At 60.0% G+C, this 54986-nt stretch carries 58 protein-coding genes (2 of these 58 cut by a window edge); 34 read left to right on the forward strand and 24 right to left on the reverse strand.

Annotated elements, in window-relative coordinates:
• The 5 genes from accB to acuI form a co-directional block, all read right to left on the reverse strand.
• On the reverse strand, positions 1 to 23 hold the 5' end (the start) of the coding sequence (accB, locus tag ACJ8J4_RS21290; protein WP_004936889.1) for an acetyl-CoA carboxylase biotin carboxyl carrier protein. 445 nt of this gene lie to the left of the window's left edge; the window shows 23 of its 468 coding nt (coding positions 1-23); it begins with the start codon at positions 21 to 23; its stop codon lies beyond the left edge, outside the window.
• A gap of 32 nt (positions 24 to 55) precedes the next feature.
• Entirely contained in the window at positions 56 to 508 is a 453-nt protein-coding gene (gene aroQ / locus ACJ8J4_RS21295; protein WP_004936891.1) for a type II 3-dehydroquinate dehydratase, read from the reverse strand.
• A gap of 287 nt (positions 509 to 795) precedes the next feature.
• A complete protein-coding gene (gene msrQ, locus ACJ8J4_RS21300) occupies positions 796 to 1395 on the reverse strand; it encodes a protein-methionine-sulfoxide reductase heme-binding subunit MsrQ (protein WP_016930241.1) in 600 nt (199 codons plus the stop codon).
• Entirely contained in the window at positions 1396 to 2397 is a 1002-nt protein-coding gene (gene msrP, locus ACJ8J4_RS21305; protein ID WP_025304423.1) for a protein-methionine-sulfoxide reductase catalytic subunit MsrP, read from the reverse strand.
• Positions 2398 to 2553: 156 nt separating this feature from the next.
• Complete coding sequence (gene acuI, locus ACJ8J4_RS21310; protein ID WP_004936902.1) at positions 2554 to 3531, reverse strand: acrylyl-CoA reductase (NADPH); 978 nt, start codon at positions 3529 to 3531, stop codon at positions 2554 to 2556.
• Between the two features lie 204 nt (positions 3532 to 3735).
• Between acuI and csrD the strand changes: the two genes are divergently transcribed.
• The 10 genes from csrD (at position 3736) to ACJ8J4_RS21360 (ending at position 17898) form a co-directional block, all read left to right on the forward strand.
• Complete coding sequence (csrD, locus tag ACJ8J4_RS21315; RefSeq protein ID WP_025304421.1) at positions 3736 to 5670, forward strand: RNase E specificity factor CsrD; 1935 nt, start codon at positions 3736 to 3738, stop codon at positions 5668 to 5670.
• Positions 5671 to 6083: 413 nt separating this feature from the next.
• Positions 6084 to 7127, forward strand: coding sequence for a rod shape-determining protein MreB (mreB, locus tag ACJ8J4_RS21320; RefSeq protein WP_003855260.1), 1044 nt, complete (start codon positions 6084 to 6086; stop codon positions 7125 to 7127).
• A gap of 94 nt (positions 7128 to 7221) precedes the next feature.
• Positions 7222 to 8238 carry a rod shape-determining protein MreC gene (gene mreC / locus ACJ8J4_RS21325; RefSeq protein ID WP_025304420.1) on the forward strand — a complete coding sequence of 339 codons (1017 nt, stop codon included), beginning with the start codon at positions 7222 to 7224 and terminating at the stop codon, positions 8236 to 8238.
• Positions 8235 to 8723 carry a rod shape-determining protein MreD gene (gene mreD, locus ACJ8J4_RS21330; RefSeq protein WP_004936918.1) on the forward strand — a complete coding sequence of 163 codons (489 nt, stop codon included), beginning with the start codon at positions 8235 to 8237 and terminating at the stop codon, positions 8721 to 8723. The genes mreC and mreD overlap by 4 nt, the downstream gene beginning before the upstream one ends.
• 10 nt (positions 8724 to 8733) lie before the next feature.
• The gene (locus ACJ8J4_RS21335; RefSeq protein WP_004936921.1) at positions 8734 to 9318 is read left to right on the forward strand and encodes a Maf family protein; all 585 of its coding nucleotides are present in this window, start codon (positions 8734 to 8736) and stop codon (positions 9316 to 9318) included.
• A gap of 38 nt (positions 9319 to 9356) precedes the next feature.
• Entirely contained in the window at positions 9357 to 10826 is a 1470-nt protein-coding gene (gene rng, locus ACJ8J4_RS21340) for a ribonuclease G (protein WP_025304418.1), read from the forward strand.
• An 88-nt stretch (positions 10827 to 10914) separates the two neighbouring features.
• Complete coding sequence (gene yhdP / locus ACJ8J4_RS21345) at positions 10915 to 14718, forward strand: AsmA2 domain-containing protein YhdP (RefSeq protein ID WP_197836073.1); 3804 nt, start codon at positions 10915 to 10917, stop codon at positions 14716 to 14718.
• Positions 14715 to 15557 (forward strand): deaminated glutathione amidase, encoded by an 843-nt coding sequence (gene nit1 / locus ACJ8J4_RS21350; RefSeq protein ID WP_038629939.1) that lies wholly within the window; start codon positions 14715 to 14717, stop codon positions 15555 to 15557. Before yhdP ends, nit1 begins: the two co-directional genes overlap by 4 nt.
• Before the next feature lie 25 nt (positions 15558 to 15582).
• Positions 15583 to 17028 carry a metalloprotease TldD gene (gene tldD, locus ACJ8J4_RS21355; protein ID WP_025304416.1) on the forward strand — a complete coding sequence of 482 codons (1446 nt, stop codon included), beginning with the start codon at positions 15583 to 15585 and terminating at the stop codon, positions 17026 to 17028.
• Between the two features lie 105 nt (positions 17029 to 17133).
• Positions 17134 to 17898, forward strand: coding sequence for a CDP-diacylglycerol diphosphatase (locus tag ACJ8J4_RS21360; protein WP_197836071.1), 765 nt, complete (start codon positions 17134 to 17136; stop codon positions 17896 to 17898).
• Between the two features lie 60 nt (positions 17899 to 17958).
• Here the strand turns inward: ACJ8J4_RS21360 and ACJ8J4_RS21365 are convergent, their stop codons facing one another.
• Positions 17959 to 19641: a PglL family O-oligosaccharyltransferase gene (locus ACJ8J4_RS21365; protein WP_060448021.1), complete on the reverse strand. Its 1683-nt coding sequence runs from the start codon at positions 19639 to 19641 to the stop codon at positions 17959 to 17961.
• 693 nt (positions 19642 to 20334) lie between these two features.
• Positions 20335 to 21276 (reverse strand): uridine-preferring nucleoside hydrolase UriH, encoded by a 942-nt coding sequence (gene uriH, locus ACJ8J4_RS21370; RefSeq protein ID WP_060448022.1) that lies wholly within the window; start codon positions 21274 to 21276, stop codon positions 20335 to 20337.
• A gap of 207 nt (positions 21277 to 21483) precedes the next feature.
• On the opposite strand from uriH, the gene ACJ8J4_RS21375 reads away from it, so the two are divergent.
• Together ACJ8J4_RS21375 and ACJ8J4_RS21380 are read left to right on the forward strand one after the other, a co-directional pair.
• Positions 21484 to 21759, forward strand: coding sequence for a zinc ribbon domain-containing protein (locus ACJ8J4_RS21375; protein WP_025304396.1), 276 nt, complete (start codon positions 21484 to 21486; stop codon positions 21757 to 21759).
• Positions 21756 to 22100 carry a hypothetical protein gene (locus ACJ8J4_RS21380; RefSeq protein ID WP_060448023.1) on the forward strand — a complete coding sequence of 115 codons (345 nt, stop codon included), beginning with the start codon at positions 21756 to 21758 and terminating at the stop codon, positions 22098 to 22100. Before ACJ8J4_RS21375 ends, ACJ8J4_RS21380 begins: the two co-directional genes overlap by 4 nt.
• Here the strand turns inward: ACJ8J4_RS21380 and aaeR are convergent.
• Positions 22091 to 23002 carry an HTH-type transcriptional activator AaeR gene (gene aaeR, locus ACJ8J4_RS21385; RefSeq protein ID WP_025304394.1) on the reverse strand — a complete coding sequence of 304 codons (912 nt, stop codon included), beginning with the start codon at positions 23000 to 23002 and terminating at the stop codon, positions 22091 to 22093. The genes ACJ8J4_RS21380 and aaeR overlap by 10 nt on opposite strands.
• Positions 23003 to 23316: 314 nt before the next feature.
• On the opposite strand from aaeR, the gene aaeX reads away from it, so the two are divergent.
• The 5 genes from aaeX to ACJ8J4_RS21410 all read left to right on the forward strand — a co-directional run bounded on the left by aaeX (position 23317) and on the right by ACJ8J4_RS21410 (position 27483).
• Positions 23317 to 23520 carry a p-hydroxybenzoic acid efflux pump operon protein AaeX gene (aaeX, locus tag ACJ8J4_RS21390; RefSeq protein WP_004936952.1) on the forward strand — a complete coding sequence of 68 codons (204 nt, stop codon included), beginning with the start codon at positions 23317 to 23319 and terminating at the stop codon, positions 23518 to 23520.
• 7 nt (positions 23521 to 23527) lie between these two features.
• Complete coding sequence (aaeA, locus tag ACJ8J4_RS21395; protein WP_033644462.1) at positions 23528 to 24463, forward strand: p-hydroxybenzoic acid efflux pump subunit AaeA; 936 nt, start codon at positions 23528 to 23530, stop codon at positions 24461 to 24463.
• Positions 24463 to 26430: a p-hydroxybenzoic acid efflux pump subunit AaeB gene (gene aaeB / locus ACJ8J4_RS21400; protein WP_025304392.1), complete on the forward strand. Its 1968-nt coding sequence runs from the start codon at positions 24463 to 24465 to the stop codon at positions 26428 to 26430. The genes aaeA and aaeB overlap by 1 nt, the downstream gene beginning before the upstream one ends.
• Before the next feature lie 280 nt (positions 26431 to 26710).
• Entirely contained in the window at positions 26711 to 27178 is a 468-nt protein-coding gene (locus ACJ8J4_RS21405) for a ribonuclease (RefSeq protein WP_025304391.1), read from the forward strand.
• 5 nt (positions 27179 to 27183) lie between these two features.
• Complete coding sequence (locus ACJ8J4_RS21410) at positions 27184 to 27483, forward strand: barstar family protein (RefSeq protein ID WP_004936963.1); 300 nt, start codon at positions 27184 to 27186, stop codon at positions 27481 to 27483.
• Between the two features lie 30 nt (positions 27484 to 27513).
• Here ACJ8J4_RS21410 and yjgA read toward each other — a convergent pair whose 3' ends face one another.
• Entirely contained in the window at positions 27514 to 28062 is a 549-nt protein-coding gene (gene yjgA, locus ACJ8J4_RS21415; protein WP_004936968.1) for a ribosome biogenesis factor YjgA, read from the reverse strand.
• Between the two features lie 179 nt (positions 28063 to 28241).
• Here yjgA and pmbA point away from each other — a divergent pair, with 179 nt between their 5' ends.
• Positions 28242 to 29582: a metalloprotease PmbA gene (pmbA, locus tag ACJ8J4_RS21420; protein WP_025304390.1), complete on the forward strand. Its 1341-nt coding sequence runs from the start codon at positions 28242 to 28244 to the stop codon at positions 29580 to 29582.
• A 138-nt stretch (positions 29583 to 29720) separates the two neighbouring features.
• Complete coding sequence (gene cybC / locus ACJ8J4_RS21425; RefSeq protein WP_016930224.1) at positions 29721 to 30107, forward strand: cytochrome b562; 387 nt, start codon at positions 29721 to 29723, stop codon at positions 30105 to 30107.
• A 4-nt stretch (positions 30108 to 30111) separates the two neighbouring features.
• Here the strand turns inward: cybC and ACJ8J4_RS21430 are convergent, their stop codons facing one another.
• Positions 30112 to 30894: an AraC family transcriptional regulator gene (locus ACJ8J4_RS21430; RefSeq protein WP_025304388.1), complete on the reverse strand. Its 783-nt coding sequence runs from the start codon at positions 30892 to 30894 to the stop codon at positions 30112 to 30114.
• Positions 30895 to 31177: 283 nt separating this feature from the next.
• Between ACJ8J4_RS21430 and ACJ8J4_RS21435 the strand changes: the two genes are divergently transcribed.
• Genes ACJ8J4_RS21435 through ACJ8J4_RS21445 form a run of 3 tightly spaced genes read left to right on the forward strand, consistent with a single transcriptional unit; the run spans position 31178 to position 34291 of the window.
• Entirely contained in the window at positions 31178 to 32632 is a 1455-nt protein-coding gene (locus tag ACJ8J4_RS21435; RefSeq protein ID WP_025304387.1) for an FAD/NAD(P)-binding protein, read from the forward strand.
• Positions 32629 to 33510 carry a formyltransferase family protein gene (locus ACJ8J4_RS21440; protein ID WP_043141942.1) on the forward strand — a complete coding sequence of 294 codons (882 nt, stop codon included), beginning with the start codon at positions 32629 to 32631 and terminating at the stop codon, positions 33508 to 33510. Before ACJ8J4_RS21435 ends, ACJ8J4_RS21440 begins: the two co-directional genes overlap by 4 nt.
• Positions 33503 to 34291 (forward strand): sulfite exporter TauE/SafE family protein, encoded by a 789-nt coding sequence (locus ACJ8J4_RS21445; protein WP_043141945.1) that lies wholly within the window; start codon positions 33503 to 33505, stop codon positions 34289 to 34291. The genes ACJ8J4_RS21440 and ACJ8J4_RS21445 overlap by 8 nt, the downstream gene beginning before the upstream one ends.
• 37 nt (positions 34292 to 34328) lie before the next feature.
• On the opposite strand, the gene rnk is transcribed toward ACJ8J4_RS21445, so the two are convergent.
• Positions 34329 to 34739 carry a nucleoside diphosphate kinase regulator gene (gene rnk / locus ACJ8J4_RS21450; protein WP_004936993.1) on the reverse strand — a complete coding sequence of 137 codons (411 nt, stop codon included), beginning with the start codon at positions 34737 to 34739 and terminating at the stop codon, positions 34329 to 34331.
• Between the two features lie 444 nt (positions 34740 to 35183).
• Between rnk and ACJ8J4_RS21455 the strand changes: the two genes are divergently transcribed.
• The 10 genes from ACJ8J4_RS21455 (at position 35184) to ACJ8J4_RS21500 (ending at position 44110) form a co-directional block, all read left to right on the forward strand.
• Complete coding sequence (locus ACJ8J4_RS21455) at positions 35184 to 35510, forward strand: glycine dehydrogenase (RefSeq protein WP_373275471.1); 327 nt, start codon at positions 35184 to 35186, stop codon at positions 35508 to 35510.
• A gap of 36 nt (positions 35511 to 35546) precedes the next feature.
• The gene (locus tag ACJ8J4_RS21460) at positions 35547 to 35912 is read left to right on the forward strand and encodes a glycine-rich SFCGS family protein (RefSeq protein ID WP_004937000.1); all 366 of its coding nucleotides are present in this window, start codon (positions 35547 to 35549) and stop codon (positions 35910 to 35912) included.
• Positions 35912 to 36208: a DUF4312 family protein gene (locus tag ACJ8J4_RS21465; RefSeq protein ID WP_004937003.1), complete on the forward strand. Its 297-nt coding sequence runs from the start codon at positions 35912 to 35914 to the stop codon at positions 36206 to 36208. Before ACJ8J4_RS21460 ends, ACJ8J4_RS21465 begins: the two co-directional genes overlap by 1 nt.
• Positions 36209 to 36238: 30 nt before the next feature.
• Positions 36239 to 37015, forward strand: coding sequence for a DUF4311 domain-containing protein (locus ACJ8J4_RS21470; RefSeq protein ID WP_004937006.1), 777 nt, complete (start codon positions 36239 to 36241; stop codon positions 37013 to 37015).
• An 11-nt stretch (positions 37016 to 37026) separates the two neighbouring features.
• Complete coding sequence (locus ACJ8J4_RS21475; protein ID WP_004937013.1) at positions 37027 to 37677, forward strand: DUF4310 family protein; 651 nt, start codon at positions 37027 to 37029, stop codon at positions 37675 to 37677.
• Positions 37678 to 37737: 60 nt separating this feature from the next.
• Positions 37738 to 38877 carry an amidohydrolase/deacetylase family metallohydrolase gene (locus tag ACJ8J4_RS21480; protein ID WP_043141948.1) on the forward strand — a complete coding sequence of 380 codons (1140 nt, stop codon included), beginning with the start codon at positions 37738 to 37740 and terminating at the stop codon, positions 38875 to 38877.
• Positions 38861 to 39979, forward strand: coding sequence for a DgaE family pyridoxal phosphate-dependent ammonia lyase (locus ACJ8J4_RS21485; RefSeq protein WP_043141950.1), 1119 nt, complete (start codon positions 38861 to 38863; stop codon positions 39977 to 39979). Before ACJ8J4_RS21480 ends, ACJ8J4_RS21485 begins: the two co-directional genes overlap by 17 nt.
• Positions 39976 to 40716: a 2-dehydro-3-deoxy-phosphogluconate aldolase gene (gene dagF / locus ACJ8J4_RS21490; protein WP_025304381.1), complete on the forward strand. Its 741-nt coding sequence runs from the start codon at positions 39976 to 39978 to the stop codon at positions 40714 to 40716. Before ACJ8J4_RS21485 ends, dagF begins: the two co-directional genes overlap by 4 nt.
• A 211-nt stretch (positions 40717 to 40927) precedes the next feature.
• Complete coding sequence (locus tag ACJ8J4_RS21495; RefSeq protein WP_043141952.1) at positions 40928 to 42142, forward strand: lactonase family protein; 1215 nt, start codon at positions 40928 to 40930, stop codon at positions 42140 to 42142.
• 51 nt (positions 42143 to 42193) lie between these two features.
• A complete protein-coding gene (locus tag ACJ8J4_RS21500; protein WP_148123775.1) occupies positions 42194 to 44110 on the forward strand; it encodes a BglG family transcription antiterminator in 1917 nt (638 codons plus the stop codon).
• Positions 44111 to 44114: 4 nt separating this feature from the next.
• Here the strand turns inward: ACJ8J4_RS21500 and ACJ8J4_RS21505 are convergent, their stop codons facing one another.
• The 13 genes from ACJ8J4_RS21505 to ACJ8J4_RS21565 all read right to left on the reverse strand — a co-directional run bounded on the left by ACJ8J4_RS21505 (position 44115) and on the right by ACJ8J4_RS21565 (position 53174).
• On the reverse strand, positions 44115 to 44537 hold the full coding sequence (locus tag ACJ8J4_RS21505) for a helix-turn-helix domain-containing protein (protein ID WP_049208318.1): 423 nt from the start codon (positions 44535 to 44537) through the stop codon (positions 44115 to 44117).
• Complete coding sequence (locus ACJ8J4_RS21510) at positions 44534 to 44845, reverse strand: type II toxin-antitoxin system HigB family toxin (RefSeq protein WP_004937033.1); 312 nt, start codon at positions 44843 to 44845, stop codon at positions 44534 to 44536. Before ACJ8J4_RS21510 ends, ACJ8J4_RS21505 begins: the two co-directional genes overlap by 4 nt.
• Positions 44846 to 45139: 294 nt before the next feature.
• On the reverse strand, positions 45140 to 45412 hold the full coding sequence (npr, locus tag ACJ8J4_RS21515; protein ID WP_043141958.1) for a PTS phosphocarrier protein NPr: 273 nt from the start codon (positions 45410 to 45412) through the stop codon (positions 45140 to 45142).
• Positions 45409 to 46263 (reverse strand): RNase adapter RapZ, encoded by an 855-nt coding sequence (gene rapZ, locus ACJ8J4_RS21520; RefSeq protein WP_015379177.1) that lies wholly within the window; start codon positions 46261 to 46263, stop codon positions 45409 to 45411. The genes npr and rapZ overlap by 4 nt, the downstream gene beginning before the upstream one ends.
• Before the next feature lie 129 nt (positions 46264 to 46392).
• Complete coding sequence (gene ptsN / locus ACJ8J4_RS21525; protein WP_016930212.1) at positions 46393 to 46854, reverse strand: PTS IIA-like nitrogen regulatory protein PtsN; 462 nt, start codon at positions 46852 to 46854, stop codon at positions 46393 to 46395.
• Positions 46855 to 47009: 155 nt separating this feature from the next.
• Positions 47010 to 47297 carry a ribosome hibernation promoting factor gene (gene hpf, locus ACJ8J4_RS21530; RefSeq protein ID WP_004937038.1) on the reverse strand — a complete coding sequence of 96 codons (288 nt, stop codon included), beginning with the start codon at positions 47295 to 47297 and terminating at the stop codon, positions 47010 to 47012.
• Between the two features lie 23 nt (positions 47298 to 47320).
• Positions 47321 to 48754, reverse strand: a complete 1434-nt coding sequence (gene rpoN, locus ACJ8J4_RS21535; RefSeq protein WP_043141961.1) for an RNA polymerase factor sigma-54 — start codon at positions 48752 to 48754, stop codon at positions 47321 to 47323.
• A gap of 52 nt (positions 48755 to 48806) precedes the next feature.
• On the reverse strand, positions 48807 to 49532 hold the full coding sequence (gene lptB, locus ACJ8J4_RS21540; RefSeq protein WP_004937040.1) for an LPS export ABC transporter ATP-binding protein: 726 nt from the start codon (positions 49530 to 49532) through the stop codon (positions 48807 to 48809).
• A gap of 6 nt (positions 49533 to 49538) precedes the next feature.
• Positions 49539 to 50078: a lipopolysaccharide ABC transporter substrate-binding protein LptA gene (gene lptA, locus ACJ8J4_RS21545; protein WP_025304377.1), complete on the reverse strand. Its 540-nt coding sequence runs from the start codon at positions 50076 to 50078 to the stop codon at positions 49539 to 49541.
• On the reverse strand, positions 50047 to 50625 hold the full coding sequence (gene lptC, locus ACJ8J4_RS21550; RefSeq protein WP_004937047.1) for an LPS export ABC transporter periplasmic protein LptC: 579 nt from the start codon (positions 50623 to 50625) through the stop codon (positions 50047 to 50049). The genes lptA and lptC overlap by 32 nt, the downstream gene beginning before the upstream one ends.
• Positions 50622 to 51176, reverse strand: coding sequence for a 3-deoxy-manno-octulosonate-8-phosphatase KdsC (kdsC, locus tag ACJ8J4_RS21555; protein ID WP_141999028.1), 555 nt, complete (start codon positions 51174 to 51176; stop codon positions 50622 to 50624). Before kdsC ends, lptC begins: the two co-directional genes overlap by 4 nt.
• A gap of 17 nt (positions 51177 to 51193) precedes the next feature.
• Complete coding sequence (kdsD, locus tag ACJ8J4_RS21560; protein WP_141999026.1) at positions 51194 to 52180, reverse strand: arabinose-5-phosphate isomerase KdsD; 987 nt, start codon at positions 52178 to 52180, stop codon at positions 51194 to 51196.
• A gap of 16 nt (positions 52181 to 52196) precedes the next feature.
• On the reverse strand, positions 52197 to 53174 hold the full coding sequence (locus ACJ8J4_RS21565) for a calcium/sodium antiporter (protein WP_033644493.1): 978 nt from the start codon (positions 53172 to 53174) through the stop codon (positions 52197 to 52199).
• Between the two features lie 303 nt (positions 53175 to 53477).
• On the opposite strand from ACJ8J4_RS21565, the gene mlaF reads away from it, so the two are divergent.
• A complete protein-coding gene (gene mlaF / locus ACJ8J4_RS21570) occupies positions 53478 to 54293 on the forward strand; it encodes a phospholipid ABC transporter ATP-binding protein MlaF (RefSeq protein WP_043141965.1) in 816 nt (271 codons plus the stop codon).
• A 4-nt stretch (positions 54294 to 54297) separates the two neighbouring features.
• Positions 54298 to 54986: the 5' portion of a lipid asymmetry maintenance ABC transporter permease subunit MlaE gene (gene mlaE, locus ACJ8J4_RS21575; RefSeq protein WP_004937059.1), read on the forward strand. It continues 94 nt past the right edge of the window; the window shows 689 of its 783 coding nt (coding positions 1-689); the start codon lies at positions 54298 to 54300; its stop codon lies beyond the right edge, outside the window.

Genomic DNA, 54986 nt, shown 5'->3' on the forward strand with positions numbered 1-54986 from the left:
TTCTTGATTTTACGAATATCCATGAGTGTGATTCCGTACTCTTTTTGTGGAGCAATTAGTGGGTTTTCGACAGACGGTTAACCGCTGCCTGTAAAGCGAAAGCGTAGCCATCCGCGCCGAGGCCGCAAATCACGCCTACCGCTACGTCTGAGAGATAAGAGTGATGGCGGAAAGGTTCGCGGGCGTGCACGTTGGACAGGTGGATCTCGATGAACGGGATCTGCACCGCCAGCAACGCATCGCGCAGCGCCACGCTGGTATGCGTGAACGCCGCCGGGTTTATCAGAATGAAATCGGTGTTGCCGCGCGCCTGATGAATGCGATCGATCAGCTGATGCTCGGCGTTGGATTGCAGATGGCTCAGGGTAATATCCAATGCGGATGCCTGGTTTTCCAATCCGTTAACAATCTCTGTCAGCGTCGTGCTGCCGTACTTCTCCGGCTCACGCGTCCCCAGCAGATTGAGATTGGGGCCGTTCAGAAGCAAAATGTGAAACTTATCCGCCATTGTGCTGGTATCTCCGGCAATAAAACCATCATCGTAGAAAATAACCCGATGTTACCGATTTGTCACCTGTTAAGGGGCAAATTCACCCTGAGAACAGAAACAAGGTCGGGCATTATAACGATATCGTAGCAATTCGCAGCTAAATACTGGTCTTATCAGCGAAGATATTCAACCCCAAATCGAGGAACTGGGGGATCCGTGACAGGAATATGAGCGCTGGAACACAGAAAAAGTTCCCGCCGGCGGCGCGCGTTTTTCAGCGGCAATCCCGCGCGCCGCCGCGCGATTCAGCGCCACCAGGCGCGGAATTTCTTGTAACGCAGGCCCAACAGCGCCACCGCCAACAGCGCGTAAATGAACGGCTGGGGGGAAAACGTTTTGACCGACCACAGATAGTGGATGGGCGCGAGGATCGCCGCCAGATAGACGAAGTTGTGCAACGTTTGCCATTTGGCGCCCAGTTTGCGCATCGCCCACAGCGTCGAGGTGGCCGCCAGCGCCAGCAGGATCAACCAGGTGAGGATGCCGAGCGTCAGATACGGGCGGTTCACCAGCTCGCTGCCCAGCAGGCCGAGATTGCTCAGCCCCAGTTCTAGCGTAGAGTAGCTTATCAGGTGCAACGTGCCCCAGGCAAAGCACCACAGCCCGACCAGGCGGCGGCAGCGGATCAGCAGCGGCTGCCGGGCGTAGCGCGCCAGCGGGGCGATAGCCAGCGTGGCCAGCAGCAGTTTCAGCGTCATCCTGCCGGTAAAATGCTGAATGTCCTTGGACGGATCGGCGCTGAACCAGCCCTGATCCACCGCCAACACCAGCCAGAGAAAGGGCAAAAACGCCGCCAGATGCAGGGCGGCTTTCAGCCATTTGATATGAACAGGCGTCAGGCGCACTTAGAAATTCTCCCGTAGATCCATGCCGCGATACAGCGACGCTACCTGATCGGCATAGCCGTTGAACAGCAACGTCGGCTGCCGTTTGACGTCGAGAATGCCGCCGGAGCCGATAAAGCGCTCGGTGGCCTGCGACCAGCGCGGATGATCGACGTGCGGATTCACGTTGGCGTAAAAACCGTACTCGTTCGGCGCGGATTGGTTCCAGGTGGTCGGCGGCTGATCGCGCACCAAACGGATATGCACGATCGATTTGATGCCTTTGAAGCCGTATTTCCACGGCGTGATCAGCCGCAGCGGCGCGCCGTTTTGCGGCGGCAGGGTTTTGCCGTACACGCCGACGGTCAGCAGCGCCAGCGGATGCATCGCCTCGTCCAACCGCAGCCCTTCGACATAGGGATATTTCAGGCCGCCGCCGATAAAGCGATCTTTCTGGCCGGGCATCTGTTCCGGATCGTACAGCGTCTGGAAGGCCACGTAGCGCGCGTTGCTGTTCGGTTCGGCCAGCTTGAGCAGCTTGCCCAGTTCGAAACCGATCCACGGCACCACCATCGACCAGGCCTCGACACAGCGCATGCGGTAAATGCGCTGTTCCAGCGGGAAACGCTTCATCAGATCGTCGATGTCCAGCGTGATCGGCTTCGCCACCTCGCCGTCGATGCGCACTTTCCAACCTTCGGTCTTGAGCCCGCCGGCGTTGGCGGCCGGATCGGCTTTGTCGAGGCCGAATTCATAGAAGTTGTTGTAGCCGGTGACCTTGTCTTCCGGCGTCATTGCCAGCTGCGCCTGCCAGGCGGCCGGTTTGCTGAATTCCAGCGCTTTGCCCGGCGGCGCCTTGGGGCGATCGTTGCCCTTGAACCACGACAGCAGGTCCGCCTGCGCGCCGGTAGGCAGCGCCAGCGTGGCGGCGGTGATGCCGAGCGCCTGCAGCACCTTGCGCCGCTGGTGGAACACGCTCTCCGGCGTGACGTCGGCCTCGGTTAATTTCGGGTGTTTGTTCATGCTTATGCTCTCCGCGACTGATGCCCGCCGTCCGCGGGCGGCTGACGGGTCTTCATGAAATAAGCATGGCGCTAAAGTCGGCCGGAAGCGAGGGGGCGCGGGAAAATATGAAATTTCGCAGATGCGGGCGAACCCCCCGTTGCCGGGGGGAGAAGGTCAGCGGATTTTCACCAGGGTGCGGCCGGTGATTTGGTTGTTCAGCAGCGCGGCGGCGGTGGCCGGCGCCTGCTCGAGGGCGATTTCATGCGTGGCCTGCTGATAGAAGCTGTCCGGCAGAATGCCGGCCAGCCGTTCCCAGGCGGTTTGGCGGCGGTGCAGCGGCGTATGCACCGAATCCACGCCCTGCAGGCGCACGTTGCGCAGAATGAACGGCATCACGGTGGTCGGCAGTTGATAACCGCCCGCCAGGCCGCAGGCGGCGACGGTGCCGTTATAGTTCATCTGCGCCAGCACCCGCGCCAGCAGTTTGTCGCCGACGGTGTCCACCGCGCCGGCCCACAGCTGTTTCTCCAGCGGACGCGGCGTGTCGATATAGCCATCGCGCGACATGACCTCTTTGGCGCCGAGTGCTTTCAGGTACTCGGTATTGCTGTCGCGGCCGCTGATGGCGGTCACCCGGTAACCCAGCGCCGCCAGCAGGGCGATGGCGGTGCTGCCCACGCCGCCGCTGGCGCCGGTGACCAGGATATCGCCGTCGTCCGGGTGTACGCCGCCTTCTTCCAGCGCCATCACGCACAGCATGGCGGTAAAGCCGGCGGTGCCGATGATCATCGCCTTGCGCTCATCCAGGCCGTTCGGCAGCGGCACCAGCCACTCACCGGAGACGCGCGCCTGCTCGGCCAGGCCGCCCCAATGGTGTTCGCCCACGCCCCAACCGGTGAGCACCACGCTTTGCCCCTCTTTGAAGCGATCGTCGCGGCTGTGGCGCACGGTGCCGGCGAAGTCGATGCCCGGCACCATCGGGAAGTTGCGCACGATCTTGCCTTTGCCGGTGATCGCCAGCGCATCTTTATAGTTCAGGCTTGACCAGTTGATGTCGACGGTGACATCGCCTTCCGGCAACCGATCGCTGCCGATATCTTTGATATGAGCCAGAGTTTGGTCGTCTTGTTGTTCCAATAACAGTGCACGCATGTCACTCTTCCTCTCGTTTACACTTTTCTATCAATGGCTGAATCACATTTATTTGACTATATGCATAATAAGCGGCCCAAGTCCTGATAAAGGACAAAAACGGCGCTTGCAGGTTTAATTCCTCGGCAAGGCTTGTTAGGGTTGGACGGCCCCTTTTAGCTAAAGGGTGAACACTCACTTAACCATAGCGGACAAGGCACAGGGATGCGATTTACCACCAAACTCTCTGCATTGATCACTCTGTTGGTCGCGCTGGCGATGTTTTTGATGCTGATGGGATGCTCATACAGCTTCTTTTACGTTACCCAGGATCGCCAGGAGCGCCGCTTTGATTCGCTGGTCACCTCTCTCGATCAAGCCATGTTGCAGGAATCGCCGCGCGATCAGGAGAAATGGTTGCCGATTGTCATGCGTCCGCTCGGCATTGTGTCGATCCGCGTAGAGGCCGGTACCAGCAAGCTCCTCGACTATAAATTGCCGACGCTGAAAAAAGAGCCCTGGGATGCGCTGAACGGCTATCGTCAGGTCTCGCGAACTCTGTTGCAGCACCCGGGCAGTACGCTGCACATCACCTACCTCGATCCCTTCGCCAGCGACGTGCGCACGCTGCAATCCACCGCCGCCGTCACGCTGTCGATCGTCGTCATGGTGGTGGTTTTGCTGTTCAGCCTGCGCTGGCTGCGTGAGCAGGCCGACGGCGAAGATCGTCTGGAACGCCGTGCGCGGCGCATTCTGAACGGCGAGCGTGAAAACGTCATGCAGGGCGACGTGCGTGAGTGGCCAGCCAACGTCAGCGGCGCGCTCGACCGCCTGCTGGCCGATCTGGCGGAAGCGCGGGAAGAGCGCAGCCGGGTCGATACGCTGATCCGCGCCTTCGCCGCGCAGGATGCCAAAACCGGGCTGAATAATCGCCTGTTTTTCGATAATCAATTGACCACTCAGTTGGAAGATGAAGGCTCGCACGGCATCGTGATGATGGTGCGGCTGCCCGACTTCGAGACCCTGCGCGAGACGCACGGCAGCATGGCGGTGCAAGAGCTGATGTATTCGCTGGTCAACCTGCTGTCTACCTTCGTGATGCGCTACCCGTCGGCGCTGCTGGCGCGCTACTTCCACAGCGATTTTACCGTGCTGTTGCCGCATCGAACCCTGAAGGAAGCCGACGGCATCGCTTCACAGCTGGTCAACGCCATCGATGCCTTGCCTTCCACGGCGCTGATCGATCGCGAGGCCTTCCTGCACATCGGCATCGTGGCGTACCGCAGCGGTCAAACCACCGAGCAGGTAATCGACTATGCGGAGCAGGCGACGCGCCACGCTACGCTGCAGGGCGAAAACGGGTGGTATGTGTACGACAGCCAGGTGCCGGAAAAGGGGCGCGGCAGCGTCAAGTGGCGCACGCTGCTGGAACAGGTGCTGGCGCGCGGCGGCCCGCGGCTGTATCAGAAACCGGCGGTGACCGTGGAAGGCGAGGTGCACCATCGTGAGATCATGAGCCGGATCTATGACGGCACCCAGGAATTGCTGCCGGCGGAATATATGCCGCTGGTGCAGCAGTTGGGGTTGGCGGAGAGTTACGATCGCCAACAGGTGAGCCGCATCATTCCCTTGTTGGCGCAGTGGCCCGAGGAAACGCTGGCGTTTCCGCTGTGCGTGGACTCGATTTTGCAGCGCTCTTTCCAGCGCTGGCTGCGCGATACGCTGTTGCAATGCGAAAAAAGCCAACGTCGGCGAATTCTGATTGAACTTGCGGAGGCAGATGTGTGTCAACATATCGACCGTTTGCGTCCGGTGCTGAGGCTGTTGTCAGGGCTGGGCTGCCGTCTCGCGGTGTCCAAAGCGGGTTTAACCGTGGTCAGTACGTCCTATATCAAGTCGCTGCAGGTGGAGATCGTCAAGCTCCACCCGGGGCTGGTGCGGAGCATTGATAAGCGGGACGAAAACCAGCTGTTCGTGCAGAGCCTGACCGGCGCCTGCGCGGGCACGCGTGCTCAGGTGTTCGCCGCCAGCGTACGTACGCGCAACGAGTGGCAGACGCTGAAAGAGCGGGGGATCCACGGCGGGCAGGGCGACTTTTTCGCATCGCCGGAACCTATCGACGCGGGGCGTAAAAAATATTCACGTCGTTATCGTGTTTAAGCTGATTGCCGGACAAAAATTGACGTAGAATGAGCGCCGGATCCATCTGGGCCATGTCACCCGTCATTTTGGAGTTTTCTCCAATCTGCCTGCGACAACGACGCCTATTTGAGATAGGCTCTTGTCAGCTTTTATCTGGTTGGCGTTGGTAGGTGCTTACCATCGGCGGCAATCAGGGAATATGTTAGATTTTATGAGCTGTGTTACGCCGTTTCGTGCGTTGACAGGGTGGTAAACTGAGCCTTTGTTCAGGGAATTCAGGCCTCATCCAATTTCCGTGCATTCGAGCAGAAACAATACAGACTATTTTTCACCGAAGTAGAACGTTTTTGCGCCTTGTCGCTGCTTCGTGTGGTTGGTAAAGTAGGCGGATTTTATTTTCCGCCCCCAGCTTGCAGGATTATCCTTTCGTTATGTTTAAGAAATTTCGTGGCATGTTTTCCAACGACTTGTCCATCGACTTGGGTACCGCCAATACCCTGATTTATGTTAAAGGGCAAGGCATCGTACTGAATGAACCTTCGGTGGTTGCCATTCGTCAGGATCGTGCCGGCTCCCCAAAGAGCGTCGCGGCCGTCGGTCATGACGCCAAACAGATGCTGGGCCGCACCCCCGGCAACATCGCGGCTATTCGCCCGATGAAAGACGGCGTGATCGCCGATTTCTTCGTGACTGAAAAAATGCTGCAGCACTTTATCAAACAGGTTCACAGCAACAGCTTTATGCGCCCAAGCCCGCGCGTGCTGGTCTGTGTGCCGGTCGGCGCGACCCAGGTTGAACGCCGCGCTATCCGCGAGTCCGCCCAAGGGGCCGGCGCGCGTGAAGTGTTCCTGATTGAAGAGCCGATGGCGGCGGCGATCGGCGCAGGTCTGCCGGTCTCCGAAGCGACCGGCTCCATGGTGGTGGATATCGGTGGCGGTACCACTGAAGTGGCGGTGATCTCGCTGAACGGCGTGGTGTACTCTTCTTCCGTACGCATCGGCGGCGACCGTTTCGATGAAGCCATCATCAATTATGTGCGCCGCAACTACGGCTCGCTGATCGGCGAAGCCACCGCAGAGCGCATCAAGCACGAAATCGGTTCTGCCTATCCGGGCGACGAAGTGCGCGAAATCGAAGTGCGCGGCCGTAACCTGGCTGAAGGCGTACCGCGCGGCTTTACCCTGAACTCCAATGAAATCCTCGAAGCCCTGCAAGAGCCGCTGACCGGTATCGTCAGCGCGGTGATGGTTGCGCTGGAGCAGTGCCCGCCAGAATTGGCCTCCGACATTTCCGAACGCGGCATGGTATTGACCGGCGGCGGCGCGCTGCTGCGCAACCTCGATCGCCTGCTGATGGAAGAAACCGGCATTCCGGTCGTGGTGGCGGAAGATCCGCTGACCTGCGTGGCGCGCGGTGGCGGCAAGGCGTTGGAAATGATCGACATGCACGGCGGCGATTTGTTCAGCGAAGAATAGTCAGCCCCAGGAAGGAGGAATCGTATCGGATGAATGCGCACAGCGAAAATCGGGTACGGTTCCTCTTTCTGTTGTCGAGGAACTCGCATAATTTATGAAGCCGATTTTTAGCAGGGGGCCTTCCCTGCAACTGCGACTTTTTTTGGCGGTGATTGCGGCCATTGGCCTGATCGTTGCCGACAGCCGGCTCGGCACGTTCGTGAAGATACGCAACTACATGGACACCGCAGTCAGCCCTTTCTATTTTCTGGCCAACGGGCCACGTAAAGTTTTGGACAGCGTGTCAGAGACGCTGGCCACCCGCCAACAGCTGGAGCTGGAAAACCGCGCTCTGCGGCAGGAACTGCTGCTGAAAAACAGCGATATTCTTCTTCTTGGCCAATTCAAGCAGGAAAACGCCCGCTTGCGCGAGCTGCTGGGTTCTCCGCTGCGCCAGGACGAACACAAGATGGTCACCCAGGTGATCTCCACCGGCTCCGATCCTTACAGCGATCAGGTCGTTATCGACAAAGGGTCGGACAACGGCGTCTATGAAGGCCAGCCGGTGATCAGCGACAAGGGCGTGGTTGGCCAGGTGGTGGCGGTGGCGAAAGTCACCAGCCGCGTGCTGCTGATCTGCGACGCCTCGCACGCGCTGCCGATTCAGGTGCTGCGTAACGATATTCGAGTGATCGCCGCGGGCAGCGGCTGCGCCGACGATCTGCAACTGGAGCATCTGCCGAACAACACCGATATCCGCGTTGGCGACGTGCTGGTGACCTCCGGCCTCGGCGGCCGCTTCCCGGAAGGCTATCCGGTGGCGGTCGTTTCCTCGGTCAAGGTCGACAATCAGCGCGCTTACACCGTGATTCAGGCGCGGCCGACCGCCGGTCTGCAGCGCTTGCGCTACCTGCTGCTGCTGTGGGGCGCCGATCGCAACGGCGACATGCCGCTACCGCCGGACGAAGTGCACCGCGTCGCCAATGAGCGCCTGATGCAGATGATGCCGCAGGTGCTGCCGCCTGCCGGTTCCGTTGGGCCGCAGCTGCCCGCACCGGCCACCGGCGTGGCGCCGCAACCCGCCGGCGCTACGCCATCGGCTCAGCCTGCCGCGGCGGGAGTGGTGCAATGAACAGTTACCGCAGCCACGGGCGCTGGATCATCTGGCTGTCGTTCCTGGTGGCGTTGGTGCTGCAAATCATGCCGTGGCCGGAGCAGATCTACATGTTCCGGCCTTCCTGGCTGGTGCTGATCCTGATCTACTGGGTGATGGCCTTGCCGCATCGTGTCAACGTCGGTACCGGCTTCGTGCTGGGGTTGATCATGGATCTGATCCTCGGCTCTACGCTGGGCGTACGCGCGCTGGCGCTGGGCATCATCGCCTATCTGGTGGCGTTCAAATTCCAACTGTTCCGCAATATGGCGCTGTGGCAACAGGCGTTGATCGTCGTGCTGCTGTCGCTGTCGATGGATGTGGTGGTGTTCTGGGCTGAATTTTTAGTGATCAACGTCTCTTTCCGCCCAGAGGTATTCTGGAGTAGTGTGGTAAACGGCATTTTGTGGCCGTGGTTATTCCTGTTGATGCGCAAAATCCGCCGTCAGTTCGCCGTACAGTAAGGGTATATCAATGACTTCGCTTTATCTGGCCTCCGGCTCCCCACGTCGACGTGAACTGTTGACCCTGTTGGGCGTGTCGTTTGACATTCTGCTGACGCATACCGAAGAGCAGCGCCGGGAAGGCGAAGCCGCAGAGGCCTATGTGCGCCGTCTGGCGCAGGACAAGGCCAAGGCGGGCGTGGCGCTGGCGCAGGAAGATCGGCCGGTGCTGGGCGCAGACACCATCGTGGTGCTCAACGGCCGGGTGCTGGAGAAGCCGCGCGACGAAGCCCATGCGGCGGACATGCTGGCGGCTCTGTCGGGCAAACAGCATCAGGTGATGACGGCGGTGGCGATCGCCGATCGCCACGACGTGCGCTGCCAGCTGGTGGTGACCGACGTGACGTTCCGCAGCCTGTCACAACAGGATATCCGCGACTATATTGCTACGGGCGAACCGATGGATAAAGCGGGCGCCTACGGAATTCAAGGAAAGGGTGGTTGTTTCGTCAGAACGATAACCGGGAGTTATCACGCGGTGGTCGGTCTGCCGCTGGTCGAAACACATGAGCTGCTCAGTAATTTTGTCGCATTACGTGATGTAAGAACCGGTTGATGGGCGCTGCCATTATCGACCGGCTCTGAGGAGAAGGCATGACAGCTGAGCTACTGGTTAATATCACACCGTCTGAAACGCGGGTCGCCTATATCGATGGCGGCATTCTGCAAGAGATTCATATCGAACGCGAATCCAAACGCGGCATCGTCGGCAATATCTATAAAGGGCGCGTCAGCCGCGTCCTGCCGGGGATGCAGGCGGCGTTCGTCGACATCGGCCTGGACAAGGCCGCCTTCCTGCACGCCTCCGACATCATGCCGCATACCGAATGCGTCGCCGGCGACGAGCGGAAAAACTTCCACGTGCGCGACATCGCCGAGCTGGTGCGCCAGGGGCAAGACCTGATGGTGCAGGTGGTGAAAGATCCGCTCGGGACCAAGGGCGCGCGTCTGACCACGGATATCACGCTGCCTTCGCGCTATCTAGTCTTCATGCCGGGCGCGGCGCACGTCGGCGTTTCGCAGCGCATCGACAGCGAAGCCGAGCGCGAGCGCCTGAAGTCCATCGTTGCGCCGCACTGCGACGAGCTGGGCGGCTTTATTATCCGCACCGCGGCGGAAGGCATCGGCGAGGAAGAGCTGGCGCAGGATGCCGCGTTCCTCAAACGCCTGTGGACCAAGGTGATGGAGCGCAAGAAGCGCAACCAGACCAAATACAAGCTGTACGGCGAGCTGGCGCTGGCGCAGCGCATCTTGCGCGATTTCGCCGGCGCGGCGCTGGATCGCATTCGCGTCGATTCGCGGCTGACGCACGATCTGTTGGTGGAGTTTACCGGCGAGTACATCCCGGACATTACCAACAAGCTCGAACTCTACACCGGCAGCCAGCCAATTTTCGATCTGTACGACGTGGAAAACGAAATCCAGCGCGCGCTGGAGCGCAAGGTTGAGCTAAAGTCCGGTGGCTATCTGATCATCGATCAGACCGAGGCGATGACCACCGTCGATATCAATACCGGCGCCTTCGTCGGCCACCGCAACCTCGACGAAACCATCTTCAATACCAACATCGAGGCGACGCAGGCCATCGCGCGCCAGCTGCGGCTGCGCAACCTGGGCGGCATCATCATCATCGACTTTATCGATATGAACAACGAAGAGCATCGCCGCCGGGTGCTGCACTCGCTGGAGCAGGCATTGAGTAAAGATCGGGTAAAAACCACGATCAACGGCTTCTCTCAGCTAGGCTTAGTTGAAATGACGCGTAAACGCACGCGTGAAAGCATTGAACATGTGCTCTGTCACGATTGTCCTACTTGCAATGGGCGCGGCACCGTGAAAACGGTGGAAACCGTGTGCTACGAGATCCTGCGCGAGATTGTACGCGTGCACCATGCTTACGATTCCGATCGCTTCCTGGTGTACGCCTCCGCGGCGGTTGGCGAAGCGCTGAAGAGCGAAGAGTCGCATGCGCTGGCCGAAGTGGAGATCTTCGTCGGCAAACAGGTGAAGGTGCAGATCGAACCGTTGTACAGCCAGGAGCAGTTCGACGTCGTCATGATGTAGCCCGCCCGACATCGGTAGGGGCCCGGCACGCCGGGCCCGTCAGTGCATAGATATTCCCGTTGCCAGGCAGCGGAGCAAGGAGAACTGCGTGAGGCGACTGCCTGGGATTCTGTTAGCAACAGGCGCCACCCTAATCGTGATTGTGGCGCTGCTGATCAGCGGGCTGCGCCTGATGCTGCCGAAGCTGAACGACTATCGTCCCCAACTGCTGGCGCAGGTGGAGAAGCTATCCGGTGTGCCTGTGCAGATGGATTTCCTGCAGGGCAGTTGGGAAACGTTCGGCCCACAGCTTGAAGTGCGCAACCTGAGCGTTACGCTGCCCAAAAGCGATGTGCATATCGAACGCGTGACGCTGGCGCTGGACGTGTGGCAGTCGCTGCTGCACTGGCGCTGGCAGTTCCGCGATCTGACCTTCTATCAATTCCGCCTCGATCTGAACGCCACGCTGGGCGGCGATCGTGAGGGCGACGGCCTTGAGCCCGGTAAAATCAGCGATCTGATGCTGCGCCAGCTCGACCACTTCGATCTGCGCGACAGCCGTATCTCGTTCCTGACGCCCGCCGGCGCGCGCGCCGAATTCGACATTCCCCAACTGACCTGGCTCAACGGCCGCGATCGCCACCGCGCCGAGGGGCAGATCAGCCTGTCGACGCTGAACGGCCAGCACGGTGTGGTGCAGCTGCGCATGGACCTGCGCGATAATCAGGGCCTGCTGGACACCGGCACGGTCTATCTGCAGGCCGATAACATCGACATGAAACCCTGGTTTACCCGCTGGCTGCGCGCCAACACCGGGCTGGAAAGCGCCGACTTCAGCCTGGCAGCCTGGCTGCAGGTGCAAAACGGCGAGATCGCCGGCGGCCATGCGTTGCTCAAGCAGGGGGCGGCCAACTGGAATACCGGCGCCGCGCAGCACCGGCTGGACGTAGACAATCTGGCGCTGTCGCTGCGCCGCCAGGGCACCGGTTGGCAGCTCGACGTGCCGCAGCTGCGGTTGAGCACCGACGGCCAGGCCTGGCCGCAGGGCGCGCTTTCTGCGCTGTGGCTGCCGGAAAACACCGAATTTATGGGGCCGGCGCAGAATGAAGAGCTGCGGGTGCGCGCGACCCATCTTCAGTTGGAGCGTCTATCGGCGTTGCTGCCGACCTTCTCGTTCCTCAGCCCGGACGTGCTCGATCGCTGGAACGATCTGCAGCCGCAGGGGAAGATGGAAGCGCTGGCGCTGGACATCCCGCTCAAGCAGCCGGAAAAGAGCCGTTTTCAGGCGCTGTGGCGCGATGTCAGCTGGCAGCGTTGGGAACTGCTGCCGGGCGTCAACCACTTCTCCGGCGCGTTGAGTGGCGGGGTGGAGAACGGCCGCCTGACGCTGGGGCTCACCGACAGCACCCTGCCTTACGGCGACATGTTCCGCGCGCCGCTTGAAATCAGCCGCGCGCGCGGCGCGCTGACCTGGCGCTATAACGATCAGGGCTGGGAGCTGGCGAGTCAGGGGCTGGACGTCAAGGCGAAGTCGCTGTGGGTCAACGGCGATTTCCGTTATCAGCAGCCGGCCAAGGGCGATCCGTGGCTGAATATCCTGGCGGGCATCCGCCTGTATGACGGCGCCGACGCCTGGCGCTATTTCCCGGAACCGCTGATGGGCAAGCATCTGGTGGACTACCTGGGCGGCGCCATTCAGGGCGGCCAGGTGGATAACGCCACGCTGATTTATTCCGGCGATCCGCAGCATTTCCCGTACCGCAAAAACGAAGGGCAGTTCGAAGTCTTCGTACCGCTGCGTCACGCCACCTTCCAGTTCCAACCGGGCTGGCCGGCGCTGACCGATTTGGCGATCGATCTCGATTTCGCCAACGAGGGGCTGTGGATGCATGCGCCGCAAACCCGCTTGGGCAAGGTGGCGGGTAAAAATATCAGCGCGGTGATCCCGGATTACCTGAAAGAACGGTTGCTGATCGACGCCGAAGTCGCGGGTGCGGGCAGCGACGTACATGACTACTTCATGCAGACACCGTTGCACGATTCGCTGGGGGCGGCGCTGGATCAGCTGCAGATTGGCGGTGATGTCAGTGGGCGCTTACATCTCGATATCCCCCTGGACGGCGAGCAGGTCAGAGCCACCGGTGAAGTGGCGCTGAACAACAATTCGTTGCTGATAAAACCGCTGGAAAGCGAGCTGCAGAAGCTCAGCGGCAAGTTCCGCTTCGACAATGGCAATCTGGAGAGCGACACCCTGTCGGCCAACTGGTTCGGGCAACCGGTGGCGGTCAACTTCACTACGCAGGAAGGCGAGCGTGACTACAAGGTCAACGTCGGTCTGAAAGGAGACTGGCAGCCGGGCAAGTTCCCCGGCCTGCCAAAAGAGGCCGCCGATGCGCTCAGCGGCAGTGCGCCCTGGCAGAGCCAGGTGGCCATCACGCTGCCGCATCAGGGCTCGGCCAGCTACGATATCGGCCTTGACGCAGACCTGAAGAAAGTGAGCAGTCACTTACCTTCGCCACTGGACAAGGCGTCGGGAGAGGCGCTGCCGGTGAACGTCAAGGTCAAAGGTGGTTTGAACGGCTTTATGTTGACCGGCAGCGCGGGCAAACAGAACCGCTTCAACAGCGAATGGAACTTCGATAAAAAACAGGTGAACCTGGCGCGCGCCGCCTGGCAAACCAACGGGGGCGGCACCCCGCCTCTTCCGGCCGGCAAGTCGATGACGTTGAACCTGCCGGCGCTGGACGGCGAGCAGTGGCTGGCGCTGCTGGCACCGGCGCTGAAACAGGGCGGCGGCAGCGGTCAGGTGGGCGGTTTCAGCTTCCCCACCACCGTGGCGCTGACCACGCCGCAGCTGCTGTTGGGCGGCCAGGCCTGGCATAAGCTGACGCTGTCGGCCGAGAAACAGCTTGGCGCTACCCTGGTGAGCGCCAAGAGCGACGAAGTGGATGGTAGCCTGCGGGTGGCCGATCGCGGGCCGTGGCGCGCCGATATCAACTACCTGTATTACAACCCGCAGTTCGCAGAGACGAAAAACGCGGCGGGCACGCCGCCGCCGTCGACCGAGAACGTTTCCTTCCGCGACTGGCCTTCGTTGATGCTGCGCTGCAAATCGTGCTGGGTGCTGGGGCAGAACCTCGGCAGGGTCGAGGCGGATCTGACCAATCGGGGCGATACCCTGACGCTGGATCACGGCCTGGTCGATACCGGCAAAGGGCGCATGACCGCCACCGGCCTGTGGAAACAAAATGCGCAGGAAGAGCGCAGCTCGCTGAAAGGCAAGCTGCTCGGCGGCAAGATCGATGAAACCGCCGCCTTCTTCGGCATCACCATTCCGCTTAAAGGCGCGCCTTATGACGTGGATTTCGATCTGTACTGGCATGGCACGCCGTGGCAGCCACGGGTCGATACGCTGAGCGGTGCGCTGCAGGTCAAGATGGGCAAGGGTGAAATCGACAGTATGGGCGGTGGCCGTGCCGGTCAGCTGCTGCGGCTGGTCAGTTTCGATGCCCTGCTGCGCAAGCTGCAGTTCGATTTCAGCGATACCTTCGGCAAAGGCTTCTACTTTGATTCCATCCGCAGTACCGCCTGGCTGAAAGATGGCATAATGCATACAGATAATCTATTGATCGACGGCCTGGCGGCGGATATCGCCATGAGCGGCCAGATCGATCTGGCGCGCCGCCGCATCGATATGGAAGCGGTGGTGGCGCCGGCGATTTCGGCGACGGTCGGCGTGGCCACGGCGTTTGTCGTTAACCCGATCGTCGGCGCGGCGGTATTTGCCGCCTCGCAGGTGCTGGGGCCGCTGTGGAGCAAGATTTCGCTGATTCGCTACCATATCAGCGGCGATCTCGACCAGCCGAAGATCAATGAGGTACTTCGTAAGGCAAAGGAGGATAAGGCGTCATGAGGAATGCTAACGTTGCGTTGTTGCAGTTGTGCAGTGGCGATCAGGTGCGCGATAACCTGGCCCAGATTGAACAGCAGATCAAGCAGCTCAATGCCGGGGTAAAACTGGTCATGACGCCGGAGAACGCGTTGTTGTTCGCCAACTCCGCGGCCTATCGCCAACAGGCGGAAAAACAGGGCGATGGTCCGCTGCAGAACGCGGTGCGCGAACTGGCGCGCCGTTATGGCGTGTGGTTGCTGGTGGGCTCGATGCCGCTCGTCAGCCGTGAGAACCCGGAGCTTATCACCACCAGCAGCCTGTTGTTCGACGAGCAGGGCGAGATCCGCGCCCGCTACGACAAGCTGCACATGTTCGATGTGGACATCAACGACGCGCACGGCCATTACCGCGAGTCGGATACCTACCAGCACGGGCAGCACCTGACGGTGGTGGATACGCCGGTCGGGCGTTTGGGCATGACCATATGTTACGATCTGCGCTTCCCTGCGCTGTTCCAGGCACTGCGGGCGCAGGGCGCCGAACTGATTTCGGTGCCGGCTGCCTTTACCCGGGTGACCGGCGAGGCGCATTGGGAAATCCTGCTGCGCGCCCGGGCGATCGAAAACCAGTGCATGATCCTGGCGCCGGCGCAGGTGGGGCGCCACGGGCCGACCCGTCGCACCTGGGGCCACTCGATGGCTGTCGACGGCTGGGGCAAGGTGTTGGCCGAGAACGCGGACGCCGTGGCGGCACTGAAGGTGCGTGTGGACGCCGCAAGCCTGAAAAATATTCGTGCGCAGATGCCGGTGCTGCAGCACAACCGATTCCAGACGTCGCTGACGGCGCCGTCTGACAAGTAATCCTCCAATCAAGAGTGAAACCATTATGAGCCTGACGTTTGTCAGTGAGCAGTTACTCGCTACCAACAAGCTGAGTCATCAAGACCTGTACAGGGTATTGGGTCAACTGGCAGAACGCCGTATCGACTACGCCGATCTCTATTTCCAGTCCAGCTATCACGAAGCCTGGGTGATCGAGGACGGCATCATCAAGGATGGCTCTTACAATATCGATCAGGGCGTCGGCGTGCGCGCCGTCAGCGGTGAGAAGACCGGCTTCGCCTATGCCGATCAGATCACCCTGAATGCGCTGCAGCAAAGTGCCCAGGCGGCGCGCAGCATCGTGCGCGAGCAGGGCGACGGGCGGGCGCATACTCTGGGCGAAATCGGTTATCAGGCGCTGTACCCGCTGCTCGATCCGTTGCAAAGCCTGCCGCGCGAAGAGAAAATCGCCCTGCTGCACCGCGTCGACAAGGTGGCGCGCGCCGCCGATGCGCGGGTGCAGGAAGTGAACGCCAGCATCACCGGCGTTTACGAGCAGGTGCTGGTAGCCGCCACCGACGGCACGCTGGCAGCGGACGTTCGCCCGCTGGTGCGCCTTTCCGTCAGCGTGCTGGTGGAGCAGGACGGCAAGCGTGAGCGCGGCTCCAGCGGCGGCGGCGGCCGTTTCGGCTATGACTACTTCCTGGAAGCCGTCGACGGCGAGGTGCGCGCCGATATCTATGCCCAAGAGGCGGTGCGCATGGCGCTGGTCAATCTTGGCGCAGTGGCGGCGCCGGCCGGCAATATGCCGGTGGTGCTGGGGGCCGGCTGGCCAGGCGTGCTGCTGCACGAGGCGGTGGGCCACGGCCTGGAAGGCGACTTCAACCGACGCGGCACCTCGGTGTTCAGCGGCCATATGGGCGAGCTGGTGGCGTCCGAGCTGTGCACCGTGGTGGATGACGGCACCCTGCAAGGGCGCCGCGGCTCGCTGGCGATCGACGACGAAGGCGTGCCGGGCCAGTACAACGTACTGATCGAAAACGGCGTGCTGAAAGGCTACATGCAGGACAAGCTCAACGCGCGGCTGATGGGCGTCGCCCCGACCGGCAACGGCCGCCGCGAGTCCTATGCGCATCTGCCGATGCCGCGCATGACCAACACCTACATGCTGGCGGGCCAATCGACGCCGGAAGAGATCATCGCCAGCGTCGAGTACGGCCTGTACGCGCCGAACTTTGGCGGCGGCCAGGTGGACATCACCTCCGGCAAGTTCGTGTTCTCCACCACCGAAGCCTATCTGATCGAGAAAGGGCGTATCACCAAGCCGGTGAAGGGGGCGACGCTGATCGGCTCCGGCATCGAGGCGATGCAGCAGATTTCGATGGTCGGCAACGATCTGGCGCTTGATAAAGGCGTGGGTGTGTGCGGCAAGGAAGGCCAGAGTGTGCCGGTGGGCGTCGGCCAACCGACGCTGAAACTGGACACGCTGACCGTCGGCGGCACGGCGTAATTTTTCCTCAAGGGGCCGCATTGGCCCCTTGTTCATTCCCCATTTTGAGTTTTCTCTCGCCCGCGCAAAGAGTGCTGTGCGGCGATGATGCCGAGAAAGATGACGATGGCGTGCTTTGGTGTGTCTACCCGGCGTTGGCTGCTGGTGCTGGGGGTTCTCTCCTTGACGGGGTGCGCCCGTTCCGATGCGCTGTGGGACGTGGTCGATAAGCTCTGCATGGCCAACTATCAGCAAAAGCGCGATCCGGCCCCGTGTGAGCAGATTTATATGCCGCAGGGGAAAGCGCAGGGCTTCAGCGTGCTGCAAAACCCGCGTTATCCCTATCACTTCATCCTGGTGCCGACGGCGCCGCTCTCCGGTATTGAAAGCCCGCAGCTGCTGGCCGGGGAACGGACGGACTATTTTGGCTATGCATGGTTGATGCGTTACCGGTTGGCCGCCGAGTATGGCGGGCCGGTGCCGGATGATATGTTGGGCATGGCGATCAACTCCGCTTACGGCCGCAGCCAGAACCAATTGCACATTCACCTGACCTGTCTGCGCGAAGATGTTCGGCGTCAATTGCAGGCGGAACGCCCCTACATACAGGAACAATGGCGGCCTTTGCCGGATAAGCTGTTGCGCCACACCTATTATGCTCGCCGCGTGATGCAGCCGACCGCGATGGGCATCTACCCGATTAAGGATTTGGCGGGTTATTTCCATCTGTCGCCGCCGCAGCTGGCGGAATATGGCGTGGCGTTAGTGCCGACCACGTTTGCCGGCCAACGGGGTTTTATCTTGCTGGCCTCGAAGCGCGGCTGGGACGTTGGCAACCGCGCTTCGGTAGAGTCGCTGCTGGATAAAGAGTGCGCGATATTGCCGCGTTGATTTTGCTACATAAAATGACACAGGTGAGAGCGACGAGGTCTCGCTCTCACCTTGTTGTCCCTACCTAAACCGCGCATCCCGAGAAAACAGAAAAGCGGCTTCCCGCAGGCGAGCCTCGGCTTGTGCCTGATCCCCCTGATAGCGCAAGATCATGATCAGCGTGGCGTAGACGTTGGCGTCGATGCGGCGCTGCAGATAGGCATTGGCCCACTGCCGATAGCCGGTCAACAGGGCATCATCGCGCGTTTGGTTATAGACCAGCAGCGCGTGAGATTGCTCGTCGAACGTTTTGCGCTCCCGATAGATCCAGGCGGCCGGTGGCGGCATCTGCTCGATGCTGTCGATGGTGGCCAGCATCGTGCGCTCCGATTGGGTGAGCGCCATGCGCCCTTGCCAGGCGAAGACCGCCATCACTAACACGCCGAGCGCCGCCATTGCTACAGGCAGACTCAGGGCTTTGGCTAACGGCAGCGGGCGTGGGGCGCCGGTTTGGCCGTCCAACAGTGCCAGCAGCAGCAGAAACGCCAGCCAATGCGGCGCAGACAGATAGAAAGGGTATTCCAGTTGGGTGTGTATCAACATTGGCAGCAGCACCAGAAACAGCCCGACGCGCGCACCGGCCGGCGCTTCGCGATCCCGTTGCCAGGCGCGTTTCAGCAGCAGCGCGCCGGCGACGATGACGATAGCGATACCTGCCAGCGCCGGCAGGCCGCCCTCAACCCACCACAGCAGGATTTCATTGTGCGGATGCCCGGCGACTTCCAGCACTTCTCGCCAGGGCATTGTCTGCAGGCGGAAGTGCGCGAAGCTGTATTCAAAGCCGCCATAGCCCCAGCCCAGCAGCGGTTTGGCGAAAATCATGGCGACGGTGTCTTGCAGCATGGTCAGACGTGAATAATTAGAGCCTTCGCGTGCGATGAGACCTGCGCGGCCATCCAGGCCAAAGCCGGTGAACAGCACCGTCAGACCGATCGCGGCGCCCAGCAGCAGCGCGCCACCCGCCCAGCGGCTTTCGAGCGTGCGGTGGCGGGCAAAGCGCCACAGCAGTAGCAGCGCCGCCAATGCGGCCCCCAACCAGGCGGCGCGCGACTGGATCAGCACCAGCAGGGCTGAGAAAGCGGCCAGCAGCGCGAGCAGCGGGATTTGCCGCCGCCGCGTTGGCGCAGAGAGGGGAGCCAGCAGCTGCCAGAGCGCCAAAGCCAACCCGGTGGCGATAAAGCTGCCCAGCACGTTCGGTTGCTGAAAGACGCCGTAGACCCGGCTGCCGTTAGGGGATACCCAAGCCAGCGCGGGGGCGAACAGTTGCAGAGCCGCCAGCAGTGCCTGAACGCCGACGGCGAACAGCAGACCGTACAGCAACAGGTTGCGCTGCCTGGGGGTTAGGCGCAGCTGCAGGCAGGCGACATAGAAAAGCCAACCACCGAGCAGACCGGCGCAGCGCCACAGGGCGTCTTCGCGCCACTCGGAGCGAGTATACAGCAGCGGCAGCGCCAGCACGGCGATGCCGAGCAGCAACAGGCGTGCGGTGGGGGTCAGCGAAAGACGGGTACGGCCAAGGCAAACGGTGAACGTCACTATCAGCGTGGTGAGCGCCATGACGGCCCAGGCCAGAATGTTTTGCGGCAGCGCCAGACCGTCGCCGCCCATATTGGGGTAATAAATCGGCAGGATCACCGTCATCCAGATCAGCAGCAGGGGCAGCACGGCGATGGTCGCTGCGTTAGCGGAAGATTTATCGGCCATGGTTAACCTGCCATGGCCTGATAGCGTTTATTGAATGCATGTTTTTATTATTCCCTTTCCTTTGTCCTGATATTGAAATGCGTGTAATGTTCAATTCGCAAATGTCTCACGGAAAATTTAAACCGTCTTTATGGTGAAGCGATAAATAATGTTTGCCCTGAGAATGCGCGAGGCTGTGTACCCAAAGAAAGGTTAAGCCGTATTTTTCACCCGCAAAAGGTATGTTTGTTGTTTGCAAAACAGACGCGTCATTTTCTCAAATCTATTGTGATTCAGTCAATTCATAATCTAATTCTTGTTTTTATCAATTGAAATCAAATGATTGATTGTGATTCCTGCGTGCGTGAATATCGTGGAGTATCCCGGCAATGGCCTATATTGGCAGGCCCTGTGAAGAATAAAAGAGGTATCTGCTTTTTTAATTGATGTCGTCAGTGTCGGCGCGACGGCGGAAATTTATTTCATCGTTTCTCATTGCTGATTTTAAAATTCAATATGATTTTCATTTTTTTATTTTTATTAGGATTCTTCTTGTCTTTATCTGTTTTTTTAAATTTTTATGGAATTATCTATTATTGGGATTGTTCTGCTGTATTGGAAATAAAAGCGGTTATGACTTGAGCCTCCCCGTTGCCGCGGCAGAATACAGACTAACGCGCCTGCCCAAGCGCGTTAGTCTCGTCTCTTGTGCGCTTACTCCACGTCGCCGATCCGTTCCAGCGCATCCACCACCAGATCCCAGAATTTATCCTGATCCAGTTTGACCGCGACCTGGGTGTGGCAGTCCGGCGGCGGCGGCGCGCGGAAGTCCGCGACCGTCATGCCCAACGTCAGGGTGCCGGTCAACTCGATATCCACCGGCGCTTTGCGCACCGACATGACGTTCGGATCGATCACATAGGCCACCGCGCAAGGATCGTGCACCGGCGGGGCACTGAAGCCCTGCACCTGCCGGTACATACGGCCAAAGAATGCCAGCAGTTCGCCGACGAAGGCGGCCGGCCGGGTGCCGAGGGCGGCGATGCGTTCGCAGACTGCCGGCGTGGCCAAAGCTTGGTGAGTGAGATCCAGCCCGACCATGGTCAGCGGCCATTTTTCGTTAAATACAATGTGCGCCGCTTCGGGATCGATTTTGATATTGAACTCCGCCACCGCGCTCCAGTTGCCCACATGGTAGCCGCCGCCCATCAGCACCACTTCCTTGACCCGCTCGGCAATGCGCGGCTCTTTACGCACCGCCATGGCGATATTGGTCAGGCCGCCGGTAGGCACCAGCGTCACGCTGCCGGGCGGGTGGGCCATCACGGTCTCGATGATCAGATCCACCGCGTGGCGCGAGTCCAGCTGCAGGTGGGGTTCCGGCAGCACCGGGCCATCGAGGCCGGAATCGCCGTGAATGTCGGGCGCCACTTCGATATTGCGCACCAGCGGGCGCGGGCAGCCGGCGGCGAAGGGTACGCCGGTGATATTGGCGATGCGGGCCACCGCCAGCGCGTTGCGCGTCACTTTGTCCAGCGTTTGGTTACCCACCACGGTGGTGACCGCCAGTAGGTCGATCTGCGGATTGCCCCAGGCCAGCAACAGGGCGATGGCGTCGTCATGCCCCGGGTCACAGTCCAGTATGATTTTTTTCATGGTTATTCCTGATGCAGGGAGAGGTTTCCGCAGCATAACGCAGCGCGGTGGCGTGGGATAATGCCGATGGTGCTTTTGTTAACGGCATCAAAGCCTTGCCACTTTTACGATGTAATGAAACGTAAATCCTGCTCGTCGGGCTTTACCCTGGAGTTTACTCCAGGGTTTACAGTGAGGTTCAGCGTCAATGCACAGAGGAGAGGCGGGATGAGCTTACTGAAACGGTTGTTGGGGCAAGGCGGTATTAACGGCGGTCATCTGCGTGCGAGCCACGGCGGTGGGCATCATGGCAACCGCTATAACCAGCATGGCGAGCCGGGGCCGCAGTGTCCGGAATGCCGGGCCGTGAATAAATCGGGCGCCCGTTATTGCCACCGCTGCGGTCAGCCGTTTGCCGCGGCGAGCGCCACCTGCGGACAGTGTGCCGCGCCGCTGCCGCCGGGGAGCCGCTTTTGTCCGCAGTGCGGCGGCGGTGTGCCGTGAACCGGGGCGGTTGGACACTCGCGCTGCTGCTGGGCGCCATGGTGCTGTGGACGCTGCTGGCCTGGGGCGTCGCCGGGGTGCTGGCCTGGCTCCCGGCGTTGGCGGAGGCAGCCGGGAAAGCATCGTTGCCGGTGAACGGTGCGCTGAACCTGGTGCCGCAGGCGGTGTTGGACGTCTGGCTACCGTGGCTGAAACAGCTGGCCAGCGGGCTGGCGAGCTATTTTCCTCTGCTGCTGACCTGGGCGGGCTACGCCGTCTGGCTGTTGTGGGGCCTCGGTATGTTGGCGCTGACGCTGCTGGGTGCGCTGGCGCACCGTTATTTGAGCACGGCTCAGCGATAGCCCTGATAGACTGCCGCGACGCGTTCGAAATAGTCGGTTAAATAATTGATGCACACCTGCACCTTCAGCGGCAATTTGTCCTTCTCGGTATAGAGCGCGTAGATCGGCCGCGGATCCGAATGGTAGCTTTTGAACAGGATCTCAATTTCGCCGCGTTTGATCTCTTCGATCACCCACATCAGCGGAGCGTAGGCGATGCCGGCGCCGTTTTTCAGCCAACGGATCATGGTGGAGGAGTCGTTGGTGACGAAGCGCCCCTGCGGGGAAATGCGCGTGGTGATGCCTTCCGGCGACATCAGTTCGAATTCGCTGTCGGGCCGCACGCTGTACTCCAGCCAGGAGAAGTTGACCATGTCGCTCGGCTTCTGCGGCGTGCCGTGTTGGCTCAGGTAGCTTTTGGCGGCGCACACCACCATCGGCATCTGCCCCAGGCGGCGGGAGAACAGGCTGGAGTCCTGCAGCGCCCCGGTGCGGATCACCAGATCCAGCCCGTCGGTGATCAGATCCGGCGCCGGAATGCCGGTCACCAGGTTGACCGTCAGACCCGGGTACTCTTTCATCATCTCGGCGGTCATGTTCGCCAGCACGTTTTGCGCCATGGTGGATGAGCTGCCGATGCGCAGCGTACCGGCGGGCGTATTGTTAAACGCGTACAGCTGCTCATGCACTTCGCTGACTTCCTGCAGCATGCGTCGGCAGCCCTGATAGTAGATTTTGCCGGCCTCAGTCAGGCCGATGCTGCGCGTGCTGCGGTTCAACAGCTTGACCTGCAGCTCATTTTCCAGTTTCGAGACGGTTTGGCTGATCGATGAAACGCTCATGCCGAGTTGGCGCGCGGCCGCGGTAAACGACCCGAACTCAACCACTTTGGCGAATACCGACATCCGTTTTAATCTTTCCATTATTCACTCTGGCTTAAAAGTGATTTAGATCACAGATTGTTGATGCCTTGATAGTAAGCAGGCTAATATAACGTGGTCGGGTGAATAGACCTTACCAACGTGCGAGAGCGATCGGCGACGTAATCCTGCCGCTCCTCCGGCACCCTCGCAATCCCTGTCGTGGACGTCTGCCCCAAAGTTTAACCTTTTTTCGGGTTCGTGACCTGGACAAGCTGTCTGGTCAAGATTTGTGGCGCGCGCACGCTAAAATGTAAAGAGAATGTGAATGGCGAGATGTGTCTTTCCCCGGCGCAGTGAACAATAAGGAAAAAGTGATGAGTTTGCTTCCGGTTATGGTCATCTTCGGACTGTCGTTTCCGCCGGTGTTTTTCGAGCTGCTGGTGTCGCTGGCGCTGTTTTTTCTCTTGCGCCGCCTGCTGCAGCCGACGGGGATTTACGATTTTGTCTGGCATCCGGCGCTGTTTAATACCGCGCTGTATTGCTGCTTGTTTTATCTGATTTCGTGTCTTTTTGTTTGAGGTCGCTGTGAAAAATTTTTCGATAAAAATAACCCGAATCGCGATCACTTTGATTCTTGTGCTGCTGGGCATTGCCGCGGTATTCAAGGCCTGGGTGTTCTACACCGAGTCGCCGTGGACGCGTGATGCCAAGTTCACCGCCGACGTGGTGGCGATCGCGCCGGACGTCAGCGGCCTGCTGACCGACGTGCCGGTGGTGGACAACCAACTGGTGAAGAAAGGTCAGGTGCTGTTCGTGGTCGATCGGCCGCGTTATGAGCAGGCCTTGGCGGAAGCCGGCGCCGACGTCGCCTACTATCAGACGTTGGCGGCGGAGAAACGGCGTGAGGCCGGCCGCCGCGTGAAGTTGGGCGTGCAGGCGATGTCGCAGGAAGAGATTGACCAGTCGAACAACTCGCTGCAGACCGTGCAGCACCAGCTGGCGAAGGCCATTGCGGCGCGCGAGCTGGCGCAGCTGGATCTGGAGCGCACCACTGTGCGCGCCCCGGCCGATGGCTGGATCACCAACCTCAACGTACACGCCGGTGAATACATCACCCGTGGGTCGGTGGCGGTGGCGCTGGTGAAGAAAGATTCCTTCTACATCCTGGCGTACCTGGAAGAGACCAAGCTGAACGGCCTGAATAAGGGCGATCGCGCGGAGATCACTCCGCTCGGCAGTAACCGCATCATGCACGGCACCGTCGACAGCGTGGCGGCGGCGGTGAACAACAGCAGCAGCACGGTGAACAACAAAGGGTTGGCCTCGATCGACAGCAACCTGGAGTGGGTACGCCTGGCGCAGCGCGTGCCGGTGAAAATCCTGCTGGACGCCAAGGATCAACAGCATCCGTACCCGGCCGGCACCACTGCCACCGTGGTGATCGTTGGCAAAAACGATCGCAATGCCGACAGCGGCTCACCTTTTGTGCGCCTGATGCACCGGCTGCGTGAGTTCGGCTAATGAGCAGCCCAACCTTTATCCGGCTGAGATTCGCCTTCAAACTCAGCTTCGCGATTGTGTTTGCGCTGTTCGTCGGCTTCCATCTCAATCTGGAAACCCCGCGCTGGTCGGCGATGACCGCCGCCATCGTCGCCGCCGGCCCGGCCTTTGCCGCCGGCGGTGAACCCTTCTCCGGCGCCATCCGCCACCGCGGCTGGCTGCGTATCATCGGCACCTTTATCGGCTGCTTCGTCGGCCTGATCATTATCATCACCACCGCCCGCGCGCCGGTGGTGATGCTGCTGCTGTGCTGCATCTGGGCCGGTTTTTGCACCTGGCTTTCTTCACTCATCAAGGTGGAGAACTCCTATGCCTGGGGGCTGGCCGGCTATACCGCACTGATCATCATCGTGACGGTCGCTACCAGCGAGTCTCATCTGCTGGAAGCGCCGCAGTTCGCCATCGAGCGTTGCAGCGAGATCGTGCTGGGGATCGTCAGCGCCGTGTTGGCGGATCTGCTGTTCTCGCCGCGTTCGATCAAACAGGACATCGATCGGGCGGTGGATCAGCTGCTGGTGGCTCAATACCGCCTGATGCAGATGTGCATCAGCAACGCCGACAAAGAAGACATCGATCGCGCCTGGAGCAATCTGGTCAAGAGCACCACGGCCCTGGACGGCATGCGCAACAACCTGATGATGGAGTCCTCGCGCTGGCAGAAGGTCAATCGAAGGGTGAAGGCGCTGCATACACTGTCGCTGACGCTGATCACCCAGGCCTGCGAAACCTATCTGATCTTGTTGAATCACCCGGAGGCACTGAAAGACAGCCTGCGGGAGCAACTGATGGTCCCGGCGGAAACCCCGCAGGAGATCCACAAGCGCATGAAGCTGTTGCGCCAGGTGCTGACCACGCATCGTTCCGAGGAAACGCTGCCGACCATCACCGGTTGGGTCGGCGCGGCGACGCGCTACCTGCTGCTGTCGAAAGGCGTGCACGCCAACTGCAGCATCAGCGCGGTGGAAGAGGGGGTGTTGAGCAACGAAACCGTGGTCAAACCGACCTCGGCGGAAGGACATCACGCGATGATCAACGGCTTGCGCACCTTTGTGGCGACGGCCTTCGGCAGCCTGCTGTGGCTGTGGACCGGCTGGACGTCCGGCAGCGGTTTTATGGTGATCATCGCGGTGATCACTTCGCTGGCGATGCGCACCCCGGCGCCGCGCATGGTGGCGATGGATTTCGTGCTGGGCATGCTGGCGGCGATCCCGGTCGGTTCCCTGTTCTTCATGGTGATCCTGCCGGCGACGCAGCAGAGCATTTTGCTGCTGTGTCTCAGCCTCGGCCTGCTGGCGTTTTTCATCGGCATCGAGGTTCAGAAGCGGCGGCTCGGCTCGCTGGGGCTGTTGGCGGGGACCATCAACATTCTGGTGCTGAGCAACCCGATGGAGTTCAACGTGACCCAGTTTCTCGATGGGGCGCTGGGCCAGTTCCTCGGCAGCTGCGTCGGGCTGATGGTGCTGCTGCTGATCCGCGATAATTCGCGCGAACGCACCGGCCGCACGTTGCTCAACCAGTTCGTCAGCAGCGCGGTGTCGGCGCTGACTACCAAGGCGGCGCGCCGTCGGCAAAACCACCTGCCTGCGCTGTATCAGCAGCTTAATCAGCTGCTGATGATGTTCCCGAACGACATCGCCAAGTATCGTCTGGCGCTGAACCTGATCATCGCCCATCAGCGCATGCAGCGAGCGGAAATTCCGGCCAGCGAAGAGCTGTCGGCCTTCCACCGCCAGATCCGCAGCACCGCCGATCGGGTGGTCTCCGCCAAGAACGACGTCAAGCGTGCCTATTACTACGATCGCTTGCTGGGTGAGATGAACGAGTACCAGCAGAAGCTGGTGGACAATCAGGCACCGCTCAGCGTCACCGGGCCCGTGAAACGCCTGGCCGATATGCTGCATCGCTATCGTCACGCCTTGATCGATTGATGCGTTCCCTCCTGTTGCGCCGCGTTGTGCGGCGTCTTCCCTGACTATACTGAAAGCAGTGCCCGATCTGGCGGGCCGTCTCATAAGAGGCGGCCCGTTTTCAGAGAGACTCCGAGTGCCAGAACGGCTGGAAAGTGGCATCATTGTCATGAATGGATGAAACGCTTACCGCCGCGAAAACGTGACGTGCCGGTCATCTTAGTTTCATCCAGGTCGACTATATACCTAACTAGCCTGGGGGAGCTGCGGCGCCTTCGGCGGCATAATTTCAGGGAATGTCATGAACAAGCGGATTCTGTTGGCGATTGTCATCGCCGTGGTCATCGCCGTCTTCAGCGCGCTGCGCGGCAACGAGCACCGTGCGATCGACGGCAATCCGGCGAGGGTGCCGGCACCGGCGGGCCAGCAGCAGAGCATCGACCGGCTCACGCAGCAGCAAACGGTGGTGAGCTACCTGCAGCAGCATCAGCGGCTGCCGGACTATTACGTCACCAAGAAGCAGGCGCGCGAGCAGGGCTGGGATCCGCGTTCAGGCAACCTCTGTGCAGTATTGCCGGGCAAGGCGATTGGCGGCGATCGATTCTCTAACCGTGAAGGGCAACTGCCGAGCGCCGGCGGCCGGGTCTGGCGCGAAGCGGACATCAATTACCAGTGTGGCCGGCGCGGCGCCGATCGCCTGTTGTATTCGAGCGACGGTCTGATCTTCGTCACGCGCGACCATTACAAAAACTTCATTCGTGTGGAGTGAGTTTGATGGCAAAAGTAGAGTTTGATTTTGAGCAGATCCAGGACGTGCCAACCTTCTACCGCGATTTCGCGCACAAGTTTGCGCTGGACGAGGGGTTTGGCGCCAACCTCGACGCGCTGTGGGACGTGGTGACCGGCGATATCGGTCTGCCGGTGGAAATCGAGTTCACCCACCTCAATGCCCGCAGCAAGCGTCGTTTCGGCGCAATTATTCTGCTGTTTGAAGAAGCGGAAGAAGAGCTGGAAGGCAGCCTGCGTTTCAATATCCGCGAAAGCAGCGGCGAACCGGCGCATCACCGGGGATGAAACGGGTTCATCCCGGGATGGCGGCGGCGCTTAGTCAGCCGCTTCGGCCAGCTCGCGCAGGTATTGGAAGATCTGGCGGTAAGCCTTAGGCGGCTTGTTGGCGGCCTTCTCTTTCTGCGCGTTGCGCACCAGTGAACGCAGCTGTTGACGATCGGCTGCTGGATACAGATCCAGGATCGACGGAATGACGTCATCGCCTTCTTCCACCAGGCGGTCGCGCAGCGCTTCCAGCTTATGGAACAGCGAAACCTGCTGGTTGTGGCGGTTTTTCAGCTTGTCGAGCGCGGTCTGAATCGGCTCGATATCGCGGGCGCGCAGCATCTTGCCGATCAGCTGCAGCTGACGGCGACGGCCCTCTTTCTTGATCTTCTGCGCCAGTTCGATGGCGGCGCGCAAATCTTCATCCAACGGAATGCGATCCAGCGCGTTTTTGCCCAGGTCGACCATTTCGGCCCCCAGGTCTTTCAGCGCTTCGGCATCACGTTTAATTTCACTTTTACTGACCCAGATAATCTCGTCATCGTCCTCGTTTTCATTCTCCGGGACATCGTCGAGCCAGTCTTCAGGCTGTTTGTTCATGGTAGGCTCCGTTAAAAAGAGGCTAATCCTAACAGGTTGCCGGCTTTATGCGAAATTCAACGCGGTTCCTGTTAGACTCAACGGCAGAGATCTCAGGATTTTTGCGCGCCGCTCCGCGTGCACAACTACGCCGCTCCGGCACTTTTCTCAACGATTTTCTGATTAATTATGGCAGATTGATGAAAGTAGTCACTCAAGTTGCAGAACAGCGCAAGGCGCTGGAACAGGCCGTTTCTCAGGCGCTGGAGCTGGCCCGCGCCGGTTCCGACGCGGCGGAAGTGGCGGTCACCAAATCGACCGGCATCAGCGTCAGCACCCGCTTCGGCGAGGTGGAAAACGTCGAGTTCAACAGCGATGGCGCGCTGGGCATCACCGTGTATCACCGCCAACGCAAAGGCAGCGCCTCTTCCACCGATCTCAGTCCGGACGCCATCGCCCGCACCGTACAGGCGGCGCTGGACATCGCGCGCTACACCTCTGAAGATCCCTGCGCCGGCCCGGCGGAGAAAGATCTGCTGGCGTTCGAGGCGCCGGATCTCGATCTGTTCCACCCGACCGAGCTGGACGCCGAGCGCGGCATCGAGCTGGCGGCGCGCGCCGAGCAGGCTTCGCTGGCGGCGGACAAACGCATTACCAATACCGAAGGCGGCAGCTTCAACAGCCACTACGGCATCAAGGTGTTCGGCAACAGCCACGGCATGCTGCAAAGCTACTGTTCCAGCCGCCACTCGCTGTCCAGCTGCGTCATTGCGGAGCAGGACGGCGATATGGAGCGGGATTACGCTTACACCATCGGCCGTGCGATGGGCGATCTGCACAGCCCCGAGTGGGTGGGGCAGGAGTGCGCTCGCCGCACGCTGGCGCGTCTCGCGCCGCGTAAGCTGTCGACCATGAAGGCGCCGGTGCTGTTCGCCTCCGAAGTGGCCACCGGGCTTTTCGGCCATCTGGTGGGCGCCATCAGTGGCAGCAGCGTCTACCGTAAATCCACTTTCCTGCTGGACTCGCTCGGCAAACAGATCCTGCCGGAATGGTTGACCGTCGAGGAGCATCCGCACCTGCTGAAAGGGCTGGCGTCAACGCCGTTCGACAGCGAGGGCGTGCGCACCCAGCGGCGCGATATCATCAAGGACGGCGTGCTGCAGACCTGGTTGATGACCAGCTACTCGGCGCGCAAGCTGGGCCTGCACAGCACCGGCCATGCCGGCGGCATCCATAACTGGCGCATTGCCGGGCAGGGCGCGGACTTCGCCGGCATGTTGAAACAGCTTGGCACCGGCCTGGTGGTCACCGAGTTGATGGGCCAGGGCGTCAGCGGCGTCACCGGCGATTACTCGCGCGGCGCCGCCGGTTTCTGGGTGGAAAATGGCGAGATCCAGTACCCGGTTAGCGAGATCACCATTGCCGGCAACCTGAAAGACATGCTGCGCAACATCGTCAGCGTCGGCAGCGATATCGAAACCCGCAGCAATATCCAGTGCGGTTCGGTGCTGCTGCCGGAAATGAAGATCGCCGGTCAGTGATCCTCTGCGCGGCCGGCGCCCGCCGGTCGCGCGTTATCCCGTCTCAACCTTGCTTACAAATCTCCGGTTTCGGTTTTGCCCGGCCTTGCCTATGGTAACGGTGGGTTAATTAAAACAATAACTGGAAGGTGAGCAAACATGCAGAATACCCTGAAAGCGCTGGCGGCGTTGACGCTGCTGGCAGCCAGTTCGCTGGCGGTCGCCGCCGATCTGGGCGACGATATGGACACCCTGGCGGAAAACTATAAAACGGTGCTGAATACCGATTCCGCCGCTACCCTCACACAGAGCCTGCAAAACATGCGCGCCGCCGCGCAGGATGCCAAACAGGGCACTCCGCCGAAGCTGGAAGACAAAGCCGCCGACAGCCCGGAGATGAAAGATTTCCGCAGCGGGTTGGATACCCTGATCGGCCAGATCGATCAGGCGCTGGCCCTGGCCAATCAGGGCAAAGTCGCCGAAGCGAAGCAGCTGGCGCAGGGCTTCAAGCAAACCCGCGACGCCAACCACAAGAAATTCCGCTAATCCGTCAACCGTCGCGCCCGTCTTCCGTCAAATAGGAGGAGGGCGCCTGCCCGAGCACGCGGCGAAACATGGTTGAAAACGCCGCGCTGCTGTCATATCCCATTTCCATCGCCACCTGCGTTACGCTGCGCCCTTCGGCCAGCAGCGCCAACGCCAGTACCACGCAGGCGCGCTGGCGCCATTGCGAAAACGGCAGGCCGGTCTGCGCGCGAAAGAAGCGGCTGAAGGTGCGAATGCTCATGTACAGACGAGGCGCCCACCGCTGCGCGGAGTCGTGGGCGTCGGGGTGCTGCAAAAAGGCGCGGCACAGCTCGCCTAACCGAGGATCGGCGGGTAGCGGGATGTGCAACGGCAAGGGCTGCAGCCTGGCCAGCTCATGCAGCAGCAGTGTTGCCAGCGCTCCGTCGCGCCCCTCTTGTTCATACTCCAGTGGCATATCCACCGCCGCCATCAACAGCTGGCGCATCAGCGGAGTGACGCTGACCACCTGGCATACCTGCGGCCGTTCGGCGGGCAACGCGCCGGGTTCGAGGTACAGGCTGCGGGTGGTGACGCCGACCATCCTCACCGCGTGCGGCATCTGCGGCGGCAGCCATACCGCGTGCTGCGGCGGGACGACCCAATTGCCTTGCTGCGTGAAAACGTGCATGACGCCGGTGGCGCCGTACAGCAACTGCGCGCGCCGGTGGCTGTGCATCGGCAGCAGGTGTCCCGGCGGATAATCGGTGCCGATGGCGATCACCGCGCGCGTTACGTGGTCGATGTCATCAATGCGGACGTTGCGCATGTGTTTCCTTTGGCGGGCAGATTGGCCGAAACGCAATGATAGTTGGCCTTTCATATAAAGCAAGCCAGCGGCCGCCGCCCTACTATCGGGGCAGAAAAATAATGCTTGTTCGCGGTGCCGTTATTTTATCGGCCATAAAGCCCGTGCAAGTTTTCACACCGGGGTGGGACGAAGGTTTTCGTTCTCGCAATACAATAAGTTAATAAGGAATAAAGCGTCATTTTATTCCAACACCTGAAGCAATAGTTCTTAGCGCAGTTCAATGACTATAAGGTGATATTTCATGTATAAGTTCGGTGTGGTTGGCGGCGGAGCCGCCGGGATCGCTTTTGCGTATAACTTTATAAAAAATAAGTCGGTTAATCATTGCAAAAGGCCGCTTTCCCTGACGGTGTTCGACAAGCAGGGCTTCAAGGGCGGAATGGCATACAGCAGCGATTTTGACAGCCATATATTAAATATGACGCCGGAAAATATGTCGGCGGATATTTTCGACGACACGCACTTCGTTGATTGGATCGCCATGCATTTCCCGCAGTTTTGCCAGGATCGTTATCCGCCGCGCTGGCTGTATCGGGAATATCTCGATTTTATTCGCGACATGACGATTTATATGGCGGCGGACAGTAACGTCGCGCTGAATTTCGTGACCGCCGAAGTAAATGCCATCGCGCCGCTCGAAGCCGGCTACCGGCTGACCACCACCTGTGGCAGCGCCGAACAGATGAATGCGCTGGTGCTGTGTTCGGGGCACAACCCGCCGGAATGTCTCTATCCGGTGGATGGCGTGATCGCTTATCAGGCCCACCAGGATCTGCCGCCGATCAACCCTTATTCGAGCATCGGCGTGATCGGCTGCAGCCTGACGGCGATTGACGCCATCGTTGAGCTGATGGAGCGCCTGGGGGCGACCGACATCTGTGCCCTGTCGCGCTCGGGCCTGTTCCCCAGCGTGCAGCCGGCGCTGATGCGTCCGCCGCCGGAAGCGTTTGTTGAGGCGCTGCGGCGCTTTGTCGCCGGCCGCGATTTTATTGACGCGCATCAGCTGGTACATGCGATCAATGCCGCGCTGGCGCGCCACTATCCGGGGCCGGAGCGGTTGACGGTGCTCTCGGCGCTGGGGGAAAGGCGCGATTGCTATCGCGATCTGGCAGACAGTCTCGATCGCGCGCGTTTTGCCCGGGAGCATATCTGCAGCTATCTGGCGGCGATCCACCCGGCGGTGTGCGCCGCCTGGGTCAAGATGGATGCCAACAACCGGCAGGTCTTCATGCGCTTTTACAACTCCTCCTGGATGCGCAATCGACATGCCATGCCGCTAAAGAACGCCAGCAAGATCGTGGCGGCGCTTGAGAGCCAACGCTTGCGTGCCTGCGGCGGCCTGGTGGATATCAGTAAGGGGGCGGACGGGTTTATCCTTCGTTGCCATGAGACGCGGGTGCATGCGCAGTATCTGTTCAACTGCACCACGCCTTCTTATCAACTGCCGCCCAACCGCCTGAGCCATCAGCTGCTGCAAGACGGGCTGGTGCAAGAGAACCTGTTCGGCGGCGTGAAGTGCAACCCGCACACGCTGAAAATCGCCGACCGACGCGGCCGTGAGCAGCATCTCTACTCGCTCGGCGCGCCCGCCAAGGGCGATCTGTTTTACACCTCGGCGATGGAATCCATCACGCGGGATATCAGCAAGATCGTGTTCAACAACCCTATTTTCAATGCAAAGAAGGCTGAAGTATGAAAAACGTAGCGCTCTTTGTCGGCAACGACATTTTCTCCTGGCTGGTGTGTCAGGATCTGATCGCCGCCCTGAGGGACGAGTGTACTTTTACGGTGTATTTTCCCCTGGCGAAAAGCGCCGGGCGCACGCAGGAGCCGGCGGTTCGCCGCCTGGGGCTGTATGAGCGCGAGGTGCTGAATGATTTCGTGTTCCCGTTCGTTGGCCGCAACGCCGCCGCCTGTGAGGGCGCCTATCAGCCGCCGGCTCTGTTCCTGGCCGCCGCCGGGGTCAAAGCGCATCGCGTTCTCGACATCAATGACGCCGCGTTTATCAGCAGCCTGGGCCATATGGACGGGGTGATCTCTTTACGCTGTTATCAGAAATTTTCCGCCGACTATGTGCGCGCCTTCAGCCGGCGCGGCAAGCTGCTGTGGAACCTGCATCCGGGAGATTTGCCACGCTATCGCGGGGTGATGACGCTGTTCCGCGCGATGATGAACGGTGACAGGGACTGTGCGGTAACGCTGCATGAAATGGATGAGCACTGGGACGCCGGCCCGGTGATCGCCCGTCTGCCCGCCGAGCTGCGCCACGATCTGTCGTTCCTGGAAAACATGATGTTGCTGGGCGTACAAAGCGGCACCTTTTTGGCGCGCCAGCTGATGCGGGCGGAGCACAGCGAAGCGATAACGGCGGAAAAGCAGGGCGATTCGCGCTACTGGGGTTTCCCGGATGCGCAGACGCTGGCGCAGGCAGAACAGGCGGGCATTGAGCTGGTGGACCATGACGCCGTGCGCGAGCAGTATCTGGGGCTGTTCGTCGGCGATCGCTTCCACCCGCTGGCGGGGCAGTTCTGCGCCGGGTTCGACGACTTCGTGCGGGCGCACGGCCATGATTGAAACGTTGATTGTACTGGGGGCCGGTTTTCTGACCGGCATCACCACCATTCTGTTCGGCTTCGGCGGCGGCTTTGTAGTGGTGCCTTTCGTCTATCACTTGATCTCTGTGTCGGGCGAGCAGCCCGGCCAGGCGATGCATATCGCGGTGGCAACCTCGACGGCGGTGATGATCCTCAACGCGAGTTACGCGACGCTGACCAACTGGCGCAGCGGCAACCTGCTGCGCGAAACCATCGTGCCGCTGATCTTTTTCATCGGCATCGGCGCTGCGCTGGGCGCGTTCGCCTCCTCACTGCTGGCGGACGGCGTGATCCGCGGGCTGTTTGTGGTCTATATGGCGGTGACCATCGCCGATTGTCTGTTCCGCCGGGGCTTTTTGATCAAACCGGCGCGCGCCGAACTGTCCCCCGTCACGCTGTGGGGCGGGGGGCCGCTGATCGGCGGCATCGCCACCCTGCTGGGAGTGGGCGGCAGCGTGATGACCGTACCGCTGCTGCGTCGCCATGGTTACGATATGAAATATTGCGTCAGCGCTGCCAACCCGCTGTCGATCCCGGTGGCGGTGATCGGGGCGCTGATGTATATCGTGTTGGGGTGGCACGAGATGAGCGGGCCGCAGTATCTGGGTTACGTCAATCTGAACATTCTGGGGTTGCTGGTGGTCGCGGGGATTGCGGGGATCGTGTTTGCCAGGCGCTGTTTGCCGAAGGTGAGCGATGCGCTGCATGCCAAAATCTACGTGCTGCTGCTGATCGCCGTGCTGATCGCTATCTGCCTCTGAGACAGAAAGGGCGGCCGGATGCCGCCCTGAAAACCGCTTAACGGTGGTATTCGCCCGCCGCTTCCGGCTGGTACAGCAATTCCAGCACTTCAATCCGCGCTTCTTCACCGTTCGGCAATTGCCAGGAGATCTGCTTGCCGACGTGCATGCCGAGCAGCGCTGCGCCCAGCGGCGCCATTACCGACAGCTGATCGTGGCTGTCTTTCAGCGATGCCGGGTAAACCAGCGTACGCACGTGCTCTTCATCGGTGTGCAGATCGCGAAAACGCACGCGGCTGTTCATGGTCACCACGTTGGCCGGCATTTTCTCCGGCGGCAGGATTTCCGCGCGATCCAACTCGTCGTTCAGCGCGGCGGCGACGTCGGTGTTGGCAAAGGCCGGTTGTTCCAATAGCGCATCCAGGCGTTCCGCATCCAGCTCATTAATAGTAATGATGGGTTTGGTCATTCCACTCTCCAGTCAAATCAAAGGGCGCCAGTCTGTGCACCCATAAATTCGGAAAAACAACACAAAGCAACACCCCCGCGCCAGAGGAGCGGGGGTGTGGGTAATGTCGATTTGTCCTATTGATAGTAGGCGGTTGGGGCGAGAAAAGAAAGAGATCCCGATCACGAAGGCTTTTATCGTCAATCGTGGCAAAAGAAACGGTTAGCCCGGTTATCTATTTGTTATCTCATTGACTTTTTCACCTTGGTGCCGTTTTGCGAAATGGATCTCCGCGCGTCATTCGATTTCCACTTCAAACTGGAAAAAACCGGTCTACACAGAAAATCCTACCGGGGGTAGGGTAAAGACATCACAGAAAGCGGGTTATTCAGGTGATGCGCTTTACGGCTTACTGATTAATGTAGGATCTAGGGGTACTGAAAAGTGAATGATGGATCTGCTTCGATAAAAGAAATTGAACAATCCGATGTCAGCGAAGCCGGAGCGATCGCCGCTCGGGTATTGGCGGATATTACCGCGATGCTGAATGCTGAGAATATTTATACCAATGCGGTGCAGCAACAGATGCTGGAATCGCATATTCGCGCCATGGTGCTGCGTTCAATAACCGGTGAGCCGTTGCCGGAGGTGGATAAATCATTGTTCGACGAAATCTCTGCCGAATCCATGCAAATGGCGGAGCGCGTGGTGAATCAGTTTGACACATTGCCTATCGAAGAAGCCTATTTACTGTCAGTGCACTTCGAAGTGGCGAAAGATAATAACGCATAACGGTTAACGCATCGATTTCAATCAGGAGAAAATACCATGGGTCAAATTACCGTAGTGATCGGCGATCGTTTGGGCAAAGGGCAAAAAGTCGGCCAGGGCGTTGAAAACGCAGGCGGAAAAGCGGTGGTTATCCCCGGCGTGGCGGCAGATATGAAACTGGGCGACGTCATGAAAGCGGAAAACGCGCAGCTGGGCATCTCTTTTTGCGGCAGCGGCGGCGCCGGCGCGATTACCGCGCAAACCAAATACGGCTACAAAGCCAAATACGGCATGCGTTCGGTGGAAGAGGGCGTGACGGCAATTAACGAAGGCTGCAACGTGCTGGGTTTCGGCTTTATGGATAAGGAAGAGCTGGGCCAGAAACTGGTGGAAGCCTACGTCAAAAAACATGGCAATCCATAATGAAAGAGCAATATACCACATCGGTAAAGGTGGAGGGTAAAGGCGACAGCAAAGCGAAAGCTTTTGCTTCCGCCTTGGCTAATGTGCAGGGCGCGGTATTAAAGTCCACCAACAATATTCTGCTGCGCATCGAGCCGCAGGACGTCAGCGTAGTGAAAGCGGAAGAGAAAATAACTAAAGAGAAATTTCTTTTCTTCTTTTTGCCGCGTGAAAGAAAGAGCTATGCCGTTTCTCTGGAAATAACCGTGAACGTAACCATTATCAATACCGAGAAGGTTGTCTTCGTCACGAAATAAAAACGTTAGCATAAATGAAAGGGTATACTGATGTTTTTAATCATCTTATTTAAATCGATAATTATCGGTGGGCTGGTGGGAGTCGGCGTAGGGGCCGGCGCCGCACGCATGTTCCACGCACCGACAACACAGGGCATGGGGGCGTTTCGCACCCTGGGCGAGCTGAACTCCTGCGAGGGCGATCCGGCTTCCCACTTCTCATTCGGTCTGGGCTTCTTCTTCAACGCCTGGGCGTCTTCCGTAGCGGCGGGTTCCTTCACGCAGGACGTCGATCACCGCATCATCCCGCACTGGGGCGCGGCGGCCCTGATGGTCAAGAACCGCAATCTGGCGCAAACGCTGCACGATCCGAAAAAAATGGCCATCGCCTGCGGCATCATCGGCATGCTGGTGGTGGCCTTCCTCAATACCACCGCTTCCGCCGTGCCTGCCGCGCTGCAGGTCACCGCGATCAAGGTGCTGGTGCCGGCGGCCAACCTGCTGGTGAATACCGTGATGCCGGTGATCTTCTGGCTGGCGGCGATCGACGCCGGGCGCCGTTCCGGCTTCTGGGGCACCATCTTCGGCGGCCTGGCGCAGCTGATCATGGGCAACGCCGTACCGGGCCTGGTGCTGGGCATTCTGATCGGCAAAGGCGTGGAAGAGAGCGGCTGGAACAAGATCACCAAGATCATGATGGCGGTGATCGTGCTGCTGTTCGTGCTGAGCGGCTTCTTCCGCGGCTTTGACATGAAAGTTCTCGAGTCCTTCAGCCTCGGCGTGCCGGGCTGGCTGGACGCCATTCACAACACCCTGAGCGGTAAATAAGGAGCGGGATGATGGAAGAGCAAACCCAAAAAGGCTTCTGGTACGCCGACTGGTCATTCCCGATTTTTGTTGGCCTGCTGTCCTCCGGCGTGTTCGCCGGGACGCACATGTACTACCTGTACGGCATCGGCGCCTTTAACGAAGTGGCCTTCGTCTCCATGCTGCGGGCGGGGATGGATACCGGCGTGTATGGCGCGGTGGCGGCGTTCGGCGCCAGCTTCCTGTTCGCGCGCATCATCGAAGGTTCACTGGTGGGCATCCTCGACATCGGCGGCGCGATCCAGACCGGCGTCGGGCTGGGCGTGCCGGCGCTGCTTTTGGGGGCCGGCATCGTGTTCCCGGTCGCCAACTTCGCCGCTTCGCTGGCCACCGGCCTGATCATCGGCCTGGCGATCGGTTACGTGATCATTCTGGCGCGCAAATTCACCATCAATCAGAGCAACTCCACCTACGGGGCGGACGTGATGATGGGGGCGGGCAACTCGTCGGGCCGCTTCCTCGGGCCGTTGATCATCCTGTCGGCGATGACTGCCTCGATCCCGATCGGCATCGGTTCGCTGCTCGGCGCGCTGCTGTTCTATATCTGGGGTAAACCGATCACCGGCGGAGCGATCCTCGGCGCGATGATCCTGGGGGCGATCTTCCCGGTAGCCATTTCTTAAGAGGCCTGCGCCAGGCGCCGCCCGATACGGCGGCACCCGGGCTAACAGGAGCAATGCGGTATGTATGACTTAGTAATCAGAGGCGCCAGACTGGCGGACGACACGCTGATCGATCTGGCGGTGAAAGACGGCAAAATAGTCTCGGTGGGGCGGTTGGCGGCGGACGTCAGCGCCGTTCGCCAGCTGGATTTGGCGGGCAACTGCCGCCTGAGCGCCGGTTGGATCGACGCGCACGTGCATTGCTATCCCGAATCGCCGATTTACCATGACGAGCCGGATCGGGTCGGCGTCGCCAGCGGCGTCACCAGCGTGGTCGATGCCGGTAGCACCGGCGCCGACGATATCGACGCCTTTTATCAGCTGACGCGCAGCGCCAAAACCAACGTTTTCGCCTTCCTCAATATCTCGCGCATCGGCCTGCTGCGGCAGAACGAGCTGGCGGAGATGACGGACATCGACAAGCGCGAGGCCGGCCAGGCCATCGCCAACCACCCCGGCTTTGTCATCGGCATCAAGGCGCGCATGAGCAGCAGCGTGGTGGGCAAGAACGGCACTCGCCCGCTGGTGTTGGCCAAAGAGATCCAGCAGGAAAACCGCCAGCTGCCGCTGATGGTGCATATCGGCAATAACCCGCCGGATCTGGATGAGATCGCCGATCTGCTGACCCGCGGCGACATCATCACCCACTGCTACAACGGCAAACCGAACCGCATTCTGACGCCGGCGGGCACGCTGCGCGAGTCTATCCAGCGCGCGCTGCGGCGCGGCGTATTGCTCGACGTAGGGCACGGCACCGCCAGCTTCAGCTTCGAGGTGGCGCGCCAGGCGATCAAATTGGGCATTTTGCCGCACACCATCAGCTCCGATATTTACTGCCGCAACCGCATGAACGGACCGGTGCACAGCCTGGCGACGGTGATGTCCAAATTCTTCAGCGTCGGCCTGACGCTGCCGCAGGTGATCGCCTGCGTGACGGAGAACGCCGCGTCGGCGCTGCAGCTGAGCGGCAAAGGGCGGCTGGAGCCGGGCTATGACGCCGATTTCACGCTGTTTGAACTGCGCCGCGAACCGCAGGTGTTCGCCGACGCCGAAGGGCAAACCGCCGAGGGCGAACGGCTGTTGGTGCCGCTGGCCGCCGTGGTGGCCGGGGAAATCCTATTAACCGAACAAGGGGAGGCAAGCCATGTCTTCGATTTATGAAAAATACGGTTTGAAGCAGGTGATCAACACCTCCGGCCGCATGACCATTCTCGGCGTTTCTACGCCGCGCCAGGACGTGATCGACGCCGTTGATTACGGCCTGAACCACTATTTCGAAATCAAGGATCTGGTCAACAAGACCGGCGCCTATATCGCCGATCTGCTCAACGTGGAGGATGCGGTGATCGTCTCCTGCGCCTCGGCGGGCATCGCCCAGTCGGTGGCGGCGGTGATCGTTAAAGATAACGCCAATCTGCTGGTGAACCTGCATTCGGCGCCGGTGACCGTGCCGCGCGAGATCGTGCTGCCGCGCGGTCACAACGTCAACTTCGGCGCGCCGGTGGACACCATGGTGGCGCTGGGCGGCGGCAAGGTGGTGGAGGCGGGGTACGCCAACGAATGTTCGCCGGAGCAGATTGAAGCCTGCATCACGCCGCAGACTGCGGCGATCCTGTACGTCAAATCGCACCACTGCGTGCAGAAAAGCATTTTGTCCGTCGAACAGGCGGCGGTGGTGGCGCGCAAGCATAACCTGCCGCTGATCGTCGACGCCGCGGCGGAAGAAGATCTGATGTGTTACTACCAGATGGGGGCCGATCTGGTGATCTACAGCGGCGCCAAAGCCATCGAGGGGCCGACCAGCGGTCTGGTTGTCGGCAAGAAACAGTACGTCGAGTGGGTGAAGTTGCAATCCGGCGGCATCGGCCGGGCGATGAAGGTCGGTAAAGAGGGCATCCTCGGCCTGACGCAGGCGATTGAAAGCTATCTGACGCTTGAGAAAACCACCGGGCAACAGATGGTGGAGCGGATGACGCCATTCCTCAACAGCCTCAACACCCTGACCGGCGTCAGCGCCAAGACCGTCTGGGACAGCGCCGGCCGCGATATCGCCCGCGCCGAGATCGCCTTTGACGAAGCGGTGCTGGGGCGTTCGACCTATGACATCGTCCAGGCGTTGAAAACCGGCGATATCGCCATCTACTTCCGCGGCTATAAGGCCAACGAGGGCAAGATTGAGGTCGACGTGCGCAGCGTCGACGAGCAACAGCTGATGACCGTCTTTAGCTGTATCAAAAACCTGTTTACGGAGAAACAAGCATGAAGCTGCAGCCTAACTACTATCGCGACCGCGTCTGCCTGAACGTGCTCGCCGGCTCCAAAGCCAACGCGCAGGACATCTACGCCGCGGCGGAAGGCCATGTGCTGGTGGGCGTGCTCTCCAAGAACTACCCGGACGTCGACAGCGCGGTGACCGACATGCTGCGCTATGCGCGCCTGATCGAAAACGCGCTGTCGGTCGGCCTGGGCGCCGGCGATCCGAAGCAGTCGGCGATGGTCAGCCTGATCGCTCAGCAGGTGCAGCCGCAGCACGTTAACCAGGTGTTTACCGGCGTCGGCGCTAGCCGCGCGCTGCTGGGCCAGAACGACAGCGTGGTCAACGGCCTGGTGTCGCCGACCGGCCGCGTCGGTTGGGTGAAGATTTCTACCGGCCCATTGAGCGCCGCGGCGCCGGACGGCATCGTGCCGGTGGAAACCGCCATCGCCTTGCTGAAGGACATGGGCGGCAGCTCCATCAAGTATTTCCCGATGGGCGGCCTGAAGTGCAAGGACGAATACCAGTACGTCGCCAAGGCCTGCGCCGAGCATGACTTTATGCTGGAGCCGACCGGCGGCATCGATCTGGAGAACTTTGAGCCGATCGTCGAGATCGCGCTGGCGGCCGGCGTGAAACGCGTGATCCCGCATATCTACAGCTCGATCATCGACGCCGCCAGCGGCGACACGCGTCCGCAGGACGTGAAAACCCTGCTGGCGATGACCAAAAAGCTGGTGGGCTGAACGCACAATGGGATGAGGTAAACGCTGGGAGGCGAAGGTTTTCCCGTGGCGCGGCATGCCGCGCCGTTACCTATAGCCTATAGCTTTCAAGTTGCAGCTAGGCGGCAAGCGCAGGAGCCCCAGGAGCTTACTTAAGTAAGTGACTGGGGTGAGTGTGGGCAGCCAACAACGCTGCGGCTTGAAAGATGACGGGTATATACTGAGGACTACTATGCGAAACTGGCAGGCTCCAACCCGACGCCCCGCGTTGTTCCTGGCGCTGCTGGCCGTGACCGGCCCGGCGCTGCATGCTGAGGATGCAATGAACTCCACGTCATCTCATTTTGCCTATATCGGCACCTACAATCCCAACGGCGAAGGCGTTTACCGAGTGCGGGTCGATCCGGCCAGCGGCGCGCTGAGCCAGGTTACGCTGGTCAGCAACGTGCCGAATCCGGCGCAGCTGACGTTGGGCGCTGATGGCAAGACGCTGTATGTCGCCAGCGAAGTGGCCGATTTCAACGGCGGTAAGCACGGCGGCATCACCGCCTACCGGATCAATCCGGCCGACGGCGGCCTGACGCAGCTCAACCAGGTGGATTCGCAGGGGGCGGGGCCGGTATATCTCTCATCGACGCCGGACGGGCGGCATCTGCTGGTGGCGAACTACGTCAGCGGCAGCGTGGCGGCTTTCCCGATCGAAGCGGACGGCCGCCTGGGCACCGCCAGCTCGGTGCAGCAACAACAGGGCCCGGCGGGCGCGGCCAAACCGGCGGCGGCGGTGAACGGCAGCTTCGCCATCAGCGATCACAACGGCCCGCATGCCCATATGATCGCCAGCGATCCAAGCGGCAAGTTTGTGTTCTCTACCGATCTGGGATTGGATCGCATCTACCAATGGCGCTTTGACGCCGCGAGCGGCCGGCTGACGCCGAACGATCCACCGTGGATCGCTGCCTCGTCCGCCGGCGCCGGCCCGCGTCACTTTGTGTTTCATCCGGACGGCGACACCGTGCTGCTGGTGAACGAAGAGGCTTCGACGTTGACCAGCTACCGTTTTGATCGCCAAAAAGGTACTCTGAAACAACTGCATGCAGTTTCCGCGCTGCCCGCCGACTATCAGGGTACCAGCTTCGCTTCGGGGCTGGCGCTCAGCAAGAACGGCGACACGTTGTACGTCGCCAACCGGCTGCATAACAGCATTGCCCAGTTCAGCGTGGGCGCCGGCGGCAAGTTGAAACCGGTGGCGGAAACCTGGACCCGCGGCGATTACCCGCGTTCGCTGGCGCTGAGCTTGGATGGCCGCTATCTGTATGCGTTGAACCAGCGCAGCGATAACGTCACCCGCTTCAGCGTCAACCCGACGGACGGCAAGCTCAGCTTTGTGGGCGGCTATCTGCCGATCGGCAGCCCCTCGCAAATGGCGTTTCTGCCGCCGGCGAAGTAACCCGTGGCCCGCCCGGTTCGCCGGGTGGGCCGCCTGATTGACGGATACAGAATGGTGCGATTTCCTTACCCGCGTTTGGCTTACTTGTTCGATGCTTTGCAAACCGAGACTTTGCCGCAGGATGAGCTGGCGAAGCGTTTCGCCGTGTCAACCCGCACGGTGCGGGCGGATATCACCGCGCTGAACGAGATCCTGGACAAGTACGGCGCGCGTTTCGTGCATAGCCGTGGGGCCGGCTATCGCCTGCAGGTCGATAACGCCGCGCTATTCAGCGCCCTGCAGCATCAGGAGCGCCGCAAGCATGCTACCCCGCGCAGCGCGCAAGAGCGGGTGCATTATCTGCTGGTGCGTTTTTTGACCTCAGCCTTCTCCCTTAAACTGGAAGATCTGGCTGACGAGTGGTTCGTCAGCCGCGGCACGTTGCAAAACGACATGGCTGAGGTGAGGGAACGTCTGGCGCACTATCAATTGACGATCGAAACCAAACCGCGCTACGGCATGAAGCTGTTCGGCGCCGAGATGGCGATCCGCGCCTGCCTCACCGATCTGCTGTTCCAGCTGCAGTTGGCCGATGCCGAGAACCCGCTGCTCAACAACGAGATCCTGCTGCAGCCGCAGGTAGCGGCGTTCGCCGGATTGCTGCATCCGCTGTTGTCGCAATATGCCATTCGCCTGACCGATGAGGGCGAACAGTACCTGATTTTCTACTGCGCGGTGGCGCTGCGGCGCATCAACGACGGCTATCCGCTGCCGGACTTCGAGGTGGAGGACGGCGACGACGCGGTGCGCCAGGTGTCGACCCGCCTGGCGGCGGAGCTGCGTGCGGCCTCCGGCAAAGAGATCTCGATGGCCGAAGAGGCCTATCTGCGGGTCAACATCGCCGCGCGCCGCGTGCAGGACGTGCAGCCGACCGAGATCAATGCCGACGATGAAGAAGCGTTGGTGGACTACATCCTGTCCTACATCAACGCACACTATAACTACAACCTGCAGGGCGACGAGCAGCTGCGGGCCGACCTGCTCACCCATATCAAGACCATGATTACGCGGGTGAAATACCAGATCAATATCCCCAATCCGCTGTTGGCCAATATCAAGCAGCACTATCCGATGGCTTACGACGTGACGCTGGCGGCGGTCTCCAGCTGGGGCAAATACACCCCCTATACCCTGAGTGAGAACGAGATAGGCTATCTGGTGTTACATATTGGCGTGGGGCTGGAGCGGCATTACAACATCGGTTATGAACGCCACCCGCAGGTGATGCTGGTGTGCGATACCGGCAACTCAACGGTGCGCATGATCCAGGCGCAGATTGCGCGCAAGTACCCGCAGCTGGTGATGACGCGCATCGTCTCGCTGCGCGATTACGAGATGCTTGCGCACATCGACGAAGACTTCGTGATTTCCAACGCCCGCATCGGCGAAAAGAACAAGCCGGTGGTGGTGATGTCGCCGTTCCCGACCGATTATCAGCTGGAGCAACTGGGCAAACTGGTGCTGGTGGATCGCACCAGGCCGTACATGCTGGAGAAGTTCTTCGACGCTGAGCATTTCATGGTGCTCAACGAGCCGCTGACGCAGGCGGAACTTTTCAGCCGGGTGTGCGGCCAGCTGGAGCGGGAAGGGTACGTCGGCGCGGACTTTTATCCGTCGGTGGTCGAGCGCGAGGCGATCGTCTCCACGCTGCTGGGCGAAGGCATCGCGCTGCCGCACTCGCTGGGGCTGCTGGCGAAAAAGACCGTGGTAGTGACGCTGCTGGCGCCGCAGGGGGTCGCCTGGGGGGAAGGTGAGATCGCGCACGTGATTTTCCTGCTGGCGATCAGCAAGAGCGACTATGAAGAGGCGATGGCGATCTACGAGCTGTTCGTCACCTTCGTGCGTGAACGCTCAATGAGCCGCCTGCTGGGCAGCGACAGCTTCGACAGCTTCAAAGCGGTGGCGCTGGACTGCCTGAGCCGGAGTTGAGGGGCTAATCCGCTTCCGGCAGGAACAGGGCCGGGGGCAGATTGAAACGCTTAGCCAGCGCCATAATGTGCGGAATGGTCAGCGATCTTTTGCCGTTCAGGATTTGGTTAACCAACGACTTTTTACCGATCTCATGTTCAAAATCACTTTGGCTGAGTTGGTGCTGTTCCATCAATACGCGAAGCGCGGCCACCCCCTGCGGGAGTTGGGCGATACGCTGGTTGAATGCAGTAAATTCGGCGCTGTTGTCTTCATATTCGGCGATTTTTTTTGCCAACATGTCAATCAGCGGATGGTGTTCATCGTTTTCCAGCAGATATTCCACCAATTCGAGCGCTTCTCGGTAGTCTTGCTGAGCGTGGCTGCCCTGCAATAAGGGTACGGCGCGCAGTAGCGCATCGGCCGCCTTAATGGCATCTGTAATCATGACGAACTCCTTCGATAGTGCTGCATCAGCTTGTCGTATTCGGCGTGGCTAACGATATGCTTTATGAAGACTTTCTGTGTCTCGAAGCTGGCAAAGAACAAGATCCGTAGGTGGTTGCCGCCGACGTCAATGACCCACCATTTCTCTTTGTATTTCATACGATCGAGCGAAGGAAAAAGCGCTTTTAACTCGTCCGGCGTGCGGAACTCGCCCCGTCGCAACGCTTTATAAATGGCCTCGAGAGCAGTGGCTTCATTGGGATATTGCTTCGTTGCGTTATTGAACGGTTCCCTGGAAATGATATGCATCGTTCCTTCGATTCCTACCCGGTGAACATTATAGCGACTGTCGGTGAAGTTCACAAATTGTAAACTTTTCGTTGTCCCGCCAGCAAAGCGTGGGGAAACTCCCGCCAGTTGTCTGTTTTTGCGTTACACACTATTGCGATTACCGCGGTGGGGGTAAATCCATGACGTGAATTTACAGGCGGTTACGGCTGATTCTGGAAGCGGATTCGCAAAGTGAGAAACGGGAGGGCTACGTTATGGGTGGGGCGGAGGCAACACATGCGCCGAGGCGACGCATGGGGAGAGTCTCAGCGACTAATCTTCATCAAACCCGGAGTTGAACAGCTCGACCACCGCCGTCAGCGCGTTGACTTCGTCGGGGCCGGTCGCTTCGACTTCGATATGCCGGCCCTGGGCGGAGTCCAGCATCAGCAGCGCGATGACGCTGCTGGCTTCGGCCTCGGTGCCGCTTTCGTTGCGCAGCATCACTTCGGCGTCGAAGCTTTGCACCAACTCGAACAGTTTCATCGCCGGGCGCGCGTGCATGCCCAGCTTGTTTTTGATTTCAACCGTCTGTTTGACCGTCATTGTTTACGCTTTTCCAGCGTGCGGTGGCGCGACTGCACGTTCTTGCCGCGCGAGCGGAAGTAATCGGCCAGCTGTTCCGCCACGTACACCGAGCGGTGTTTACCGCCGGTACAGCCGATGGCGACCGTCAGGTAGCTGCGGTTGTTGGTTTCCAGCATCGGCAGCCATTGTTCCAGGTAGCTGCGGGTCTGGTAGATGAAGTTGTGCACTTCGGTATGGCGATCGAGGAACGACGCCACCGGCTTGTCCAGACCGGTCATCGGCCGCAGCTTCGGATCCCAGTGCGGGTTCGGCAGGAAGCGCACGTCGAACACGTAGTCGGCGTCGATCGGAATACCGTGCTTGAAGCCGAAGGATTCGAACACCATCGTCAGTTCGCGCTCGCGCTTGCCGAGCAGGCGGGTGCGCAGCATTTCGGCCAGTTCGTGCACCGACATTTCCGAGGTGTCGATAATCAGGTCGGCCCGGGAGCGCAGCGGTTCGAGGAGATCGCTCTCTTCGTCAATGGCGCTTTCTAGCGACAGGTTTTTGCTGGAGAGCGGGTGCAGGCGGCGGGTGTCGCTGTAACGGCGGATCAGCGTGTTGCGATCGGCGTCGAGAAACAGCAGCTGCGGCGAGAAGCTGTCCGGCAGTTGAGTCATCGCGTATTCGAACACTTCCGGCGATTCCGGCATGTTGCGCACGTCGATGCTGACCGCCGCGGAGATATTGCGTTCCGCCAGCGTATTGGCGAGCTGCGGCAGCAGAACCACCGGCAGGTTGTCAACGCAGTAAAAACCCATGTCTTCCAGCGCCCGCAAGGCGACGGATTTTCCGGAACCGGAACGGCCGCTGACAATCATCAGCACCATGTGGCAACTCCCCTGGCATCGCGGCGGCGTTCATCGCCACCGGTGTAAACTTTGTTATTCCGGCCGAGGCCGGATCCATCATCGTGAAACAGTAACGTTATCCGGGCTGGAAGTCACGCCGACCGGGTATCACTCGGTGATGATTTGGTAAAGTTCTTCGTCGCTTTGCGCGGCGCGCAGGCGGCGGCATACGGTTTTGTCGGCCAGGCGTTTGGCGACCAGCGACAGGGTATGCAAATGGGTTTTGCACTGATCGGCAGGCACCAGCAGCGCGAACAGCAGGTCGACCGGCTGGTTGTCGATAGCGTCGAAAGCGATGGGTTGGTCGAGACGGATAAACACGCCAACGGCCCGCAGTGTGTCCTCTTCCAGTTTGCCGTGGGGAATGGCGATACCGTTGCCGATACCGGTGCTGCCCATGCGTTCCCGGGTGAGAACCGCGTCAAACACCACCTGCGAAGGCAGATTGAGCTGTTTGGCGGCCAGTTCGCTGATAATTTCCAAAGCCCGCTTCTTGCTGGTGCAGTGTACCGAGCTTTTGGTGCACTCGATGTTTAACACCGAGCTTAATTGCATATATTCGTTGTTCATCTCATCTTCACTTAAAACCGCGCCGCCGGGCGCACCCGGCAAGGCGGTTTTTCGTCGGTTTTAACCCTGATTACCGTTCGGCGCGTCACCCATGCGGGTCACGCGCCGAAGGGCGAGGCTGCGACGGAGGCAACCTCACGGAATGGGTTAGGGTGTCAGTGTTGCTTCAATTTGTCTTTATGTTTGTTCAATTGACGTGCCAATTTATCGATCAGCGTATCAATTGCGGCATACATATTCTCGTCTTCCGAGGTGGCGTGCAACTCGCCTCCATTCACGTGCACCGTTGCTTCCGCAATTTGCTGCACTTTTTCCACACTTAATACAACATACACCTGATTGATGCGATCAAAATACTGTTCGAGTTTGGCGAACTTGTTGTTCACGAACTCGCGCAACGGATCGGTGATTTCGATGTGGTGTCCGGTAATGTTGAGCTGCATAGTGTCTTCCTTCTCAATAGAGGTCAAACCAACTGTTTACGCTGGTTCGACGGCGGGATGGACAAAGACTCTCGGTACTTGGCGACGGTGCGCCGGGCCACGATGATCCCCTGATCGGCGAGCAGGGTGGCCAGCTTGCTGTCGCTGAGTGGTTTGGCGGGGTTTTCCGCCGCAATCAATTTCTTCACCAACGCGCGGATCGCCGTCGAGGAGGCTTCGCCGCCGCTGTCGGTATTCACGTGGCTGGAGAAGAAATATTTCAATTCGAAAATGCCGCGCGGGCTGTGCAGAAACTTCTGCGTGGTAACGCGCGAGATCGTCGATTCATGCATCTCCACGGCCTGGGCGATATCCGCCAGCACCATGGGTTTCATAAACTCTTCGCCTTGCTCGAAGAACGCCTGCTGCTGGCTGACGATGCAGCGGGTGACCTTCAGCAGCGTTTCGTTGCGGCTCTCCAGGCTTTTAATCAACCACTTGGCTTCCTGTAGGTTGCTGCGGATAAACTGGCCGTCGGCTTCGCTGCGGGCGCTGTTGCCCAGCGCGGCGTACTGCTGATTGATCTTCAAACGCGGCACGCTGTCGCCGTTGAGCTCGACCGTCCATTTGTTCTGCGTCTTGCGCACCAGCACGTCCGGGATCACGTATTCCGATTCGCCGGTATTGATCGACTGCCCCGGGCGCGGGTCGAGCGACTGAATCAGCAGCATCGCTTCTTTCAGTGTATCTTCTTTTAGCCGGGTTGATCGCATCAGGCTGCGAAAGTCGTGGTTGGCCAACAGATCCAGATGCTCGCTGATGATCAGCCGCGCTTCGGCCAGATAAGGCGTATCTTTGGCGTATTGGGAGAGCTGCACCAGCAGGCAATCGCGCAGATCGCGCGCGGCGACGCCGATCGGATCAAAACGCTGCACGCGCTTCAGCACCGCCTCGACTTCCTCGAGGGTCACGTTCTCGTCGCCCAGGCTTTCCAGAATGTCTTCCAGCGGCACGGTGAGATAGCCGGTGTCATCCACCGCGTCGACGATGGAAGTGGCGATGGCGGCGTCGGTATCGGAAAACGGCGTCAGATCCACCTGCCACATCAGATAATCCTGCAGCGTTTGGGTGGTTTCGCCCTGATAGACCGGCAGCTCGTCGTCGCTGTAGTCGGTGCCGGTGCCGGACGGTGTGCCGGCGGTGTAGATCTCATCCCAGGTGGCGTCCAGCGGCAGCTCTTCCGGCATGTCTTTCTGTTCCAGCGCCTCGCGGGTATCGAGCCCCTCGGTCTCCTGGGTTTCTTTGGCGTCGATTTCGTCGTGCAGATCGGTCTGTTCAAGCAGCGGATTGCTCTCCAGCGCCAGCTGGATCTCTTGCTGAAGCTCAAGCGTGGACAACTGCAGCAGGCGGATCGCCTGCTGGAGCTGAGGTGTCATGGCCAGCTGTTGGCTGAGCCTGAGTTGCAAACCTTGCTTCATAGTTTTCTGTCTACTTCCGTTAACGGTGTCGCCCCGCAGGGCGCGCCGGCGCTTAGAGGCGGAACTCTTCGCCCAGATAAACGCGTTTAACCTGCTCGTCGGCCAGAATAGCATCCGGCGTGCCGTGGGCAATCAGTTTGCCCTGGCTGACGATGTAGGCGCGTTCACACACGTCCAGCGTCTCGCGCACGTTGTGGTCGGTGATCAGCACGCCCAGGCCGCTGTCACGCAGGTGCTCGATGATTTTCTTGATATCGATAACGGAAATCGGATCCACCCCGGCAAAGGGTTCGTCCAGCAGAATGAATTTCGGGTTGGCCGCCAGCGCGCGGGCGATTTCGACGCGGCGGCGTTCGCCGCCGGACAGCGCCTGGCCGAGGCTGTCGCGCAGATGGGAGATATGGAACTCTTCCATCAGCTCTTTGGCGCGGTCTTCGCGCTGTTCGCTGGTGAGATCGGGACGGATCTCCAGCACCGCCATCAGGTTGTCGTACACGCTCAGGCGGCGGAAGATCGACGCTTCCTGCGGCAGATAGCCGATGCCGCGGCGCGCGCGGGCGTGCAGCGGCAGCAGGCTGATGTCTTCTTCGTCGATCACGATGCGCCCGGCGTCGCGCGGCACGATGCCGACCACCATGTAGAAGGTGGTGGTTTTACCGGCGCCGTTCGGCCCGAGCAGGCCGACGATCTCGCCGGATTTCACTTTCAGGCTGACGTCTTCGACAACTTTACGGCCCTTGTAGGCTTTCGCCAGGTTTTCTGCGATGAGTGTTGCCATAAGTGATTAGTTACTCTTTTTTTGCCCGTTTTTGTCTTGCAACTGCGACGGTACCAGAACCGTTGTCACGCGTTTGCCTTTGTCGCTAAACGCCTGCATTTGCTGCTGTTGCACCAGATAGGTGATGCGATCGCCTTTCACGTTGCTGTCGAGCTGCTCCAGATAGGCGTTGCCCGTCAGGGTCACCAGCTGGGTCGCCACGTCGTAGCGCACTTTTTGCGCGTGGCCTTTGACCGGCTTGCCGCTGTCCTGCATCTGGTAGAAGGTTACCGGGTTGCCGAACGCTTCAATATAGGTCTTATTCTGATCTCCGCCCGGGCGGGTGACGACCACCTTGTCGGCGCGAATATCGATGGTGCCCTGTTTGATCACCACGTTGTCAGTGAAGGTGCTGACGTTGCTTTGCATGTCCAACGACTGCTTGAGCGAGTCGATGCTGACCGGCTGGCTGGAGTCGGATTTCAGCGCCAGAGCGGGGGCGCTGGCGGCCAAAACTAAGCTGCCGAGCAACAGGTTACGGAGTTGGTTTTTGGTTCTGAATTTCATAGTTGGTCTTAACCTTATCAATCAGCTCAGCGGTTTTGGTCCGCAGGTTCCCACGCATTTTCATGCCGTTAGAGGTAAAATTGGTCCCGTAAAGCGTGACTTCGTCATCGGAGGTGACGTCCTGGGTGACCAGGTTTACCTGAGCGTTGTCCGTCTTAATTTTTTCCAGCTGCGAGGTGGTGGTCAGGCTGTTCACCTCGACGTGACCATACAGATACAGCATCCGGTCTTTAGTCAGTTTGGCGCGATCGGCGCGAACTGACCAGGTGGCCACCGCATTCTCATCGAACAGCGTCATCACCGGCTGGGTGAACCAGCTCAGCTCGCCGGCGGTGTAATACTTCGCGTCTTCCGCCACCAGTTTATAATTCAGCTTGCCGGCTGGGTTGTACACCACGGTGACCGTGTGCTGGCTCTGGTAAGTCGGATCCTGATCGTTGACCGGGCCCGGGGCCGTGTCGTCGCTGAAGTCCGTCATGTTCCAGCCGATCAGCGCCAGAACGATCACCGTCAACAGGATGGTGATCCACAGTTTGGTTTTACTCATATCGACAGCCCTTTGGCGTCCTCCAGCTTATTTTGAGCCAAAAGAATGATGTCGCACAGTTCGCGTACCGCACCGCGGCCGCCGGCAATGCGGGTGACGTAGTGGGCGCGCGGCGTCAGCAGCGGGTGGGCGTCCGCCACCGCGACCGCCAGGCCGACCTGCGCCATCACCGGCCAGTCGATCAGGTCATCGCCGATATAGGCGACCTGATCCGCCGTTAACGACAGTTTATCCAACAGTTCACGGAAGGCCAAAAGCTTATCGGATTGCCCCTGATACAGATGGGTGATACCGAGCGTTTGCGCACGGTCTTCCAGCAGCTTGGCGGAGCGTCCGGTAATGATCGCCACCTCGATGTCCGAGGTTTTCAAGCAGCGGATGCCGTAGCCATCGCGCACGTTGAACGCCTTCAGTTCTTCACCGTTGTTGCCCATGAAGATCAGGCCGTCCGACAGCACGCCGTCAACGTCGCAAATCAACAGGCGGATGTTACCGGCACGCGCCATAACCTCTTGTTCTACCGGCCCGTAGCAGGTTTCTACCATACTCATTTTGTTCTATTCCTTAATTAAACGACGCCGGCGCGCAGCATGTCATGCATATGTACCACACCCAGCAGTTGGTCGCCATCGGCAACCAGCAGCGCAGTGATGTGGCGTTGTTGCATCAGGTTCAATGCATCGACCGCCAGGATGTTGGGGCGCACCCGCACGCCGCCCGGCGTCATGACATCGGCGATCTTCGCTTCGTGCAGGTTGATGCCCATGTCGAACACCCGGCGCAGGTCACCGTCGGTGAAGATGCCGGCGATTTTCATCAGATCGTCGCAGACAACCGTCAGGCCCAGATTTTTACGGGTGATTTCCAGCAGCGCGTCGCGCAACGAGGCGTCGGTACTGACGTGGGGCATTTCGTCACCGCTGTGCATGATATCGCTCACCCGCAGCAGCAGTTTACGGCCGAGTGCGCCGCCCGGATGCGACAGCGCGAAATCTTCCGGCGTGAAACCGCGCGCCTTCAGCAGCGCGACGGCCAGCGCATCGCCCATCACCAGCGTGGCGGTGGTGCTGGTGGTCGGCGCCAGCCCCAGCGGGCAGGCCTCCTGCGGCACCTTGATGCACAGGTGGATATCCGCCGCCTTGCCCATCGAGCTTTCCGGATTGTTGGTCATACAGATGAGGGTGATCTGTTGGCGTTTCAACACCGGGATCAGCGCCAGGATCTCGCTGGACTCGCCGGAGTTGGAGATGGCGAGCACGATGTCCTGCGGGGTGACCATGCCCAAATCGCCATGGCTGGCTTCCGCCGGGTGAACGAAGAATGAGGGGGTGCCGGTGCTGGCGAAGGTCGCGGCGATCTTGCAGCCGATATGGCCGGATTTGCCCATGCCCATCACCACCACTTTGCCGCCGCAGGCGGCGATCGTTTCGCAGGCGCGAGTGAAGTCTGCGTTGATGTAGCTGTCGAGCTGAGCCAGCCCTTCACGCTCTATCTGAAGCACTTCTTTGCCGGCCTGTTGAAAATCGAAGCCCGGTTGCAACTCAATGTTCGACATACTCATTCCCGTCGGTTTAGCCGAAAGTACTGAAAGGGTTAAAGAACAGCACCGCAAGATACGCAATAAAGCCGCATAATAACAGCGCGCCCGCCAGGTGGCCGATGCGATGTTTGCGGCCGATGCACAGCACGCTCAGCAGCACGCTGGCCGCCAGCATCACCCAGTAATCGCGCTGGAAGGCGGCGGCATCCACGCTGCCCGGCGACAGCAGGGCGGGGACGCCCAGCACGATAACCGTGTTGAAAATATTGGAGCCGATGATATTCCCAATCGCCATATCATCCTCGCCCTTCAGCGCCCCGGCGATGGAGGTGGCCAGTTCGGGCAGGCTGGTGCCGATGGCGATAATGGTCAAACCGACCACCAGTTCGCTTAGGCCGAAATAGTGTGCAATCACCGTCGCATTATCGACCACCATTCTGGAAGAGAGCGGCAGAATGATAAACGCCAGCACCAGCCACAGCACCGCCACGGTATTGCTGCTGTCCTGCGGCAGTTCGGCGATCTGCTCCATAGTCAGGCTGTCACTGCCCTCGCGCTGCGCCAGCCGCGCGATTTTCAGCATCAACAAGATGAAGCCGGCGGCGGCGGTCAGCAGCAGCACGCCGTCCAGCCTGCTCAGGGTACCGTCCATCAACACGAAACCGCACAATACTGTGACCGCTAACATCAGCGGCAGTTCGCGCCGCAGTATCTCGGAGCGCGCGGCCAGCGGGTGAATCAGCGCCGCCACCCCCAGGATCAATAAGATGTTGGTGATGTTGGACCCTAATACGTTGCCAACGGCCATATCTATCTGCCCGTTCAACGCGGCGGTGGTGGACACGATCAGCTCCGGCAGCGACGTGCCGATGCCGACGATGGTCATGCCGATGATCAACGGCGGTACGCCGAGTGAGCGGGAAATCACGGCAGCACCATAAACTAAGCGGTCTGCACCATACACCAGTAGAAATAAACCAACGATTAATAATGCTATCGCGAGAAACATGCAGGGTCCTTTGTCGGGTATTATCCCGGTTCGTTGGTTAAAGCCGTCAATGCGGCGGTATTGCTTGCCCTCCGTTGCGCGCGTTTGAGCCGCAGCAACGGTTTTTCCCGGCTAATTGTTGAACAGTTTCGTTTTTTTTCGTTATGGCGCCAATTTTGACCGGGTGGCGCGGAAAAGTAAAACCAATGGCACCATTGGTTGCGAAATGGCAGTAAGTTTTTGTAAAGATGAGACGGATTGCGCCCATTGCTTTAACATCACGGGTAGATTCAGCAAAAGATGAGTCGTAAAGGGTCCATTAACATGCTCCAAAAGGCAGATAATTTGGTCGAAGTGCGCGACATGAGTTTCTCGCGCGGCGACCGACGGATATTTGAAGACATCAACCTGACGGTGCCTCGCGGTAAGGTCACGGCGATCATGGGGCCATCGGGCATCGGCAAAACCACGCTGCTGCGCCTGATAGGCGGCCAGCTGGCGCCGGACAGCGGGGAGATTTGGTTCGACGGCGACAACATTCCCGCGTTGTCCCGCCGTCAGTTATACGACGCGCGCAAAAAGATGAGCATGCTGTTCCAGTCGGGCGCGCTGTTTACCGATTTGACCGTATTCGAAAACGTGGCTTACCCGCTGCGCGAGCACAGTAACCTGCCGGAGCCTTTGTTGCGCAGCACGGTGCTGATGAAGCTGGAGGCCGTGGGGCTGCGCGGCGCGGCTCAGCTGATGCCCAATGAGCTTTCCGGCGGTATGGCGCGCCGGGCGGCGTTGGCGCGTGCGATCGCGCTGGACCCGGAAATGATCATGTTCGACGAACCTTTCGTTGGCCAGGATCCGATCACCATGGGGGTGCTGGTCAAGCTGATCGACGAGCTGAACCATGCGCTGGGCATTACCTGCATCGTGGTGTCGCACGACGTACCGGAGGTGCTGAGCATCGCTGACTACGCTTACATCGTGGCCGATCACCGGGTGATCGCTGAAGGCACCACGCAGCAATTGCAGAACAATCCTGATGCGCGCGTGCGCCAGTTCCTGGATGGTATAGCGGATGGGCCGGTGCCGTTCCGCTATCCGGCCGGGGATTATCAGGCCGAACTGCTAGGCTTAGGGAGTAAATAAGCTCATGTTATTAAGAGCGTTAGCGTCGTTGGGGCGCAGTGGCATCAACACCAGCGCCAGCTTCGGCCGCGCCGGGTTGATGCTGTTCAACGCGTTGATTGGCCGGCCGGAACCCGGCAAGCAGTGGCCGCTGTTGTTGAAACAGCTCTACAGCGTCGGCGTGCAGTCGCTGCTGATCATCATGGTTTCCGGGCTGTTTATCGGCATGGTGCTGGGCCTGCAGGGCTATATCGTGCTCACCACCTACAGCGCCGAGGCCAGCCTCGGCATGATGGTGGCGCTGTCGCTGCTGCGCGAACTGGGGCCGGTGGTCACGGCGCTGCTGTTCGCCGGCCGCGCCGGTTCCGCGCTCACGGCGGAAATCGGCCTGATGAAGGCGACGGAGCAGATCTCCAGCCTGGAAATGATGGCGGTCGATCCGCTGCGGCGCATCGTGGCGCCGCGCTTCTGGGCGGGGCTGATCAGCATGCCGCTGTTGACCATCATTTTCGTGGCGATCGGCATTTGGGGCGGCTCGGTGGTCGGCGTGGACTGGAAAGGCATCGACAGCGGCTTCTTCTGGTCGGCGATGCAGGGCGCCGTAGAGTGGAAAAAAGATCTGCTCAACTGCCTGATCAAGAGTGTGGTATTCGCCATTACCGTAACCTGGATTGCCATTTTCAACGGGTACGACGCCGTGCCTACCTCTGAAGG

The organism is Serratia sp. CY47280, from assembly GCF_052168655.1.
In the GTDB taxonomy this organism is placed as follows: Bacteria; Pseudomonadota; Gammaproteobacteria; order Enterobacterales; family Enterobacteriaceae; genus Serratia; species Serratia bockelmannii.

Coding starts and splice junctions, on each gene's coding strand:
- aroQ (WP_004936891.1), bottom strand. CDS start 508: ATGGCGGATAAGTTTCACATTTTGCTTCTGAACGGCCCCAATCTCAAT.
- msrP (WP_025304423.1), bottom strand. CDS start 2,397: ATGAACAAACACCCGAAATTAACCGAGGCCGACGTCACGCCGGAGAGC.
- acuI (WP_004936902.1), bottom strand. CDS start 3,531: ATGCGTGCACTGTTATTGGAACAACAAGACGACCAAACTCTGGCTCAT.
- csrD (WP_025304421.1), top strand. CDS start 3,736: ATGCGATTTACCACCAAACTCTCTGCATTGATCACTCTGTTGGTCGCG.
- mreB (WP_003855260.1), top strand. CDS start 6,084: ATGTTTAAGAAATTTCGTGGCATGTTTTCCAACGACTTGTCCATCGAC.
- mreC (WP_025304420.1), top strand. CDS start 7,222: ATGAAGCCGATTTTTAGCAGGGGGCCTTCCCTGCAACTGCGACTTTTT.
- mreD (WP_004936918.1), top strand. CDS start 8,235: ATGAACAGTTACCGCAGCCACGGGCGCTGGATCATCTGGCTGTCGTTC.
- ACJ8J4_RS21335 (WP_004936921.1), top strand. CDS start 8,734: ATGACTTCGCTTTATCTGGCCTCCGGCTCCCCACGTCGACGTGAACTG.
- rng (WP_025304418.1), top strand. CDS start 9,357: ATGACAGCTGAGCTACTGGTTAATATCACACCGTCTGAAACGCGGGTC.
- nit1 (WP_038629939.1), top strand. CDS start 14,715: ATGAGGAATGCTAACGTTGCGTTGTTGCAGTTGTGCAGTGGCGATCAG.
- tldD (WP_025304416.1), top strand. CDS start 15,583: ATGAGCCTGACGTTTGTCAGTGAGCAGTTACTCGCTACCAACAAGCTG.
- ACJ8J4_RS21360 (WP_197836071.1), top strand. CDS start 17,134: ATGGCGTGCTTTGGTGTGTCTACCCGGCGTTGGCTGCTGGTGCTGGGG.
- ACJ8J4_RS21365 (WP_060448021.1), bottom strand. CDS start 19,641: ATGGCCGATAAATCTTCCGCTAACGCAGCGACCATCGCCGTGCTGCCC.
- uriH (WP_060448022.1), bottom strand. CDS start 21,276: ATGAAAAAAATCATACTGGACTGTGACCCGGGGCATGACGACGCCATC.
- ACJ8J4_RS21375 (WP_025304396.1), top strand. CDS start 21,484: ATGAGCTTACTGAAACGGTTGTTGGGGCAAGGCGGTATTAACGGCGGT.
- aaeR (WP_025304394.1), bottom strand. CDS start 23,002: ATGGAAAGATTAAAACGGATGTCGGTATTCGCCAAAGTGGTTGAGTTC.
- aaeX (WP_004936952.1), top strand. CDS start 23,317: ATGAGTTTGCTTCCGGTTATGGTCATCTTCGGACTGTCGTTTCCGCCG.
- aaeB (WP_025304392.1), top strand. CDS start 24,463: ATGAGCAGCCCAACCTTTATCCGGCTGAGATTCGCCTTCAAACTCAGC.
- ACJ8J4_RS21405 (WP_025304391.1), top strand. CDS start 26,711: ATGAACAAGCGGATTCTGTTGGCGATTGTCATCGCCGTGGTCATCGCC.
- ACJ8J4_RS21410 (WP_004936963.1), top strand. CDS start 27,184: ATGGCAAAAGTAGAGTTTGATTTTGAGCAGATCCAGGACGTGCCAACC.
- yjgA (WP_004936968.1), bottom strand. CDS start 28,062: ATGAACAAACAGCCTGAAGACTGGCTCGACGATGTCCCGGAGAATGAA.
- pmbA (WP_025304390.1), top strand. CDS start 28,242: ATGAAAGTAGTCACTCAAGTTGCAGAACAGCGCAAGGCGCTGGAACAG.
- cybC (WP_016930224.1), top strand. CDS start 29,721: ATGCAGAATACCCTGAAAGCGCTGGCGGCGTTGACGCTGCTGGCAGCC.
- ACJ8J4_RS21430 (WP_025304388.1), bottom strand. CDS start 30,894: ATGCGCAACGTCCGCATTGATGACATCGACCACGTAACGCGCGCGGTG.
- ACJ8J4_RS21435 (WP_025304387.1), top strand. CDS start 31,178: ATGTATAAGTTCGGTGTGGTTGGCGGCGGAGCCGCCGGGATCGCTTTT.
- ACJ8J4_RS21440 (WP_043141942.1), top strand. CDS start 32,629: ATGAAAAACGTAGCGCTCTTTGTCGGCAACGACATTTTCTCCTGGCTG.
- ACJ8J4_RS21445 (WP_043141945.1), top strand. CDS start 33,503: ATGATTGAAACGTTGATTGTACTGGGGGCCGGTTTTCTGACCGGCATC.
- rnk (WP_004936993.1), bottom strand. CDS start 34,739: ATGACCAAACCCATCATTACTATTAATGAGCTGGATGCGGAACGCCTG.
- ACJ8J4_RS21460 (WP_004937000.1), top strand. CDS start 35,547: ATGGGTCAAATTACCGTAGTGATCGGCGATCGTTTGGGCAAAGGGCAA.
- ACJ8J4_RS21465 (WP_004937003.1), top strand. CDS start 35,912: ATGAAAGAGCAATATACCACATCGGTAAAGGTGGAGGGTAAAGGCGAC.
- ACJ8J4_RS21470 (WP_004937006.1), top strand. CDS start 36,239: ATGTTTTTAATCATCTTATTTAAATCGATAATTATCGGTGGGCTGGTG.
- ACJ8J4_RS21475 (WP_004937013.1), top strand. CDS start 37,027: ATGGAAGAGCAAACCCAAAAAGGCTTCTGGTACGCCGACTGGTCATTC.
- ACJ8J4_RS21480 (WP_043141948.1), top strand. CDS start 37,738: ATGTATGACTTAGTAATCAGAGGCGCCAGACTGGCGGACGACACGCTG.
- ACJ8J4_RS21485 (WP_043141950.1), top strand. CDS start 38,861: ATGTCTTCGATTTATGAAAAATACGGTTTGAAGCAGGTGATCAACACC.
- dagF (WP_025304381.1), top strand. CDS start 39,976: ATGAAGCTGCAGCCTAACTACTATCGCGACCGCGTCTGCCTGAACGTG.
- ACJ8J4_RS21495 (WP_043141952.1), top strand. CDS start 40,928: ATGCGAAACTGGCAGGCTCCAACCCGACGCCCCGCGTTGTTCCTGGCG.
- ACJ8J4_RS21500 (WP_148123775.1), top strand. CDS start 42,194: ATGGTGCGATTTCCTTACCCGCGTTTGGCTTACTTGTTCGATGCTTTG.
- ACJ8J4_RS21505 (WP_049208318.1), bottom strand. CDS start 44,537: ATGATTACAGATGCCATTAAGGCGGCCGATGCGCTACTGCGCGCCGTA.
- ACJ8J4_RS21510 (WP_004937033.1), bottom strand. CDS start 44,845: ATGCATATCATTTCCAGGGAACCGTTCAATAACGCAACGAAGCAATAT.
- npr (WP_043141958.1), bottom strand. CDS start 45,412: ATGACGGTCAAACAGACGGTTGAAATCAAAAACAAGCTGGGCATGCAC.
- rapZ (WP_015379177.1), bottom strand. CDS start 46,263: ATGGTGCTGATGATTGTCAGCGGCCGTTCCGGTTCCGGAAAATCCGTC.
- ptsN (WP_016930212.1), bottom strand. CDS start 46,854: ATGAACAACGAATATATGCAATTAAGCTCGGTGTTAAACATCGAGTGC.
- hpf (WP_004937038.1), bottom strand. CDS start 47,297: ATGCAGCTCAACATTACCGGACACCACATCGAAATCACCGATCCGTTG.
- rpoN (WP_043141961.1), bottom strand. CDS start 48,754: ATGAAGCAAGGTTTGCAACTCAGGCTCAGCCAACAGCTGGCCATGACA.
- lptB (WP_004937040.1), bottom strand. CDS start 49,532: ATGGCAACACTCATCGCAGAAAACCTGGCGAAAGCCTACAAGGGCCGT.
- lptA (WP_025304377.1), bottom strand. CDS start 50,078: ATGAAATTCAGAACCAAAAACCAACTCCGTAACCTGTTGCTCGGCAGC.
- lptC (WP_004937047.1), bottom strand. CDS start 50,625: ATGAGTAAAACCAAACTGTGGATCACCATCCTGTTGACGGTGATCGTT.
- kdsC (WP_141999028.1), bottom strand. CDS start 51,176: ATGAGTATGGTAGAAACCTGCTACGGGCCGGTAGAACAAGAGGTTATG.
- kdsD (WP_141999026.1), bottom strand. CDS start 52,180: ATGTCGAACATTGAGTTGCAACCGGGCTTCGATTTTCAACAGGCCGGC.
- ACJ8J4_RS21565 (WP_033644493.1), bottom strand. CDS start 53,174: ATGTTTCTCGCGATAGCATTATTAATCGTTGGTTTATTTCTACTGGTG.
- mlaF (WP_043141965.1), top strand. CDS start 53,478: ATGCTCCAAAAGGCAGATAATTTGGTCGAAGTGCGCGACATGAGTTTC.